We start from the raw sequence: 56,858 nt of genomic DNA on the forward strand, positions 1-56,858 counted from the left end.
CTCTGGCGGATAGTGCTTCATGACCACGGGACATCCGTTCTCCTGGACTCAAGATCCAAGTCTCTCGGGTGTCCAAGATCCGGGGTCAAGCCCCGGATTCCCGCCCGCGGGGCCTCACGTCACCCGGACCCAGCACGGGCGACATCCATCGCGCTACGCAACATGCTCGCCACCGGCCACCAGGCGACGACCGCCAGTGACGCGGCACCCCGTCCGGGCGGCCAACCCCCGGGGCCTCTTCTTCGAACGGTTTCCACATACTTCAAGCCACGAAGGTTCCACCACTGATGTCTTCTTCCGCGAAGCAATCCGCCAAGCTTCCGTTCGTCGTCTGGCTCTTGACGCTCGGCACGTTCCTGATGGGCACCACCGAGTTCATCGTCGCGGGCATCCTGCCCGAGATGGCTTCCGATCTCGGGGTCAGCGTCTCCCGAGGAGGTCTGCTCATCACGTTCTTCGCCATCGGCATGATCGTCGGCGCGCCCGCGATGGCGATCGCCACGCTGCGGCTGCCCCAAAGATTGACACTGGTGCTGGCCTTGGCCGTCTTTGCTCTCGGCCATGCGATTGCCGCACTCAGCTCTTTCTTCGCCTTCGTGCTGATCGCCCGTGTGATCACCGCGTTCGCCACCGGCACTTTCTGGGCCGTCGCCGGCGCCGTGGCCGTCGCCGCCGTCGCCCCCACGGCCCGTGCCCGCGCTTCGGGCATGATCATCAGCGGTATCGGCCTGGCCACCGTGATCGGTGTCCCGCTCGGCTCCCTGGTCGGCAACCACATCGGCTGGCGCGGCGCGTTCTGGGCCCTGGCCGTCCTTGCGGGTGTCGTCGCCCTGATCATCGGCCGGTTCATCCCCGCTGCGTCCCACACCGAGGTTGCGCCCTCTGTACGGTCGCAGTTCGCGGCGCTGCGCTCGGGCCGCTTCTGGCTCACATGGGTCGCGGGCGTGCTGCTGCTGGGCGGAGTCATGGCCGTCTACTCCTACGTCGCACCGCTGCTCACCGACCGGGCGGGCATCCCCGCCAGTGCCGTCTCCCTGATCCTCGTCGGATACGGCGTCGGCGCCCTGATCGGTACGAACATCGGCGGACGCCTCGGCGACCGCAGGCCACTGGCCTCACTGATCGGCGCTGCCCAGCTTTCAGTCCTGGCCCTGGTCCTGTTGCAGACCCCGCTGTCCACCAACCCGGTGGCCACCGTCGTACTTCTGGTACTCATGGGTCTGGCCGGCCAGTCGGTACCTCCGGTCTCCACCACCCTGGCCGTACGCTTCGCGAGCAACGCGCCCACCCTCGCCTACGCGCTGTCGGCCTCGGCCTTCAACCTCGGCATCGCGATCGGCTCCCTCATCGCCGGCATCGCACTGGACTCCTCGCTGGGTCTGACGGGGCCGGCCCTGGTGGGCATGATCATGGCCACACTCGGCCTCATGCCGCTACTGGGCCTCACCGCAATCCGCGCCACCCGCACCGACACGCCCTCAGCGCTTGAGCCGTCTCAGCCACAGCTCACTGAAAAGGCCGACCTGGGGACTGTAAGACGTTCGGGTCTGTTCCGTAGTCGGTGGTGACGGTGAGTGCTCCACTGTGATCATTCAGCGTGCATGATGCGAACACGCTTGTGGGAACGGTGTTTTCGGGGTTGTCGGCGTTGGTCATCGAGGATGTGGCGGACGGTGGCGAGATAGTCCGGGTTTCGGCTCGGACCCGGGATGTTCCCGTTCCCTGTCCGGTGTGCGGGGTGGTGACGGGGAGGGTCCACGGGTATCACGGCCGGACGGTGCGGGATGTGCCGGTCGACGGCCGGCAGGTCGTGGTCCGGGTGCGGATACGGCGGCTGGTCTGTCCGGTCCTGGGCTGCAGGCGGCAGACCTTCCGAGAGCAGGTCCCCGGGCTCCTGGAGCGCCATCAGCGCCGCACCACACGGCTGACCGGCCAGCTCTCCGAGCTGGTCAGGGAGTTATGCGGCCGGGCGTCCGCCCGACTCGCCCGATCTCTGGCCGTGCCCGTCTCGTACGCCTCCGCCCTGCGGCTGCTGCGGCGGGTGCCCGTGCCGGAAGTGCGGATCCCGCGGGTGATCGGGGTCGACGACTTCGCCCTGCGGCGCCGGCACAGCTACGCCACGGTCATCATCAACGCCGAGACCGGTGAGCGAATCGAGGTACTGCCCGGCCGCGAAGCCGCCACTTTGGAAGCCTGGCTGCGCGGGCATCCGGGTATTGAGGCCGTGTGCCGGGACGGATCGGCCACCTACGCCGAGGCGGTCCGCCGAGCCCTGCCCGACGCGGTCCAGATCAGCGACCGCTGGCACCTGTGGCACAACCTTGCCGAGGCCGTCCGCAAAGAAGTGGCCGCGCACAGCACCTGTTGGGCGAAAGCGGGCCCGCCCCTGGCTGAGGGGAGACAGGCCGCCACCACCCGCGAGCGCTGGCAGCAGGTCCACGCCCTGCGCGAGCGCAGAGTCGGGCTTCTGGAGTGCGCACGCCGCCTCAACCTGGCTCTCAACACCGTCAAGCGCTACGACCGCGTCGCCGAGCCCGAGCGCCTCATCCGCGCCCCAAAGTACCGGCCCACCCTCGTGGATCCTTACCGCGATCACCTGCGCCGGCGCCGGCTGGAGAATCCGGCCGTCCCCGTCACCCATCTCCTCGAGGAGATCAGGGAGCTGGGCTACACCGGCAGCTCGAACCTGCTGGTCCGCTACATCAACCAGGGCCGTGTCGAGGCCGACCGGCCCGCACTCTCGCCCCGGCGCCTCGCCCGCTACCTGCTCACCCGCCCCGACCGCCTCAAGGACCACCAGCGAGAACGCATCGAGGCCGCCCGCACCGCCTGCCACGAGATGACCGCTCTGGCCGACCTCATCCACCGCTTCGCCGTGCTGCTGGATCCCGCCGACGGCAATGCCGCCCTGCTGAGCACCTGGATCACCTCGGCCCAGGCCGAGGACCTGCCCCACCTGCATGCCTTCACCCGGGGCCTCGAGAAGGACCGCGCCGCAGTCGACGCCGCCCTCACCCTGCCGCACCACAACGGCGGCACCGAAGGCGTCAACAACAAAACCAAGCTGATCAAGCGCCAGATGTACGGCCGCGCGAGCTTCCCTCTCCTCCGCCACCGCATCCTCCTGGGCTGACCACACCGTCCGTCACCACCGACTACGGAACAGACCCAGACGTTCGGTGTAACTCCCGATCATGGAAGAGGCATCGATGACCAGTGAGACGTGTCCGAGCCGAAGTCTGTCGAGTCGGCAGAGGCGGTGTCGGCGAAGTCCGTGGACGACCAGTTGATCGACGAGCTGGTGAGCCGGGCCCAGGCCGAGAGTCTGTGGCTGACCGGCGAGGGCGGGCTGCCCTGGAGGGTGAGGTCACCGACCACCTCGGCTATGACAAGCACGACGCGGCCGGCAAGAACGGCGGCAACTCCCGCAACGGCAAACGCTCCAAGACCGTGCTGACCCACGTCGGGCCGGTGGAGACAACCGTGCCTCGCGACCGCGAGGGCTCCTTCGAACCGAAGATCGTCAAGAAACGGCAGAAGCACCTGCCCGACGTCGACCAAATGGTCATCTCACGCGCCGCGAAAGGCCTCACCGGCGAGGTCCAGGCCCACCTCGCAGTGACTCCGTGACCGTCGCCGGGTCGGCCGACGGCTTGCGCCTGACCTGGTTCCCCGTTCACGGCGACGGCCGTTGCGCCTGAGCACGGTCACTGCCCGTCGCCGTGGTCCTCGCTGCCACGGTCGGCAGCGAGGCGTCAGGATGCTGACATACCGGCGTCGATCTTGTGCTCCGCGCCGGTGATGTAGGAGGACTCGTCGGATGCCAGGAACAGCACCAGCGAGGACACCTCGTCCGGCTCCGCGAGCCGGCCGAGGAAGATCTGTGCCAGCGCGTCACCGCCCTCCTCGTCGGTCGCCTCGACCATCATCGGCGTGTTGATGAAGCCGGGGTGCACGGAGTTCACGCGAATGTTGTCGCGCCCGTACTCCTGGGCGGTCGCCTTCGTCATCCCCCGGGTCGCGAACTTGCTGGCCACGTAGGCGAGGCTCGGGAACCCGTAGTTGGCCCGCAGACCCGCCAGGGACGAGATGTTCACGATCGAGCCGATGCCCGCGCGCTGCATCGACGGGATGACCGCCTTCATCCCCAGGAACTGGGAGTGCTGGTTGATGGCACAGACTTTGAGGTAGTCGTCTTCGTCGAGGTCCGCCGTCTTGGCGATCGGTCCCAGGATGCCCGCGTTGTTCACGAGCACGGTGACGTCACCGAACGCCGCCTCGGTCTCCTCCACGACGCGCCGCCAGTCGTCGGCCTTCGTGACGTCCTGCACCGTGTACCGCGCGTTGTCCCCGAGTTCTTCGGCGAGCTCACGGATGGCGGCCTCGTTGACGTCGGTGAGAGTGACCTTCGCCCCCTCCTTGATGAAGCGGCGGGCGTGCGAGGCACCCATCCCTCGGCCCGCTCCGGTGATGATCGCGACCTTGTTGTCCAGACGGGCCATGGCAGGGACTCCTTCGTCCTATGAGGCACCCGACTTTCGGGACCTGGTGCCAAAATACACGTGGGGGGTCGCGTCAGGTCAGGACAGGTCCCTTCCGTTGAGCAGCGTCTGGAAGGCGTCGGTGACGGGGCGCAGTGCGTCGTCCAGCTCGCCGAAGTCGACCGGCTCGTCCCTGGTGGTCCAACGCCTGAGCACCGCGACGTAGGCGGCCTGCACGGCGCCGCCGATCGCGGCCGGGACGGGAGCGCCCGCGTCGAGTCCGGTGCGCTCCGCCGCGTAGCGGCTCACCGTCTCGGCCCATACGCGCCAGTGCGCGGCGGTCTCCGCGGCGAGCGCGGGGTCCCGGTCCAGCACGCGGAAGCGGTCGAGCCATGAGTCCGGTGCCGCCGCCTGGGACAGGCGTGTCGACCGGACGACCGCCGATCGCACGGCCGCCATGACGGGTACGTCGTCGGCGTCCCGCAGGGCCGACCGCAGCCGCTCGACGGCGCGGTCGAACTCACCCCACACGATGCCCGCCTTGGAGCCGAAGTAGCGGAACAGCGTCGAGCGGCCGACACCGCCGGCGGTCATGATGGCCTGGAGTGTCGTGGCCTCGTAGCCGTCGCGGAGCAACAGCTCGAAGGCGATCTCCTCAAGGGCTTCGCGGGTCGAGGCCGGCGGTCGTCCGCGGCGCGTACGGGGGCTTGTCATCGTCCGAGCGTAGAGGAGTATTTTTGGCACCTGGTATCAGTAATCAGTCAGGAGCAGACGATGCGTGCATGGCAGTTCACCGAAGTCGGGAAACCCCTCACCATGAGCGAGGTGCCGGCACCGGCACCAGCCGCCGACGAGCTCGTCGTTCACGTCCGCGCCGCCGGACTCTGTCACAGCGACGTCGGATTCCTGGACGGCACACTGACGCCGCTGCTGCCGTTCCGGCCCATCACGCTGGGTCACGAGATCGCGGGCATCGTGTCCGCCGTGGGACCTGATGTGACCGAGTTCTCCGTAGGCCAGAAGGTCGTCATTCCGGCAGCCATCGAAGGGCCGGGAACATCGCTGAACGGCGGGTTCGCGGACGAGGTCGTCGTCCCTGAACGGCTCGTCGTCGCGTTGCCCGATGGCGTGCCGTTCGATCAGGCGGCAGCCGCCACCGACGCAGGTCTGACCTCGTACCACGCGGTCTCCGTGCAGGGGCGCGTCTCTCCCGGCGCCCGCGTCGGCATCATCGGCCTCGGCGGGCTCGGTTCGCTCGGCGCGCAGACCGCGCTCGCACTTGGTGCCAGGCTTTTCGTCGCTGAGAAGAACGAGCGCGTGCACGACTTCGCCCGCTCGCTCGGTGCCGAAAGCGTTGTGAGCGACATCACCGACCTCGCCGGCGAGGGACTCGACGTGGTCATCGACTTCGCCGGGTTCGGGACGACCACCGACGGTGCGATCCATTCCGTCCGCCGCGGCGGACGGATCGTCCAGGTCGGCCTCGGTCGCGCGCGCGGCGAGATCGACCTCCAGGCGCTCACACTCAACGAGGTGGAGCTCGTCGGCTCGCAGGCCGGGACGAAGGAGGACTGCGTCGCGGTGCTGGATCTCGTCGCCGAAGGCAGGTTGTCCTCGCGCATCACCGAGATCGGGTTCGAGGAGATCGCTGACGGAATCGGCCGCCTTGAGCGAGGAGAAGTCATCGGACGGCTGGTCGCCGTGTTCGGATGACGGGCTCCGCGCGGGATGGTCACCCCGGGGCTGTCCGGAAACGGCCGGAGCCCTCGTGGTGGTCGGGGCAGATCATCGTCGGGGCTGCCCAGGGGACGCCTTCGTGCTCGGCCGCGCCTTCGGTGCCTTCAGGGCTGTGGCCTTCGCCGCTGGGTCCGGCTCCTGGTGGATGCCGGCACCGTCCTCGCCGCGTGCGGCCCGGGCTTTGTCCACGGATTCCTCGAGGGCGGTCATCAGGTTCACCAAGTGTCCCGGCCGGGCCGGTGCGGGTGTTTCGGGGTGGTGGCCTTCCTGCTTGGTCTCGATGACTGCGCGGAGGGCGTCGGTGTAGTGGTTGGTGAGCTCGGGGCCGGTGAGGTGGTCGCGGGTCATGGCCTCGATCAGGGCCACGGCCTGGTCGATCTCGTCATCCTCCAAGCGGGCCGGGCCGGGCCGGCGGCGGGGGAGGGGTCGCGGATCTCGTCGGGCGAGAGAAGGTCATGCAGGGCGATCGCGGTGCCGCGGACTGTGAGCAGGCCGATCTGTTCGCGGCCGTGCCACGCGAATTTGGCGACCGCGGTCCTGGATGCGCGCTGGAGTGCCCGGAGCAGTACTGCCGAGCATCGCGCTTCGACCCGGTCGACCACCGGGCGCTGGTCTCCTACGGCGAGATCGCTCCGGGCTCCGGCAACCGGGGCGTGGCTTTGTCCACGAGGAACCGGTTGTCGTGGACAAAGCCACGGGGTGCGATCCTCGCCGTCGAACAGGACGGGGCACCGCCGGCCGGCCCCAGCTGGTCGTGACCGGCGAGGTCACCGGTGGGCGCGACCTCAACGACGTCGTCGAGCCGGATGTCGTGCGCGTCGAGCCCACCGGCTAACCCCGAGCGACCTCAGCGGTGTGCGCGGGGGTGTAGCGCTCGCCCATCACCTGGTCGCTCAGCGGGTCCAGCGTGGCCAGCGCCTCGGCGTCCAGGGTGAGCTCCAGCGCGGCCGCGTTCTGCTCCAGCCGGGCAGGGCTGCGGGTACCCGGAATGGTCGCCACCGCCACCCCGAGCCGCTCGGCCTGGGCGTACACCCAGGCCAGCGCCACCTGGGCCGGGGTGGCACCCAGCCGGTCGGCCACCTCGCGCACGGTCTGCGCGATCTTCTCGTTGGCCTCGCCCGCCTCGCCGGCGAAGCGGGGGTTGGAGCGCCGGAAGTCCTTCTCGCCCAGTGTGGAGCGGTCCAGGGTGCCGGTCAGGAACCCCCGCCCCAGCGGCGAGTACGGCACCAGCCCGACCCCCAGCTCGGCCATCACCGGGGTGACCGCCTCGACGTCGCGGGTCCACAGCGAGTACTCGCTCTGCACCGCGGTGATCGGGTGCACCGCGTGCGCCCGGCGCAGCAGCTCGCCGTCGACCTCGGACAGGCCCAGATGGCGGACCTTGCCCGCCTCGACCAGCTCGGCCATCGCCCCGACGGTCTCCTCGATCTCCACGTCCTGGGGCGGGCGGTGGGCGTAGTACAGGTCGATCACCTCGACGCCCAGCCGCAGCAGCGAGGCGTCGCAGGAGCGCAGCACGTAGTCCCGGGCACCGCGGATGCGGCGTGCCCGGTCGCCGGCACTGCGGTCGATGCCGAACTTGGTGGCCAGCTGCACCTGGTCCCGGCGGCCGTGGATGGCCCGGCCCACCAGCACCTCGTTGTGCCCGGTGCCGTAGGCGTCGGCGGTGTCCAGGAACGTGATGCCCAGCTCCAGGGCCCGGTCGATGGTGGCCAGGCCGCCGTCCCAGTCGGCGGCGCCATAGCTCTCGCTCATCCCCATGCACCCCAGGCCCATCGCGCTGACGGTGAGACCGGGCGAGCCGAGCGTGGTTCGGGTGATCATGCGCGGATACTCCTCCTGCCCGGCGGACCGGGCGGTACCTCGATCGAGGGCTGACGAACGCCTCCGACGCTAGGACTTGGAGCACGCTCGAAGTCAAGCCGGAGGACCGGCCCCCGCCGACGGGTCAGGCGCGGGCGCGGCGGGAACGGGTGTGGGTGAAACGGTCCACCGGCAGCAGGTCGCCACAGGGCCCGGACACCGCGTATTTCCCGGCCGTCTTCGGCCTCGGGACTGGTAGGCCCGCATGTTGAGGTGTCGCGTATTCTCCAGCGGTTTCCAGCTTGGTCACCTTCAGTGGTCGGTGGTGCCTGCTGATCACTCTGCGCCGTCGTGACCGGGACCGTAGGGCGGGATCGTCCAGCGCATCGTTGTCTGGCCCGTGGAGCCAGGCTGAAGAGTCACGGGATAGACCTGTCCGGAGCGGCGCTCGCCGCGATGTCTCATCGAGTGGTCGCCGCTGTCCCAGTTGATCCCAGCACGGGGCAGTCGGCGACCTTGATGGCGCCGATCCGAAGCGGGTGGGCCCAACTGGCGCGGTTGAAGCGGTGGAAGTCGGTGTGCTCGTCGACTGCAACTATGACGCCCCGGTCCTGTTCGTCGCCTTTCCAGGCGTTGAGGGCGTCACCGAGCTTTTTGGCGTCGTCGAGCGGGAGGTCGAGCCACCCTCGCACTCGACTGCCGTGTCGCAAGATCAGGTCTCCGCCGAACTGACGACGGGCGGCCTCCGCCAGGCCCCCCAGTAGGCGACATCGGCAAGGCCGTCGGTTGATGGGTGGCCGTCTCCGGTCCAGGAGTCCAGGGCAAGCGCATCGCCGAGCACCATGCCGCAGCGGTCGACCGGCAGGTCGCCGAGGAGGATCGGCTCGTCCCCTGCGGCGCCGGCCCATGGCAGACCCAGATCGATTTCAAGGACTTCGATGGTTGGTCCTCCACCGAAGGGCGACATCGCCGTGCCGGCCCGCACCATCAAGGGCTGGTCACCGGCAGCGCGAACCACGGCCATTTCACACATCCAGTCGTGGACGTGTCCGCCGCCGATTGATGCCGCAGCACTTGCGCGCTCGGATAGTGGTTGGGCCTTGTCCCCGAGGAGTGGACACCTGTTCGTGTCGTTATGCGGCAAGTGTCAGGGTAGCTGACTGCTGTTCGTAGGCGATCGACGCCTGCTGTCCGTTCGCCGAGTGGCGTCGGCAGGTGTTGTAGCGCGTGGTCCAGCGGAAGACCGCCAGGCGGCAGGCGCGGACCCCGTCGTAGCGGAGGGCGTCGCCGAACGCCGCGTACAGGCCCTCGTTCTCCACGGCGTACGCCGTGTGAGGAATCGGAGGAGCGATCGCGTCGACCGCGGCCTTGGTGATGGAGATGACCTCCGGTCGCAGGCCGGCGATCCGTCGGGCCAGGGTGCCGACGAATGCATCGAGTTCCCCGGCGGGCAGCGCACGGTTGATCAGGCCGTAGCGTTCCGCGAGTTCCGCGCCCACGAGTTCGGCGCCGAGGATGAGCTCCAGCGCGCGGGCCCGGCCCGCCAGGCGCGTCATGTTCACCGTGCCACCGCCTCCGGGGAGGATCCCCATCAAGGACTCCGGCTGCCCCTGCCCTGACTTGCCGATCGCCGCGAAGCGCATGTCCAGGTACATGAAGAACTCGTTGCCCGCGCCGCGCGCGAAACCCGCGAGCTTGCCGATGGTGACCTGCGGCAGCGAGCGGACCTCCTCGCTCAGCGCCTGGAGGATGTTCAGCCCCTCGGGAATGGTCGCGTCCGGTGCGGCCGCGATCGCGGCGCGGGTGGCTTTGGGCAGCGCGTCCGGGTCGGTGAGGTAGGCCATGTCACCGTGCGCGATGAAGAACTCCGGGTCGGCGCTCTCGAAGACGATGACGCGGACGTCGGCGTCGTCACGCACCCGCGCGATGAACGCCCGCAGGGACGGCAGCAGGAACGCGTCCATCAGATTGAGCGGCGGGTGATCGATTGTCACCGTCGCGACCCCGTCCGAGACGTCGATCGTCAGGGCGAAGAGGTCGTCGTAGCTCATGGGGTGGCTCCACTTCACACGAAGGCCGGCGCATGACCGTGCCGCCGACCGGGTAAGCGTCGCGACTCTCAGTGTCGCGACTGACACTGAGTATCAGATTATGAATCAAGGTGCATAAAAGCAAACGAGTGTGGCACAGTACACTTGGCTCCATGAGTGCAGCACCCGTCGGTACCCGTGAGATCGGCCGCCACGCGGTACGAGCAGAGCTGGCCCGCGTGGCGTTCAACCGGTTCTGCCTCACCGGCTTCAACCAGGTCACCTTCGCCGACCTCGCCGAGGCCGCCGGAGTGTCGCGGAGCACTTTCCTGCGCTACTTCGGAACCAAGGAGGACGTAGTCCTGTTCGTCTTCGACCCCGTCGGTGACGTCATCACCGACGCGCTCGATGCCGACCGGGGTAACGAGGACGACTGGGACAGGCTGCGCAACGCCCTGGAATCAGCCGTGACATTCCTCGTGCGCGATGTCCAGGAACTCGTGACGATCCTCGGCCTCGTCGACCAGACTCCGGCCCTGTGCGCACGGCTCCGCGAGAAGCAGACTGAATGGCGACCGGAGATCGTCGCCCGGCTGCGGGAGACGGCCTCCTCGGCCGACGGATCACCGGTCATCGCCAACGTGCGCGCAGCAGCAGCACTCGAATGCCTGTGGATCGTCCTCGGGCAGTGGAGTGCGAGCGGCGGCCAAGAAGACCTTGGCAACCTGCTGGACGCTGCGTTCGCCGCCTTCTCGCCCCCGGCACGCCAGCAGACGGCCGCTCCGCTGTAAAGGGCCGAGGCGGCGGCTTCTCGGCGGTGCCGAAGGGGCCGAAAGGAGTGATCGACCCGGCGGCGGTGATCGCGTCGTCGGAGTCCAGCCCCGGCCGCGAGTGCAAGGGTAGGGTGTCGATTCGGCCGAAGCGGATGGTGTCCACGCCCAGCCGTGCGGGGCCCCACAGCACCTATCTGCGCAACCTCTAAGTCACGGCGGTTCCTTCGTCGATGCCGTCGGGTTAGCGTCTTGGCATGGCCACAGAGAGCGTCTCCGTGCTGGTCGACGTGCGGAAGTACGACGCTGTGGCGGCTGGCGGCACCGCTCACCCGGCCGGCCATTCTCACCGTGACCATCTTCAACGCGCTGACCATCTGGAACGGGTTCCTGCTGCCGCTGGTCCTCACCCAGAGCCCGGACCGCCGGACCCTGCCTCTCGCCCTGTGGACCTTCCAGGGCCAGTACGGGGTCAACGTCCCCGCCGTGCTCGCCGCCGTCGTCCTCACCACACTGCCCGTGCTGGTGCTGTACGCCTTCGGCCGCCGCCAGCTGCTGAGCGGTCTGACCGCAGGGTTCAGCCGTTGACCGACGCAGACGCAGACGCAGACGCAGACGCAGACGCAGACGCGAACGCGGACGCGGAACCCGACCCCGTACCGGCGACCGGCCCGTGTCCCCGGACGCTCCCATGAGCTGCGGGACCGGCTCCCGGCAGGCCGCGAAGCGGATCCGGGCCGCTGCCGCAGGCCGGGCGCGGTCCGCCCCGCCCCGAGTCCCACTCGTCCACCGGTTCGCCCGTCCCGCCCTGGTCAAGGGTCCGGCGGGCGTGGGAGGAAAGTGAACGCCGACGTGGCTGTAGAGAACACCTCCGCAATCTCCCTCTGGAACGACCCCACCGCCTCCGTCACCGCGAGAGTCGACGCGTTGATCGACGCGATGACCCTTGAGGAGAAGACCGCCCAGCTGTACGGAGTGTGGGCGGGCGCCTCCGACGAAGGCGGTGAAGTGGCCCCTCACCAGCACGACATGGAGGAGGCCGTCGATCTCGACGCACTCCTGCCCACCGGACTGGGCCAGTTGACCCGGCCCTTCGGCACCGTCCCGGTCGACCCCGCCCTGGGCGCGCTCTCCCTGGCCCGCACCCAGAGCCGGATCGCCGCCACGAACCGGTTCGGCATCCCCGCTCTCGCGCACGACGAGTGTCTGGCCGGGTTCGCCGCCTGGGGGGCGACGGCCTACCCCGTTCCGCTGTCCTGGGGCGCCACCTTCGATCCCGACACGGTGCGGCGCATGGCCGCCGCCATCGGCCGCGACATGCGGTCCGTCGGCGTCCACCAGGGACTCGCGCCCGTCCTGGACGTGGTGCGCGACGCCCGCTGGGGCCGGGTCGAGGAAACCATCGGCGAGGACCCCTACCTCGTCGGCACCATCGGGACGGCCTACGTGCAGGGCCTTGAGTCCGCCGGCGTCGTCGCCACTCTCAAGCACTTCGCCGGCTACTCGGCCTCCCGCGCCGGCCGCAACCTCGCCCCTTCCTCCATGGGGCCGCGGGAGCGCGCCGACGTGTTGCTGCCCCCTTTCGAGATGGCGGTCCGCGAGGGCGGCGCCCGGTCCGTGATGAACGCCTACACCGACACCGACGGCGTGCCCTCCGCGGCGGACGAGGAACTGCTCACCGGGCTGCTGCGCGACACATGGGGCTTCGACGGCACCGTCGTCGCCGACTACTTCGCCATCGCCTTCCTGAAGACCCTGCACGGCGTCGCGGCCGACTGGGCGGACGCCGCCGGCACCGCGCTGCGCGCGGGCATCGACGTCGAACTGCCCAACGTCAAGACGTACGGCGCGCCCCTGGTCGAGGCCGTCGCCGACGGCCGCATTCCGCAGGCGCTGGTCGATCGGGCCGTGCGCCGGGTACTCACCCAGAAGGTGGCACTCGGCCTGCTCGACCCGGACTGGAACCCCGTGCCCGCGGCGCTTGAGGGGGCGGACCCGGACGACCCGGCCGCCCTGCGCGGCCGGATCGACCTGGACGGTCCGGAGAACCGCGCCCTGGCCCGCACGCTTGCCGAGGAAGCGGTCGTGCTGCTGAGCAACGACGGCACCCTCCCGCTCGAAAGGCCGCGCCGCATCGCCCTGATCGGCCCCAACGCCGACGAACCCGTCGCCGTACTGGGCTGCTACTCCTTCCCCCAGCACATCGGCGTCCGCCACCCCGGGACCCCCCTCGGCATCGAGCTGCCCACCCTGCGCGACACGCTCGCCGCCGAGTTCCCCGACGCCGAGATCGCGGTCGTCCGCGGCACCGGCGTCGACGACGGGGATCTCTCCGGCCTCCGCGAGGCCGGAGAGGTGGCACGCGAGGCCGACGTCGCCCTGGTGGTGCTCGGCGACCGCGCCGGACTCTTCGGGCGGGGCACCAGCGGCGAGGGCTGTGACGTCGAGACGCTGGACCTGCCCGGCGCGCAGCAGCACCTGCTCGACAGCCTGCTCGACCTCGGCACACCCGTGGTCACCGTGCTGCTGGCCGGGCGACCGTACGCCCTCGGCCGTGCTGTGGAGGAGTCCGCGGCGATCGTGCAGTCCTTCTTCCCGGGCGAGGAGGGCACGCACGCGATCGCCGGAGTGCTCAGCGGCCGTGTCGATCCCTCCGGCCGTCTTCCGGTCGGTGTGCCGCGCGGGCCGGGCTCCCAGCCGGGCACGTACCTCGGGGCGCGGCTCGCGCACGCCAGCGACGTGTCCACCATCGACCCGACCCCCGCGTTCGCCTTCGGCCACGGCCTGTCCTACACGCGGTTCGACTGGACCGACCTGGCCGTGGAGGTCCAGGAGGCCCCGGCGGACGGCGAGTTCGCCCTCGCCTTCACCGTACGCAACACCGGCGGGCGGCCCGGGACCGAGGTCGTCCAGCTCTATCTGCACGACCCGGTCGCCTCCGTCGTCCAGCCGGTGCAGCGCCTGGTCGGCTACACCCGGGTCGCACTGGAGCCGGGCGAGGCCCGGCGCCTGAGGGTCACGCTCCCGGCCGACCTCGCCTCCTTCACCGGCCGCGACGGCCGGCGCGTCGTCGAACCGGGCGAGCTGGAGGTGCGGTTGGCCGCATCCAGCGCGGATCCGCGCCTGACGGCCAGGATCGTGGTGACCGGAGCAGAGCGCCATGTGGATCACACGCGGCGCCTGCATGCCACGATCCTGCATGAGCCGGCCGCCCCGGCATGAGCCACGTGTGCGCGGCGCATGTCACCACAGCGGCGGCGCCGCGCACACCCAACGCGGGGCTGGGGCGGGTGGGCGTCTCACAGCACGCCGCGGCGGGCGAGGCTGCGCATCAGCGCCCCCACACCGAACGTCCACGGCGCGGCCTCCTCGCTGGGGACGACGGTGTTGACCAGCTCACCGAGTCGCGGGCTGAAGATCCGTACGACGTCGCCGTACGCATGGGTGAAACCCGCGCCGGGTGCCTGCCGGTCCTCGGTGGGGGCGAACAGTGTGCCCGTGAACAGTACGAAGCCGTCCGGGTACTGATGGTGCGCGCCGTAGGTGGCGGCCACCAGGTCCAGTACGTCGCGGCTGATCTCGCGCAAGGAACTGCTGCCCCGCAGTACATAGCCGTCCGTGCCGTCGATCCGCAGGCCGATGTCGAGTCCGCGTACGGTGTCGAGGCCGAAGTCCTCGTCGAGCACACGGACGAACGGGCCGATCGCGCAGGAGGCGTTGTTGTCCTTCGCACGGGACAGCAGCAGGGCGCTGCGTCCTTCGATGTCGCGGAGGTTCACGTCGTTGCCCAGCGTCGCGCCGCGTATCCGGCCGCGCGAGTCCACGACGAGGACGGCCTCGGGCTCGGGGTTGTTCCACACCGAGGCACCGAGCACTCCGATGTCGGCGCCGGTGCCGACCGCGGACATCACGGGGGCCTTGGTGAACACCTCCGGGTCCGGCCCGATCCCCACCTCCAGGTACTGCGACCACAGTCCTTCCGAAACGAGCAGTGCCTTGGCCTTGACCGCCTCCGGTGATCCGGGGCGGATGCCGTCGAGCCTTCCGCCCACCACCTGCCCGACACGGGCCCGTACCCTCGCCGCCTGCGCCGGATCGCCGCCCGTGCGTTCTTCGATGACGCGTTCCAGCAGGCTCCGGGCGAAGGTGACGCCCGCGGCCTTGATCACCTGGAGGTCGACGGGGGCGAGCAGATGCGGCATGTCCCGGCGGCCGGGCGGTGCCTGCAGCAGGTCGTCCAGGCGCCAGGCGCGTCCGCCGTCGGCCTGGCGGACGACCGCCGCCGCGTCGTCGCGTTCCATGAGGTCGGAGACGGTGGGGGCGAGGGCCGTCAGGTCGACGACGTGTTCGCCGCGCACCGCGGCCACGCACGGCCCGTCCTCCTGCGGGTCGTGGACGCGCGCGACGAGGGCGGCCCGGTCGGCGTCCTCCGGCAGGACGGAGCCGGCGGTGAGGACCGGACGGGGGCGCGCCGCTGCCGATTCCACGATCGATGCTCTCCTGGGTGCGAGGGGGCGGGCTCAGTGGGAGTCGCGGGGGACCTCGTGTCCGCGGTTTGCGCGCAGGAAACCGAAGTCGGCGCCCCGGTCGGCCTGTTCCACGTGCTGGGTGTAGAGCCAGGTGTAGCCGCTGGTGTACCGCTCGGCGGGCGGTGTCCAGTCCTGTCGGCGCCGCGCGAGTTCGGCGTCGTCCACGTCCAGGCGCAGGGTGCGGTTCGGGACGTCGAGGACGACGGGGTCCCCGTCGCGCACGAGGGCGAGCGGTCCGCCGACGGCGGCCTCGGGTGCCACGTGGAGAACCACCGTTCCGTAGCCGGTGCCGCTCATCCGGCCGTCGCAGACGCGCACCATGTCCGTGACGCCGGCCTTCAGCAGCTTGGCGGGCAGCGGGACGTTGGAGACCTCGGGCATGCCGGGGTAGCCCTGGGGGCCGGCGTTGCGGATGACAAGGACGGTGTTCTCGTCGATGTCGAGTTCCGGATCGTCGGCGACCTCGTGATAGGCCTCGGGGGAGTCGAAGACGCGGGCGGGGCCGCGGTGGGTGAGCAGGTGCGGTGACGCGGCGGACTGCTTGATCACGGCGCCGTCGGGGCACAGGTTGCCGCGGAGGACGGCGATTCCGGTGCCGGCCGGCTGGAAGGGGGCGTCGAGGGCGGTGATGACGTCGGAGTCGACGCGTTCCGCGTGCTCGGTATTCTCGGCGACGGTCCGTCCGGTGACCGTGACCGGCCCTCCGTGCAGCAGCTTGCCGCCGAGCAGTTCGGCCATGACGGCGGGCAGCCCGCCCGCGTAGCAGAAGTCCTCCATGAGGTACGTGCCACTGGGCATCAGGTTGACCAGCGTCGGCACCGCGCGGACCAGGTCGTCGAAGTCCCCGAGGCTCAGCTCCACGCCGACGCGTCCGGCGAGGGCGGTGAGATGGATGACGGCGTTCGTGGAGCCGCCGATGGCCGCGTTGACCCGGACGGCGTTCTCGAACGCCTCCCGCGTCAGGATCCGCGAGGGCCGCAGCTCCTCCTCCACCATTCCCACGATGCGCTGCCCCGCCGCCTGCGCGGTCTCCATCCGCCGGGAGTCGACCGCGGGCCACGCCGCCGAGCCCGGCAGCTGCATGCCGAGCGCCTCGGCCATGCAGGCCATCGTCGAGGCGGTCCCCATCGTCATGCAGTGCCCGTTGGAGCGGGCCATACAGCCTTCCGCGAAGAAGCACTCCTCCTCGGTCATCCGGCCGGTCTTCAGGTCTTCTTCGAACTTCCACACATGGGTGCCGGATCCCACGTCCTGGCCCCGGTACTTGCCGTTGAGCATCGGCCCCCCGGTGACCATGACGGCGGGCAGGTCGACGCTGGCGGCGCCCATGAGCATGGCGGGCGTCGTCTTGTCGCAGCCGGACAGCAGCACGACACCGTCGAGCGGGTTGGCCCGGATCAGCTCTTCGACCTCCATGGCCATGAGGTTGCGGTACAGCATGGCGGTGGGGCGCATCAGGGTCTCGCCGGTGGCCATGGTGGGGAACTGCAGCGGCAGGCCGCCGGCCTGCCACACCCCGCGCTTGACGGCCTCGGCGACGCGTGTCAGATGGGCGTTGCAGGGGGCGAGTTCGGAGGCACTGGTCGCGATGCCGATGACGGGACGCCCGTCGAACACCTCATGCCCGAACCCCTGGTTGCGCATCCAGGAGCGGTACAGCATCCCGCTGCGGCCCTGTGCGCCGAACCATGCCTGACTGCGGCGGTTCGTCCTCCTACCGTCGGTCATGTGAACACTCCCGTGGCTCCGGCGTCTTCCGCTGCGCGCTGCGGCGTTGTCGGGTGCGGCCCACTACCCTAGGGGTCAATCATTAAATGATTCGATGAATGGCGTCCAGGGGGTGAGCGGAGATCGTGATGCACTTCCCGACCATGCACCAGCGCGTGGTCGACGAGCTCGGGCGGCGCATCGTGGGCGGCGCGTGGGAGCCGGGGGACCCGCTACCGGTCGAGGACGCACTCGCGGCCGAGATCGGCGTCAGCCGGGGGGTGCTGCGGGAGGCGGTCAAGTCGCTGGTGGCCAAGGGGATGCTGCACGTACGGCCGCGCACCGGCACGCGCGTACTGCCCCCGGAGCACTGGAACCACCTGGACCGTGACGTGCTGCGCTGGAAACAGGCCGGGGACGCCACGGCCCTGCTGCGCGACACGGGCGAACTGCGGCGGATCGTCGAGCCCGAGGCGGCCCGGCTCGCTGCGGAGCGGGCCGGCCCCGACGACGTGCGCGTCCTGTACGACGCCCTGGCCGCCATGGAGGCCGCGGCGGCGTCACCCGGCCGCGACGGCTACGTCGAGGCCGACATCGCCTTCCACCGGGCCCTGCTCGACGCCGGCGGCAACCGTCTCCTCGGCTCGCTGGGCCGCGCCGTCGAGATCGCGCTGGAACACAGCTTCGTCATCAGCACCCAGACCCCGGGCGCGGTGGAAGCCTCGCTGCCACGTCACCGCGCCGTCGTGCGGGCCGTCGAGGCCCGCGATCCCGCGGCCGCCGCGGCCGCCGTACTGGCCGTCATCGAAGCCGCCGAACAGGAGATCGCCCGGTCACCCGGAATGCCGGGCGACGCCGTGTGACCCGTCACGGCAGCGACCCCGCGGTGTCACGGGAGCCAGCACGGCCCACGGGCGCCGACACCCACCAATCCCGACGACCACGAACACGGGAACACTCGCGACACCGCACGCCACGGGGCCGAGGAACACGAGCGTGAACATACGCATCCGCCGTGACACCAGTACCGGAGTCGAGGCACCCGGACCGCGGTGCAGGTGACGAACCACTGCCGCCGCAACCCACCCGCCTGGTCACAGTCGCCCTCCGTAGAACAGGACGTCATGAACACCGCGCCGTTCTCCGGTCCTCTGGCCCCGGCTGTCAGGGTGCCGCCGAGGCGGGTTGCCAGACGGTGGGCAATGGCCAGGCCCAGACCGGTGCCCACCGGGCGCAGGTCCCGGTAGCGCTCGTGCAGGGCGCCCCGCTCGAAGGCCACCGTCACGTCGTTCTTGGTCAGCCCTGGGCCGCCGTCCCGCACCTCCACCTCCGCCTGACCGTCCCCAGCCCGGAGGGCCAGTACCACGGGGCTGCCTTCCGGCGTGAGGCGCAGGGCGTTGGCGAGCAGACAGTCCGTGAGCCGGCGTACCCGGAAACCGTCGGTGAAGCCCTCGGCTTCCGGGCTCGCCAGGTCGAGGAGGTCGCCGAGAAAACGGTCGAGGCGCACCACCTCCGCCGGGCCGGGCGCCGGGGCCGGGTCCGTGCGGGTCACCCCGCTCGCCCGTGGCCGGCCGCGACGCCGGCGCCGGCGGTTTGCACCGTGGAACCGAGGTTGCGGGGGTCCGGGCGAGGACCCGGGGCGCCGGACTGCGCAGAGGCGTTCGCAGGCCGGCCAAGCCACCGGCGTCGCTCTATGGGGCGATGCCGACTCCGCTGATGCGGCTCCAGGCCTTCTCCTGAGTCGCGGTCATAGCGGGCCAGTTCAGGCCACCCTGTCGGGGGTTGACTCGCGAGGCATAGGGTGCCGGGTGAAAATTGGGGTCGTAGAAGCAGCCGGTGCCGTAAACACGGTCGAACGCCGGGCAGGATGTCGCGATCATTTGCGGAGTGGGCTTGTTGCCAGTGCGCACCCAAGTGTCAAGCGCAGTGATCGAGTTGGCGTACTCGCTGTTGCTCAGCTGGCTGTGCTCGGACTCATGGGTGAAGGTCTGCACCAGATACCGGCTGCGGTGCGCGCCCTCAAGTGTGGCGCGATAGGCCGCTTCGTGCTCCACGAACGCCGTGGGATCGTCGATCGCGTGCATGGTCACGATGGGGATCGCCACCTTGCCGGTGAGGTCACTGTCGTAGGACAGGTCGCGTACGGCAGCCGGGTCGGCGGTGAACCGTTCGACGCCGGCGTTGAGGGTCTTGTCATCGTGTGAACCGGAGTACCAGACCCCCTTGTTGCTGAACGGGTTACGGTCGCCCAGCCGCTTGGCGACGATGTCCCGGAACGTGAAGGTGGCGAACCGCAGATGGGATTCCAGGGTCCGCTCGGGGACATGGGTCACGGCCAGGATGTCGGAGAGATTGCGCTGTTGCAGCGCGGTGCGCTCCTGCGGTGGTGACGTGTAACCGGTGCACTCCTGCAACCGGGCGCGCAGCCCGGCCGCGGTCATGGTCGAGTCAGCGCGCAGCCCCTGCCAGAGCGGGTATGGGGGCTCGCTCGGACGAGGGAGGTTCTGGCAGTAGTACTGGTAGACGACACGCAGGTCGACCCGGTAGTCGTACCCACGTGAGCCGCCTGCCAGGACACCACTGGTGAGCATGGCCCCGTCGTACGGTCCGGCCTTCGAGCCGTACATCTCGACCACCTTGGCGGCGACGTCGCCGCCCCAGGACTGACCGTGCACATACGTCCGCTGCGGCTTGCCGAACTGCCGCACGAACAGGCGTCGTACGTTCTCGGTGTCCTCGGCGGCCATCCGGGTGCCGTAGCCGCCGCGGCGGTACGAGGAACCCGCCCAGGCGTAGCCCTGCTTCACCATCACGGCCCAGCGATCCAAGTCGTCCACGCTGCGCTCGGGGTCGGATCCGTCACCGAGGTCGGGGCCGCCATGTGCGTGCACGACAAGTGATCCGTTCCACGCCTTGGGGATCGCGATGGCGTAGTACGCGTCATTGACGTCCTGGCCGGTGTAGCACGTTGCCACGTCGGTCAGGCTCGGCGGGCAAGTGACGGAGGCGGAGCGATCGGACTGGGCGTGAGCGACCGGCGCGGTCAGGAGAGCACCCGCCACGGTGCCGGCGAGCAAGGCTCCCAGCCCTCGGCGACGCTGCTTACCGGGACGTGACCATCGAGAAGATCGTGCGAGGAATCTGTAGCTGTCCAAGGCGCGGCTCCTTGTTCCTGCGTGGCGCCATGTGCGCCGCGCAGGATGCTATGAACGGGCTGTCCGAATGGCTACGCCCTGGTCTTTGCGGTCATAGTGTTCACATCAGCGGCGTGGGAGTTCTGCCCTTTCGCGTGGCGGCACCGGCCGGCGGCAAGCCCGGTCCGCAAGCTGACCGGTGGGACCGGACACAGCCGCGCCCGTGCCCCGGGGTGCGGGGCACGGGCGCGGACAGGTGTGCGGACGGCCGGTGCCGGTCTGGGCGGAACGTCAGCAGATGGTCAGTCGACCGTCAGGCTGTCGATGGTGACGCTGCCGGAGTCGCCGAGGCCCACCGCGAGGGTGATCAGGGCGTCTCCGGCCGGCAGGTTCACCGCCGCGGTGACGGTCGACCAGGTGTCCCAACTGCCGCTGACGGGAAGCTGCACCTGCTGCTGCGCGTCCCCCGCGACGAGGGAGATCGTGCGTGTCACGTTCTGCAGCGGCGGGCGCTGTCCGCCCAGGGAGCGGCGGCGCGCCGAAGACAGCGGCCGGCCAAGTGCGGCCGCGAGCCGAACACCGCCACGGACCAAACACCGCGAACCGCAGCCCCCGAGCGCCGAAGGGGGGCAAGTTCAGGCGAAGGACAGCGACAGAAGGATGACTCAGGAGGCGAACGGTTCGATCTCCCCCGCGAAGACGATGACCTGGTCGATGAGGCTCCGCCGCAGATGGACGACGTCCGTTCCCGCCAGGCGGGGACCTCCAGCAGGCGTGGTGAAGACCCACTGGTACCGGGCCCACTCGTCAGGCATGTCCACCGCCGAGCAGCGCACCATCGTGCCGGTCCCCGCCGGGTGGCGCCGGATGTCCAGCACGAACCGCTCGACCGCCGCGATTCCTTCGCTGCGGCCCAACGGTCCCCAGAAGATCACGTCTGAGGTCAGGGCCTGGGAGAGCAGGGCAGTCACATAGCTGTCGTCCGAGGCGTTGAACGCGGAGATGAACGTGTCGATCGCGGAGCGTGCGGTCTCTTCCTGCATGCCCCAGTAATACCAGCCGTTTCGCGTGCGCTCGTCCCACGAGCCGCCTTCCGATCACGGTGAGCCATCCCGCTTACCGCCCTAGGTGCGCCCGAACGCCCCTGCGAGTGGGCGGTTCGTGGGTCTTTGGATGGATATGGTGTCGCTTGATGGTGTGGCGGCGGGGCGGAATCTACCGGTCCGCAATTGTTGATCTGGTGATGTGATCGGGTGAGCGAACGCAAGCCGCATCCCAGCGACTTATCGGACGAGCAGTGTCCTTGATCGAGCCGGTGATCACCGCGTGGAAAGACCGGCACCGCTCGGCCGGCGGCTATCAGGGTGCCTACGACATGCGGGAGATCGTGGACGCGATCCTCTACCAGGGGCGGACCGGCTGCCAGTGGGCCCATCTCCCGCACGAGCTGCCGCAGAAGAGCGCGACCTACTACTGCGCCGCCGGGCGGGACGACGGAACCGACCAGGTCATCCATGAACTCCTGCGCTGCCAGGTCCGCGAACGCGCCCGCCGATTCAAGGACCCGACCCTGGTGGTCCTGGACACCCAGAGTGTCCACGTGGCCGCCGGGGTCCCCGCCGCCACGAGTGGCCATGATCCGGCCAAGCGGGTGCCCGGCCGCGAACGCGGACTGGCCGTGGATGTCCACGGCCTGGTCACCGCCGTCGTCGTCCTCACCGCGAACACCCACGACAACACTGCGGGCATCATGCTGCTGGACCGGGTCGCCGGCACGCCGGCGGAACCGTCCGCAAAGCCCTGGTCGACCAGGACTTCAAGAACCAGGTCGTCATGCACGGCGCCGCCCTGGGCATTGACGTCGAGATCGTCGCACGCAACCCGCAGGACAAGGGGTTCGTGCCGCAGCCGAAGCGGTGGAGAGTCGAGCAGACCTACGGGATCCTGATACTGCACCGGCGCCTGATCCGTGACTACGAGCACCGCCCCTCCTCCTCCGCCTCCCGCGTCTACTGGGCGATGACCCTCGTCATGGCCCGACGCCTCACCGGCGCGAACGCCCCGCCTGGCGCGCGGCCCAGGCGGCGGCAGCGTGAACATCCGGCCCCTGCTCAATGCCCTGGACCTGGGCCCTGGCCGACGACCTCCGCGCACAGATCGACGACCTGCAGACCCGGCTGCGGGAGGCCGAACTGCACCTGGAGCACCTCACGATCACCCGCAAGACCGTCACCGGCCTCGCCGACCGGCTCCCGGCCGGCCGCCGGACCTGCCCGAGCACCCGGACTACCCCGCATCCTCGCCGCCTTCAACCACGCGACCGGACCTCTACGAGCCAAGGACGTCTGCGAAGCCCTCGGCCACGAACTGCTGCACGACAAAAAACCGGGATGGCGAGGACCTCAACCTCCTCCAGATGATGGGTGTGTACGCCTCCGACCTCGGTGGCCTCGTCGTAGGCAAGGACGACCGGAAGGCGCAGGGCGTTCTCGGGCCCTACTCGCTGAAGTACGACAGTCGAACTTCCCGCCCAGGACATCGCCGCACGCATGCTGGAATTCGACCGGATCGTCGCGGTACGCGCGGTGGGTGTGCGCTCGTCGACCAACCCGCAGGAGGAAGCGAAAACAAGCACCCTGCGGCGCTACTTCCGGGAGTACGGAACAACCCATGTCAACGGGGCGCGAGTCACCGTCTATGTCCGAGACCACGGCCCGTCTCCGAAGGTCCTCGATCCGACAGCCCAGGTGGTCTGATGCGGTCAGTGTCGGCCCGACAACAGGACGACGTGGTCACCGGCGGCGGGGGCGGTCCGGGCGTGGGCCAGCAGTCCGGCGAGCGCGGCTGAGCCGGCCGGGCTGGGCCGGAGGCCGTAGCGGCCCAGCAGGGCTTGCGCCGCGAGCAGTTCGTCGTCGTCCACGGCGTGCACCGTGCCGCCTGAGGCGGCGATCGCCGTCATCGCGTCGGGCCCGTGCAGAGCGTGCCGGTTGACCAGGGGCTCGTTGTGGTCCGTTGTCACGACGTCGGCGGCCGAGAGCACGCGGTACGGTCCCGGCCAGCTCACCACGACGGGGTTGTTGCCGCGGGAGCCGACGCCGTGGAGCGCAACCGGCCAGTCCAGCGCGAGCAGCCGGCGGTGGGCGGCGGCGACGGTCGTGCCGTTGCCGAGCGGAATCCACAGGGAGACCGGTGCCCCGCCCAGTTGCTCGTACAGGGCGTCCACGACCGCACCGTGCCCCTCGGCGATCGCGTCCTGGTAGGGTCCGTCGACGTTGCCGTCCGCGACGCCCTCCGCGGCGGCCAGGCGGTGGGACTCCTCGACCGCGTCCTCGTAGTCCCCGGCGACGAAACGTATGTCCGCCCCCGCCGCCGCCGCGAAGGCCCCGCCGTCGCCCCAGTCCGCGGGCAGTACGACCGTGCAGCGCGTGCCCGCCGCCGCGCACGCTGTCGCCATGGCCCGCCCGTAGCTTCCGCACGATCCCACGACGATCCGGTCGTGGCCCTCCGCGAGGGCGCGGGCGACGACCGCGCGGGCCGCGGGTTCCTTGTGGCTGCCTGAGGCGTGGTGTGTCTCGTCCTTGAGCAGCACCCGCGATCCCGGCAGAAGGCCGTCCGCGCTGATCAAGGGGCTCGGAGACGGATCGACGGGCGTGGCAGTGGTCGGAGGCAGCACGGAATGGGTTCCTTTCACCGGGTGTGGGCACCGAGCAGTTCGTCGGCCTGCCGTTGGAGGTCGTCGCGGGTACCGATCTCGGCGGGGGGTACGGCGTCGGGCAGTTCGTCCTCGATCAGCCGGAGCCGGTCGTTGAACCAGCCGCGGACGGCCCACGCGAGTTGCAGCAGCCCGCTGAGGACGATCAGTACGGCGAGGCCGCGTCCCGGGCCCTCGGACGCGAGCAGCGGCTGGACGTACCGCTCGGCCAGCGGGCCGACGACCAGGTAGCCCAGCGGCATCGTCAGCATCATCAGGGTGATGAACAGGGACAGGACCCGGCCCTGCAGTTCGAGCCCGACCTTGCCCTGCACGATGGCGATCCAGTGGCCCTCCGCGAGGGACTCGCCGAAGCCGACCAGGAACATCCCGGTGACGATCAGGGCCGGCGCGGTGGAGATGCCGACCAGGGCCATCGCGAGACTGCCGATCCCCATCGAGACGAGCATCCCGTGGCTGCGCCGGGCCGTCCCGCCCCACAGCCCCATCAGGACACTGCCGGTGAGTCCGCCGACGCCGCCGGCCCCCAGCGCCACCCCGAGCACCGAGGCGGGCTGTTCCACGAGGAGCATCGGGGTGATCACGGCGAAGCCCAGCGTGTAGAAGGCGTGGTCGATGACGAAGAACCGGAGCGCGGCGCGCAGGCCGGGCCGGCGGGCGATGTAGCGCCAGCCGTTGCGGATCTCCGCCCCGAAGCTCTCCTCGCGGCGGCGGAACATGAGGTTCGGGAAGCGGACGAGGAGCAGCGTGAGCGCTCCGACGGCGAAGGTGCCCATGTCGACGAGGAGCACCCCGCCGATGCCGATCGGTTCGATGAGCGCGGCTCCCAGCATCGGGGAGAACACCAGCCCGACGCCCACGCCGAGTTGCCCGATTCCGCCCGCGTGACCGAGATAGCGCTTCGGCACCAGCTGTGCGACCGCCGCCAGGTAGGCCGGCCGCTGGAACGCCCCGGCCACCGACGTCACTGTCACGGCGAGATACACGTGCCACAGATGCAGTCCGTCGCCGAGCATCAGCAGGGCGAGCGCCGCCATCGCGAGCCCCGCCGAGCTGTCGCTCGCCAGCATCACCTTGCGCCGGTCCCACCGGTCGGCGACGGCGCCGGCGACCGGCCCGGCGACGATGCCGGGCAGCAGACCGATGGCGTTCACCACGGCGAAGGAGGTGATCGAGCCGGTCTGCTGGAGCACCCAGATGCTCAGCACGAGTGTGCTCAGCCCGCTGCCGATCATCGACAGGACCTGGCCGAACGCGACCAGCGCGAACTTGCGCAGATCGGGCGTCGCGCCGGCGCGCGGGGCCCGCTCGGTGTCGGGACTGTCCGCCCCGCTGGACGGCCGCCGGTCGCCGGAGACGAAGCCGGCCAGGGCAGCCGCGAGCGGCTCCGCGTGGCTCTTGAGGAAGAAGTGTCCCGCCTTGGGCAGTACGGCGAGGCCGACGCCGCCGTCGGTGAAGTGCCGCCATTCCGCGTGGCGTTCCTGGTAGTGCTCGGTGACCCGGTCCCGGGCACCGACGACGGCGAGAACCGGGGCCCTCAGCCGCCGGAACCTCTCCCGGTACGCGGCGGTGAAGTACTCCTCGGCGTCCCGGGCGTCGTGCCGGACGTTGCGGAGCACGAAGGCCTTCTGCTCCTCGTCGTCCAGATCGGTGAACCCTCCGCGCGCCCGGAGATAGGCGAGGTATTCGCGGTCGTTGGTGAAACGGTCCACGGGCACGTGCCGGTAGATCCAGTCGAAGAGCCGGCCGGGCAGCCGCGCCGTCGGGAACCCGGCGCCGAGCGCGACCCCGGCCAGGGGCACACCCGCTTCCTCGGCGCGGCGCGCCACCTCCACGGTGAGCGCCACGCCCAGACAGTGGCCGTACAGGATGACCGGGCCCTCGATCGACGACAGTTCGGCGACGATGCGGTCGGAGACGACGTCGATCGGCTCCAGTTGCTCGTCGGGCCGGGAACGGTCGTGGCCCGGCAGCTCCACGGCGCGCAGCGCCCAGTTCGCGGGCAGGGCGTCGGCGAGGGGCTGGTAGGCGACGGCGCTCCCGCCCGAGTAGGGCACCGCCACCACGGTGTGGCCACCGGTGGCGGGGTCGGCGTCCGCGGCGGTCAGCCGGTGCAGCAGCCGCTGACCGGCGGGCGCGGTGTCCGGGCGCGTGTCGAGGTGCGCGGCCAGCCGGCGGACAGTGGCGTGCTGGTAGAACTCGACCAGTCCGAGGGCCGGGTCGATGCGGCGCACGACCTTGAGGGCGGAGAACGAGTCCCCGCCGAGGGCGAAGAAGCTGTCGTCGATGCCGGGGTCGGTGGTCCCGAGGACCTCCGACCAGATCGCCGCGATGCGCTTCTCGGTGTCGGTTTTCGCCGCGGCCCCGGCGGACCTCGGCGCCGCCCCGGTGGGGGCGGGCAGACCGCGCCGGTCCAGCTTCCCGTTCGGCGTCAGGGGAAGAACGGGCAGTGTGAGGACGCGGGCGGGGACCATGTGCGCCGGCATCGCCACCGCGAGCGCCTCCCGGAAGGCGGCCTCGTCGGTGTCGGCCCCGTCCTCGGCCACCACGTAACCGACGAGCTGCGTGATGCCGCCGCTCGGCCGGTGCGGGGCCACCGCGCACGCCGCGACGCCGGGCAGCGCGCCGAGCGCGGCCTCCACCTCGCCCAGCTCGATCCGGTATCCGTTGATCTTGACCTGGTCGTCGATCCGGCCCAGGAATTCGACCACCCCGTCCGCGCGGAACCGTGCGGAGTCACCGGTGCGGTACATCCGGGCCCCGGGTTCGGCGACGAACGGGTCGCGCACGAAACGTTCGGCCGTCAGCTCGGGCCGGTCGTGGTAACCGGCGGCCACGCCGGTCCCGCCCAGGTACAGCTCGCCCACCACCCCCGCGGGCACCGGCCGGCGCAGCGCGTCCAGCACGTAGACCCGGTTGTTCGGGAAGGGACGCCCGATCGGCAACGGCGCGTCGTCGGCCAGGTGCCCGACCGGACCCTCGAAGTAGACGTTGTCGACGGTGACCTCGGTGACCCCGTACGAATTGACCACGCGGCCGCGTGGGCCGACCAGGTGCCGCGCCCGTTCGTACTCCTTGGCGTCCCACTTCTCGCCGCCGCCGATCAGCAGGTCGACGAACCCCAGGTCCTGCCCGGAGCGTTCGGTGTGGTCGAGGAGCGCACGCAGCACCGCGGGCACGAGTTCGGTGCAGTTGACGCGTTCGCTCGCCATCAGCGCGTGCAGGCCGGCCGGATCGAGCAGGGTTTCGCGCGGGGCGACCACCAGACGGCCACCGCTGAGGTGCGCCCGCATGGTCTCGCCCACGGACATGTCGAACGAGAAACTGGCCGCCTGCAGATAGGTCCAGTCGGGCCGCAGCCGGTAGGCCCGCTGCCACATGCCGGCCGCGTGGACGAGGTTGCGGTGCGTGACGACGACGCCCTTGGGCCGGCCGGTCGAGCCCGATGTGTAGATGACGTACGCCGGATCGTCGGCCGAGGAGAGCAGGGGCAGATCGCTGTCGTCGTCGGGGAGGCATTGTGCGAGGTACTCCGCGTCGACCACCACCGTCGGCCCGCTGTCGGCCAGCATGTACTCCCGGCGGTCGCGCGGATAGGCCGGGTCCAGCGGCACGTAGGCGCCGCCCGCCTTGAGTACGGCCCACATCGCGGTGAAGAGGCCGACACCGCGGTCCAGGACGATCGCCACCCGACGACCGGGTCCGACCCCCTCCAGGCGCAGCTTGCGGGCGAGCCGGTTGGCCCGGCGGTTCAGCTCCGCGTAGCTCAGGGTGTCGCCGCCCACCGTGAGCGCGGGTGCGTCGGGTGTCGCGGCCGCGTGGCCCTCGAAGAGCTGGTGCACGGCGGTGGCGTCGGGCACCGGGGCGACGACGTCGTTCCAGTCGTGCACGATGCGCCGGTGTTCGTCGTCGGTGAGCATCGGCAGCCGGGTGACCGGCGTGTCCGTGTCGCCGAGCGCCGCGTCGAGCAGGGTCAGCAGGTGGTCGAGGAACGCCTCGACGCGTGCCGGGTCGAGGACTTCGGCGGCGTAGTCGGCGTTGAGGACCGCGCCGTCGGCGGGGAAGTCGAGGCCGAGCGCCAGGTCGACCATCGTGGCGGCCGGCGGCAGCTCGCCCGCGTAGCGCAGGATCGGGTCGTCCGTCCCCGGGGTGTTGTGCACCGTCAGCATCACCGGGCTCAGGCGCTTGGCGGCACCGGGCCGGCCGAGCGCGTCCACGAGGTCGGGCAGCGCCAGCCGTTGGTGGTCGAGGTCGCCGAGGACGGCGTCCCGCACCCGCGCGACGAGTTCGTCGAAGGACGGCTCACCCGTCACGTCGCCGCGCAGCGGCAGGACGTTGAGCGCCGGTCCCACCAGCGCGGCCGGCTCACCGGCGGACCGCCCGGCCACGGGGGCCAGGACGGTGACGTCGGTACGCCCCGTGTACCGCCGCAGTACCGCCTGGAGCCCGGCGAGGACCACCATGAACAGGCTCGCCCGCCGCTCGCCCGCGTAGGACGACAGCCGGTCCAGCAGGGCGGGATCGAGCGGTCGGACGACCCGCCCGGCGGCGTAGGACGGGGCGGCCGGGCGCGGCCGGTCGGTGGGCAGTTCCAGGTCGAGGCTCGCGCCGTCGAACCGTGTCCGCCAGTACGAGACGAGCGCCGTGTCGGTCCTCGCCCCGGCGCTGCGGGCGGCGAGATCGGGCACGGGGGCGGCCGGCGCCAGACCGGGCACGGCACTGAGGTCGGCTCCGTCGCGCGCGGCCCGGTACAGCACCGCGAGTTCCTGCCCGAACACCCCTGCCGACCAGCCGTCGAACGCGAGGTGGTGCACGACCAGGACAAGTTCGTCGCCGTCCAGGAAGGCGTGGGCGACCGGGCCGTGCCGGAAGTCGACGCCGCCGCGGTCCGCCGTGCCCCGCGTCAGGGGCAGGCCTGCCGGGGGATCGATGACCATGCTCGGCTCGGTGCCGTCGTCGGGGAACCGCGCTCGCAACAGCGGATGGCGCCGGGCCAGTTGATCCAGCGCTGCGGTCAGCGCTGCGACGTCGACCGGTTCGGCCCAGCGATAACGGATGCCGAGCGTGTACACCGGCAGGTCGGCGCACACCTGCTCGGCGATCCAGTAGTCCCGCTGCATCGGACTCAGCGGGTGCGGGACCTGCTCGGCCAGCGTCGCGACGGCGGCGTCGTCCGCCACGCCCGTCGCGGCCTCGATCACCCCGGCGAGTGCGGCGACGGTCGGGTCCGCGTACCACCTGGTGAGCGTCAGCTCCGCGCCGTGGCGCAGCCGCAGGGCCGCGATGAGACGTACGGCGTCCAGGGAGTCGCCGCCGAGGGCGAGGAAGTCGTCGGCCGGGCCCGTGACGGTGACGTCGAGGACGTCCTCGAACAGGTCGGCCGCCTTCCGTTCGCCCGCCGTGAGCGCGACGTCCGTGATGTGGCCCGGGGACGCTCCCCCGGCGAGTGCCGTCTTGTCGATCTTGCCCTGGGGAGTGAGGGGGAACCGCTCGTGCCGGACCAGAACGGCCGGGACGAGGTGGGCGGGCAGGACGTCGGCGAGGGCACTGCGCAGCGCGGACAGGTCGGTCCCGGCGCCGGTGACGAGGTGGCCGACGAGCCTGGCGCGGCCCGTGCGCCCGTCGACCAGCACCACGGCGTCGGTGACGTCGTCCAGTTCGCGCAGCGTCGCCTCGACCTCCGCCGGTTCGACCCGGTGGCCCCGTATCTTCACCTGGTCGTCGAGTCGGCCCAGGTACTCGAGCTGCCCGTCGGCGGAGCGGCGCACGCGGTCCCCGGTGCGGTACTCACGCCCCCGGCCCGGCGTCGTGACGAACTTCTCCGCGGTCAGGTCGGGGCGGTTGAGGTAGCCCTCGGCCACCCCGATGCCGCCGATCAGCAACTCGCCGTTGTCGTCGATGCGGCAGGTCACCCCGGTGTGCGGGGAGCCGATCGGCACGACGTCCCCGGACCACTCGGTGACGTCCGCGGCCGTTGCGCCCACCGTGGTCTCGGTCGGGCCGTAGGTGTTGAAGAGTCGGGTGGCACCGCCCACCGCGGCCTGCCAGCGGCGCACCGCGTCGGGCCGCGCGGTCTCGCCACCGATGATCACGCACCGCACGCCGGCGGGCACGGCGGTCTCACCCCGGTCAAGGGCCGCGACCAGCTCGTGCCAGTACGCGGTCGGCAGGTCCAGCACGGTGATGCCAAGCGCGTCGCAGCGGGCGAAGAACAGGTCGGGCCTGCTGATCATGTCGTCGTCGCGCAGCACCAACGTGGCGCCCCGCAGCAGCGGACAGAAGATCTCCTCGACGCTGGTGTCGAAGCTCATCGAGGCGAACTGCAGCAGCCGGTCGCCCTCGCCGATGGCGAACCGGTCCGCGAAGACCCGGGTGAAGTCGTACAACTGACGGCGTCCGACCAGGACGCCCTTCGGACGACCCGTCGAACCCGAGGTGAAGATGACGTACGCGGGATCGCGCTGCGGACGGCTGTCGTCCAGCGGCAGCACACCGTCGGCCGTGACCAGGGCGCGGGGCCGCGTCTCCTCGACCATCATGGCCAGGCGCGCCGGGGGGTAGGCCGGGTCCAGCGGTACGTAACCGGCCCCGGCCCGCAGCACCGCGAGCATCGCCACGACGGCGTCCCGGCCCCGCGGCAGGCGGATCCCGACGAGGTCGCCCGGCCGCACGCCGGCGTCGGCCAGCCGGTCCGACATCTCGGTCACCAGAGCGAAGAGCGTCTCGTAGTCCAGCTCACCGGCTGTGTCGGCCAGCGCCACCGTTCGCGGCGTCCGGGCGGCCTGGGCGGCCAGGGACGACCAGACGTCGCCGTCCACCGCGGGACGGGACGCCTCGTGGGTGTGGATCACCCGGATCACCTCACGTTCTCGGATCTCACATCGACCAGTGCGTCGGGCGCCGGTCCCAGCGATGGGCGCGCAGCGCTTCGAGCAGATCCGCGGGCAGGGGCTCCGACCCGGACACGCTCATGTTCGAGCGCACGTGGGCGGGGCGGCGCATGCCAGGGATGACCACGGAGACGGCAGGGTGGTGCAGTACGAACCGCAGTGCCAGCTCCGGCAGCGTTCCGCCGTCCGGGACGAGAGCGCGCAGCGCGTCGACGCGTTCGACGGTGGGCGGCAGGTTCTCCGGTCCGAAGTAGACGGCCCGCCAGTCCTCGGGCGGAAACGTGGTGTCGGCGCTCAGGGTTCCGGTCAGGGACCCTTCGTCGAAGGGCACCCGGGCGATGATCGCGACGTTCTCCTCGACCGCACGGGGAAACAGTTCGTCCTCCGGCGCCTGGTCGAAGACGTTGTAGATGACCTGGACGGCGTCGACCAGACCGGTGTCGAGCGCGGCGAAGCAGTTCGTCGGTTCCCAGCGGTTCACGCTGATCCCGAACCCGTCGATCAGGCCCTCCTCCTTGAGCCGGGTCACGACCCGCTGCCAGGCCGGATCGGCCGCCCACCGGTCCTCCCAGACGTGGAACTGCAGCAGGTCGATCCGGTCGACGCCGAGGTTGTCCAGGCTGCGGCGCGTGTATTCGAGGACATGCCGGGCCGGGAAGACGTCCTCCAGGGTGTCCTGCGGGCCCGGCGGCCAGGCCCGGTTGAGCGGCGGGACCTTGGTGGCCAGCCGCAGACCGGCGCCCGGATGACGGCCGCGCAACTCGCCGAGCAGGCTCTCGGACTTGCCGCGGCCGTAGACCCAGGCCGTGTCGAAGAACGTGCATCCCATGCCGACGGCGAGGTCGAGGGCGTCCGGCGCGATGTCGTAGTCCCACCCGGTGAATCCGCCGGGGCCACCGCCGATCCCCCACATGCCGTACCCGACCTCGCCGACGTCCCAGCCCAGCCGCCCCAGGGTGCGCCGCCTCATCGGCGTCCGAGGCCCTTCGGCCGGGGCCGAGGGCGGGTTCGACGTCGCGGTCGCTCGTTCCTGGTCATGCACGGGCTGGCTCCTTGGGGCGGGTGTTCGACGCGGTGAACAGCGCGGGGTTGTCCTGGAGGAGGTTTTCGAGCACGTCACGCAGGCCGGCCTCGGTGTCGGCGAGTTCGCCGGCCCGGTGCTCGACGACGGCGAGCAGCATGCCCAGTTCGACATCGCCGGCCGCCGCGGCCTCACGCAGCTCGGAGAGGAAACGCAGGCAGGAGACCCGCTCCGCGTGCGCGCCGGCCAGATCGCCGAAGTGCACGCTGCCGGGTGTGAACAGGTGCAGGGCACGCCCTCGCACCGTGGGATCCTGTACGGCGTCGACGATGGCCCGTGCGACGGTGTCGACCGGGCTGCAGTCCGACCGGATCTCCGCCCGCGGCACCGACCCCAGCCGCTCGAAGGCGGTGAGCAGCAGATGGGTCAGGGCGTTCGGGTTGGGCACGGCGACGTCGCGGGAGGGCATCAGCTCGCCCAGGCGCAGCACGGTCACGGGCAGGTCGGCGGCGGCGTGCAGGAGCCGCTCGGCCACCCACTTCGACAGGCTGTAGCCGCTCGACGGCGGTGTCACACCGGTGACATCGATGTCAGCGGGCACCGGGCGGCCACCGGCCATCGCGTGGTCGTACAGGACCCCGAGGGTCGACACGTGGTACAGCGGGATGCCGCCGGCCTCCCGGGCGAAGCGGATCATCTCCGCGGTGCCCAGGACATTGGGCTCGCGGTGCATGCGGTAGTCGTACAGGAGGTTGACCAGCGCCCCGCCGTGGACGACCAGGCCGCAGGCCTCGGCGAGGGACCGCCAGTGGGAGGACGTCAGCCCGAACCCGGGCCGGGCCAGGTCCCCGGTGACCACGACCGTCCGCGCCTCGTGCTCGGGGCGCGCCAGCCACTGCGCCGACAGAGCGGACCGCAGGCGGTGCCGTGCGTCGGCGTCGTCGCGGCCCCGCACGAGGCAGTACACCGTCAGGTCGGTGCGTTCGAGCAGTTCGTACAGGAGCCGGGTGCCCAGGAAGCCGGTGGCGCCGGTGAGCAGTACCGCACGCGCCGCCCGGCCGCTGTCCCGGTGGCTGTGCCGGGGTTCCGGTGCGGCCGTGAGGGCGGCGAGGTCGGTGGCGACCAGCTCGGCCGGAGTCGGCACGGAGCTCTGCCCGCGGCGAGCGATCAGCCTGCTCAGGCCGTTCGCCGTGGGATGGTCCACCATGTCCCGGACGCCGAGGTCCACCGTGAACCGGTCGCTCAGCTCGACGGCGGCCGTGATCGCCTGGAGGGAGTTGCCGCCCGCGGCGAAGAAGTCCTCGTCGGCGGAGAAGTCCGGGCGTCCCAGGGCGGTCCTCAGGACGGTCAGCAGGGGATCGGCGTCGTCGGTGGTGGGGGGCTGAGGGCCGGGCCCCTCGGCGCGGGCCGCCAGGCGCCGCCGGTCGATCTTTCCCCCGTCGGTCAGCGGCATCTCGTCGACGACCACCACGCGCCGGGGTGTGCTGCCGCGCGGCAGCCGCTCGCGCAGGTGGGCGAGTACGCACTCGGCGCTCGCCGTCCCGGTGACGACGAGCACCAGCTCCCGGCCCGCGGCGGATCCGACGACCAGCGCGACCGCCTGACGGACCCCCTCACAGGCCATGGAAACGGTCTCGACCTCGCCCGGCTCGATCCGTACTCCGCCGATCTTGATCTGGTGGTCGATGCGCCCGCCGAAGTGGAACCTGCCTTCGGTGTCGATGTGCCCCAGGTCGCCGGTGCGGTACGTCCGCCCGAACCACTCGGAGCTGAAGAACCGTTCCGCGGTGCGGTGCGGCTGGCCGTGGTAGCCGGCGCCGACGCAGGCACCACCGATGAGGATCTCGCCCGTCGCCCCGGGCGGCACGGGCCGGCCGTCGACGTCGACGACGACCGCGAAGCAGTTGTCGATCGGCCGTCCCAGGGGAATGGTGTCGCCGTCGTCGGCGCCCACCTCGTGGAAGATCATGCCGATCGAGGCCTCGGAGGGCCCGTAGGCGTTGCTGACCCGCAGACCCGGCAGCAGTTCCCGCAGAAGGTGCACGTCCTGAGGGTTGATCTGCTCGCCGCCTATCACGAGGTGCCGCAGCGAGCGCAGCCGCTCGATCGTCGCCGGACGGCGTCTCAGGAGGGTCAGGAGGGCGCTCAGCACGGCCGGGACGAAGTCGGTCACCGTCACGGCGTGGGTCTCGATGAGATCGATGGTGTGCTGCAGGTCGAGATGCTCGCCGGCGGTGGGCACCACCGTCGCGCCACCCGTCGTCAGCGGCCAGAAGATCTGCCAGAACGCCGAGTCGTACGTGTGCCGGGTGTTCTGCAGCACCACTTCGCCGCTCGGCGGCGAGTCGAACCAGCGGTTCATGAACGCGAGCCGGTTCACCAGGCCGCCGTGCAGATTCACCGCGCACGAGGGGACGCCGGTCGTGCCGGAGGTGTACACCCCGTAGACGACGTCGTGCGCCGCCGGGTCGGGCAGGTCTTCGCTCGTCGGCTGCCCGATGCCCGCCGTGACCTCCACCTGGAGCGCCCGGGAGCGATGGGCGGGGGGAACGGCGGCGGGGTCGGCGCACAGCACCGGTCCGTCGAGCGCGTCGAGGACGTGCTCGATCCGACTGGAGGGCCAGCGGGGGTCGACGGGCACGTAGCCGATCCCGGCGAACACGGCGGCGGCCCAGGACACCGGCAGCGCGAGACCGTCCGCCACGAGGACGGGCAGCAGGCCGTCCGCACGCGGCACCATGGCGCGCAGCCGTGCGGCCAGGGCGGTGGAGTGAGCGAGGAACTGCCGGTAGGTCAGGGTTCCGTCGGCAGCGTGCACCGCGACGGCGTCGGGACGCTCCAGGGCGACGGACCGGATCTGTTCCGGGATACTGCGGTAGGGGCCGTGGTCCGCACCGGTTCCCGCGAGCGGACCGAGCACCGCCGACTTCGTGGCCTCGGACAGCGCGGATGCCTCACGGAGGTCGAGCGCCGGATCCGCCAGGATCGAGGAGAGCAGTTCGGTGTGCATCTCGGTGACGGCCGACGCGGCGCGTTCCCAGGGGTCACCGGGAGGGCACTGTAAGTGCACGGACAAACGGCCAAGAGGGTCCACCCGCACGTGGGCGACGGGGCCGGCGGCGCCGTCCGACGCGTCCCGCGTGTGGACGGCGACTGTCGTCGTGTCCGTCGCGGCCGGGGACAGGCCGAGATCCCGGTCCAGCCGTCGAGCGACTTCCGCCAGTGTCCGGACCGCCGCATCCGCGAGAGGGACCTCGGACGGGTCGAGCACGACCTGATGTCGCCGGGTCCCTCGTGTGACGTTCATGACGACCAATCAAGTGAGCCCTGGAGACGAAGAATTGGCCAAAGGTTGACGGTTTCTTGAAGTTGCCCTGAATGATGATCTCGAACGCTCCGCGGCGCCCCCGCCGGGCCGATGATGGTGAGTCGTGGACACAGGTGCGGTGACAGACAAGGCACGGGCGAGCGCGACGCGAGCGGCCCGCAGGTCGGGCGTACGGATGCGGGCGCTGGATTCGACGGAGCGCAGCCGAGCCTGCGAGCGGCTTCTGAGCGAGGTGTGGCAGACCGGTCCGGACCACCCGCCGCTCGCCGCCGACGTCGTGAAGGCGATGGCCGACGCGGGAAGCCACGTGATGGGCGCGTTCGACGGGACCGAGGGCGGCGGCGACCTTCTCGGCGCCTGCGTAGGGCTGTGGGGGCCGCCCGGACACCCCGCGATGCACAGCCACATCGCGGGCGTCCACGCCGCCGCTCGCGGACGCGACGTCGGCTTCGCGCTCAAACTCGACCAGCGGGCACACGCCCTGGAGAAGGGCGTCGAACGGATCACCTGGACCTTCGACCCGCTCGTCGCCCGCAACGCCCACTTCAACATACGCAAACTCGGCGGCACCGCGAGCGAGTACCTCACGGACTACTACGGTCCGCTGTCCGACGGCCTGAACCGCGCCGACGCCTCGGACCGGCTCATGCTGCGCTGGGACCTGACCGCCGAGCGCGTCCGGGCCGCGTGCGAGGAGAACACCGGTCCGGGCCCCGCCGCGCCGCCCGCGAAGGCACTGCTGGCCATCGACGGCGACCGCCCGGTCGCCCGGCGCGCAGGGGAAGGACGGGTCCTGGTCGCCGTACCGCCCGACATCGCTCTCCTCCGCACGCGGAAACCCTCCCTCGCACGGGACTGGCGCCTGGCCGTCCGCGACGCCCTCGGCACCCTGCTGGCCGATGGCGCCCGACTCGTCGACTTCGACCGAGCGGCCTGCGGCTACGTCCTCGCCCGGGGTGAGGGACGATGAGGATCGAGCGTGTGTCGCTGCACCGCGTCTCCCTGCCGCTGGTCGCCCCGTTCCGCACGTCCCTGGGCACCGAGTACGAGCGCTCGGCACTGCTGGTGCGGGTGACCGCGTCGGACGCCGAGGGCTGGGGGGAGTGCGTCGCGGGCGCCGACGCCAGCTACTCCCCGGAGTACGTGGAGGGCGCCGAAGACGTCCTCCTGCGCCATCTGGTGCCGCCGCTGATGTCCGCCGAGGACGTCACCGCTGCTGCCGTGGGACCGCTGCTCGCCGGGGTCAAGGGCCACCGGATGGCGAAGGCCGCCCTGGAGGCGGCGGTCCTGGACGCCGAACTGCGCTCCCACGGGATGTCGTTCGCGGCCGGCCTGGGCGCCGTCACCGACCGTGTGCCGAGCGGCGTGTCGGTCGGCATCATGGACTCGGTGCCGGAACTGCTCGACGCCGTCGCGGGCTACCTGGACCAGGGCTATGTGCGGATCAAGCTCAAGATCGAACCGGGTTGGGACGTCGCACCGGTACGCGCCGTCCGGGAGCGCTTCGGCGACTCCATACTTCTCCAGGTCGACGCGAACGCCGCCTACACGCGGGCCGACACACGGCACCTCGCCGGACTCGACGCCTTCGAGCTGCTGCTGATCGAGCAACCACTCGACGAGGAGGACCTCCTCGGGCACGCCGCACTGGCCCGGAACCTGCGCACCCCCGTCTGTCTCGACGAGTCGGTCGTCTCGGCCCGGTCCGCCGCCGACGCCATCGCACTCGGCGCGTGCGGCATCGTCAACATCAAACCCGGTCGCGTCGGCGGCTACCTCGAGGCTCGCCGCATCCACGACGTCTGCGCCGCGGCCGGCGTACCGGTGTGGTGCGGCGGAATGCTCGAGACGGGCCTCGGCCGCGCCGGCAACACCGCGCTGGCGGCGCTTCCCAACTTCACGCTGCCCGGGGACATCTCCGCCTCCGACCGGTACTACACGACCGACATCACCGAGCCCTTCGTCCTGCGCGACGGACACCTGACGGTCCCGGCCGGCCCCGGCCTCGGTGTCGCGCCGATCCCGTCGGTGCTGGCCGAGGTCACCACGGCGGTGCGGGAGGTGCGCCGAGACTGACGGCCATCACCACTCCTGGCCGCGGACCCACCGAGGGCAGACCCGGAGGGCGGCTGTGAGGCGCGGGGCGAGCCGTCCGGTTGCGGGCGCACATCGCCTCCGGGCCCAGCAGTTTCAGCGCCTCATGTTCTCGGCCCGCAGCCGCTTGATCTCCGCGGCCTCCTCCGAAGTCACCCCAGGGGGGCGGCCGATGTCGGCCTCGGCTTCGCGACCCAAGTCCGCACCGTCTCTGCGGAACGCGTGGGTGTTCCGTACACGGTCGTGTGGCCTGAAGACACCGAGCGCTGACCGACTGATCCGCAGCGGCGCGGGGCCGGCGAAGGGAGCGCCGTTACCCAGCCGCGGGAGTGGACCCCACCCCGTGGGAACTACTGCGGGCCATGGGGCAGTTGCTTGTGGCGACCGTCACGGAGGCTCCGCCCCGACCGCCGGGGCGGAGCCTCCCACGGCCACTGCGGGGAGCTTCGATGCCGTTCCGGCCTCTTCCTCGGCCGTCGCCGACAGGCGAGGGCTGCTCCACCGTTCCGTCGACGATCCCGGTCTTGCCGCCGACGCCGAGGAGTCGAGGACCTCGCAGAGGGTCCGCAGCCACACTTCGGGGTCGACTGTGCATCCGCGCCTGGCATGCAGGGGCCGCACTTCGCCGATGACGCAGGTGATGGTGGAGCGGTCCACCTCGCAGCAGGCGAGCAAGGCGAGCGGGAACTGGGCGGCGGCGCCCGAGGGCAGGGCGTCCCGCTCCTCCTCGAAGGCCTCGTCCTGCTTGTTGATCACGCCGGCGGGGGCGATGGCGAAGGGTTCCCCGCCATCGGCCAGGCCTTCACGCGGGGGCGGACCCAGGAGCGGGCGCGCCCGTCCAGTGCAGGCAGCGGCACCGGCGGGGCCAGCTCCGCCGCCTTGCCGGTCAACGACGAACAGGCCCAGGACCTGGAGGGCTACATCGACATCAGCCGCGCCGAGGTGCTCTTCGCCTCGGCGGTCATCCATCTGGTCGCGGTTGAAGGGCGTCTCGAGGCCCGCGTGTACCGCCAGCCGCTCGTCCAGCTCTGCCCGGTCCATCACCCGCACCGGGCGTCCGGCAGGCAGAGCATTCACGTACGCCCGCTCGGCCGCGGTCAGCGTGCAGGGCACCACCAGGAGCCACTCCCAGGAGGCGTGGCGCATGGCCCGCTCGAACGACGCCTTGATCGCGGTGCGGCGGCCCTTGAACGACGCGATGGGAAACCCGTCCGGGCTGCCGCCCGGATCTCACTCACGCCATCGTCCCACCCGGCACTGACAACGCAGGGGCGCAGAACGGCGTTCGGCCGATCCTTCGCCTTGAGGCGAGCGGGACGCCGCCCCGCGCCTACGTGAGCCGTTCGGGCCCGAGGTAGCGCACGGCCGGGAAGCGCTCGGCCAGGCGCATGACCACGGTGGCGCGCCCGTGCTCGGCGAGCCGGCGCCGGGCCTCCTTCATGTTGAGGATCTTGTCCACGGTGTAGGTCTCGGTGCAGGAACCGAGGTCGATCTGGTGGTCGCCGAGGGTGAAGAGCAGGGACTCGCATCAGGCGGTGAGACGGAACATCCCGCTGCGGATGCCGGCCGGCCGGTCCAGGCCCTAGGCGCTGATCACCTCCACGGACATGCTCTGGCCCCGCAGGACGATCTCCTCCCCGTCGAGCAGCGCGTGGATCTCCTTGACCTCGCGCACGTCTTGCCGGGTAAAGTCGTCGGGGACGGGGAAGAACTGGCTGGTCCTGCTCTGCAGCCGGGCCAGGTCGTCGTACGCATCGGCCCAGAACCGGGCTTCGCCCGCCTCCCAGTCCCGCGGTGTCAGGTCGGTGGTGATCGGGGCGCGCAGTCCGTCGGTGGTGTCCCGGGCGAAGACGAGCGCCATGAAGCGGCCGGGGTGGCTCTCGGCGACCAGCCGCAGCACGGGCACCAGAGCGGTCGGCATCGCGGTCTCGGGCGGCTCGAAGGAGAACGTGAGCTGGCCGGAGAGATCGGTGCCGGCTGAAGCGCACCTGCACCCGCATCAGGCCGGTCATGTCGCTGCCGTACAGGGTCCCGCCGTCCGTGCCGAGGACACGGTGCGTGAAGGCCACGGACAGGGAGGCGGCCGGGAAGCCGGAGGGCTGCTGGACGCTGACCTGTCCGCGCAGCGGCGGCGTCACCTCCTGGCGGGGCGAGGCGATGCGCACGCCGGCGAGCGTGAGCTGTTCCAGCCCGAGACCTACGGGCCCGGCCAGACGCGTCTCGGCGAGGTAGTCCGCCGTCAGTTCCACCTCGCCGCCGAAGCGCATGGTCTCCTCGAACTGGCGCCGCCGCTTGGCCTCCTGCTCGTCGCTGGCGGGGAAGCGGATGGGGCCGGTGAAGCGGATCGCCGCCTGCCCGTCGGGGGTGGGCCCCTTGGGCGTCAGGTGCACGACCGTCTGCCCGTCCGCGCTCAGCGTGGTGTGCAGCGCGTGGTGCGGGGAGATCTCCTGGGCCCGCGTATGCAGTGCGCTCGCCCGCTCCAGGTAGTCGGGAAGCCCGCCCAGCAGCATGTCCCGCTCGGCGCGGGCCTCGGCGATGCGCTCCAGGATATAGTCGCCGGATTCCTGCAGCGCGTAGCGCACCAGATCGGGATGGGCGGCGAACTTCTCGTCCAGCCAACTGCGCCCCAACCACGCGCGTACGAATGGGAACCGGACGCGCAGCCCCTCGAACCACTGTTCCTCGACGGGGTTGTGGTCGATCGGCACCAGCAGGTCCCAGCGCTCGGGCTGATGGCGGGCCGCCGACACCAGCGACCTTTCCAGCTGACGGCGGCGCCCGGCGGTCATGCGGCCGGTGAACGACTTCGCCTCGTAGAGGCCTACACTAGGTGCAACCGTCTGGCCTGCACCGATGCCCCGCCACACCCCCGAGAACCCCGCTCAACTGTGGAACGCAGGTGACGGGTGGTGATTCCCAAGCCGCGGACGCCGGTCGGTGCGGCGACGGTCAGCTCGGTCGGTGGCGGAGCAGGGTGGCCCGTAGCTCGTTCTCGGTGATCTGCTCGGCGGGGCGGTGGAGCGTCCAGCGGTGGGCCTCGCCGTCCATGGGCAGCACCGCGACGACGGTCTCCAGCGACGGGTGGCCGACTTCGCCACTGATGAATTGGCGGATGATGATGGCGGTGTCGTCGTCCAGGCCGAGCAGGGCGCGTACGGCATTCTTCAGTTCGCGCAGGTGTGGGCTCGGCCAGGCGATTCCTGGGCGCGGTTCCAGGTACATGGGGGTACTCCTTGGTTCCGGAATGACCGGAATGAGGGGCGGGCGGCGCAGAAAGTGCCGGTGAGGTCGACGGTGTGTTCGGCGGCGAAGCCGAGCCGCAAGCGTTGCGACTGGCCCGCCTCCCGACGCTGTCGGTGTGCGCCGGCGGGGTGTGCTGTAGCCGCGGCACGCTGGAGGTGGCGGTGGCGGTGGCGGTCGGCGGGACGCAGCCGGGTGCGCCCCGTCGGCCTGTCTGTTCGCGTACGGCAGCCACACCGTGTCCGCCTGCGGCTCGCGCAGCGTGGTAGGGAGTGGCCGGTGGTGAGTGTGGCTTTGCCGGGCCCGCCCGCCGCACCCCGAGCCAGGACACAGGTGGGCCGGGCGGCTTCGTGGCGGTGGTTCAGGTGGGTGGTGTGCGGGTGGTGGCCCAGTCGGGTGTTCTGACGGGCGCTCGGGCAACGCGGGGCTGCCTGGTCATGGCCACTTGCCAGATGGCGAGGAGCAGCAGCGTGCCGGTTTCGGCGAGGAGGCTGAGGACGGCTTGTGGCTCGGGCTGCAGACCGTGCTCGGTGAATCCGAACACTCCTACGGTGCGCGAAGCGGCGAAGCCGCCGAGAGCCCCGAGCGCGACGCCTGCCGCGGCGGTCCTCAGCAGCAGGGGTGGGGTTCCGATCAGCAGCAGGGCGGCGAGGCACCTCCCGCACCACGGGCCGACCGTGGTGCTCCGCCTGCCAGCGCCGCACAGCACCGTGCTCGGGATGCGGAGACGTCACGGCGGTCGTCTCCGGCACGCTCGACCAGCCCCTCTGCACGGACTGCACCGCCCCCGAGGTCTGGCACACCTGTCCCACCTGCACCGACCCCGACTACCCGCACCCTGGCCAGTGCGCACGCTGCCTCATCAACCGGCGCCTGGGCGAACTGCTCGGCCCTCCGTCCGAGAACCTCCACCCCGGCCTCGAAGCACTTCGACGCAACATCGCCACCACCGAGCACCCCATCACCGCCAGGCGATGGCTGAACAAACCGTCCGTCTCCCCGGTCCTGTCCGACCTCGCGGCCGGCCGCCGAGCCCTCACCCACGAGGCCCTCGACGAACTGCCCGACAGCCCGCCACTCGCCCACCTTCGCCAAGTCCTCGTCGGCGTCGGCGCCCTGCCCGAACGCGACGAGTACATGGTTCGCCTCGAACGCTTCCTCACCGGCCTTCTCGCATCCCAGCAGAGCCCCGAACAGCGCAAACTCCTGCACCGGTACGCGATCTGGCACCTGGTCCGACGACTTCGCCGGCGCAACAATGGCCGCCCGATCACCCCGCAGCAGTTCATGTCCGCACGTCAACGCACCAACGCGGCCGTGGCCTTCCTGAACTGGCTGACAGCCCACGACCTCACGCTGGACACCTGTCGGCAGGCCGACCTCGACCGGTGGCTCACCGACGACTCCGCCACCTACCGCCAGACGGCCGGGCACTTCATCCGCTGGGCCCGCACCAACAAGCTCACCGCCGTCCATGTCCCCGCCGTCCGCTGGAACGGCCCCACACAGCCACTTGATGACGAGCACCGCTGGAAGGTCGCACGACGGCTCCTGCACGACGACACCCTCAAGCCCGAGGACCGGCTCGCAGGGCTGCTTCTCCTCCTCTATGCCCAAGGACCATCGGCGATCCATCGGTTGACCATCGAGGACGTTGAGGTCGGCTCCCAGGAAGTACGTCTCCACCTCGGCAATGCACCCGTCCACTTGCCCGAGCCCGTCGCCGCACTGGCTCGCGCTGTCGCCGCGAACCGCAAGGGCCACGCGACCATCGGCGCCCTGGCCCCATCTCCATGGCTCTTCCCCGGCGGCCAGCCCGGACGGCCAATCAGCACCACACAGCTCACACAACGCCTCAACCAGCTCGGAATCCGGCCCAACCAGGCCCGCAGCACCGCGCTCTTCCAACTCGCCACCGAGATCCCCGCCGCGATCCTCGCCCGCACCCTGGGCATCCACACCGACGTCGCCGTCGCCTGGCAACGTTTTTCCGCCGGCGACTGGGCCAACTACGCCGCCGAGATCAGCCAGCGAGCCACCCGATCGCTCCAGCAAGGAAAAGACGTACGTGACCTCCGGTGATCAGTGCGGCGCGACCGGCGGACTGCCCAGTTCGTTGATGAGGCGCCGGTATGTTTCGAAGGCCGCCTTCGGTGCGTAGTCGTCGCGCAGAAGACCGAAGCGGTGGAAGAGCCCCTCGGCGGTGCTGTCGGCGTCTCGCAGGGCAAAGAACGAGTATCCGTCGATGTTCAAGTCGGCAGAGAGAGCGGACACCGTCCGCACGACGGTTTCGAGGACCGCGGCCTGTCGCTGCTCGCTGCGGCCCGGGCCGGTGGGCCAGCCGTTCTCGCAGATGCGGATCGCGACGCTGTCGGGGATGCCGGCCCTCTGCAGGTCGGTGCGCCGGAACGCGGTGAGGACCGCAGTGACCGCTCCCGCCAACTGCTCAGCGGCGATGGGACGGAATACGTCCGGGAAGAAGTCCAGGCCAACGTAGTCCAGGCTCTGCCGGAAGCGGTCGTCGGCCAGGGCGCCGAGCTTGGACCAGAAGGTGTCGGCCGCGTTGAAGGTCGGCACGGCGTTGAAACCGACCGCCACACTGCGACCCAGGGCCCGCGCCTCCTGCTTGGCCGCGACAACCCCCTCAACGAGCGCATTCAGAACGTTGGGAATGCTGCCGTCGACCACGGGCAGGTCTGCGTTGGGCTCTTCGCATATCTGGACGGATGCCAGATGCGGCCCACCGGTGCGAACAGCCTCGCGGACGAACTCCAGCCACCCCTCCAACTCGCCGGACGGCTCACGGAACTGCAGCACGAGGTCCAGCTTGCGGCCCCGCTGGAGATACGTCGCGGGATCCGCGGGCGTGGGCGGTTCCAGCGGCGTCACGGTGGCGGCGAACGAGTGGTAGGCGCGCACCGACAGGCTGACCGTGTCGCCTTGGAGCGTGTCAAGCGCCTCGGTGATGCGGTCCGGCACGTCCGGGCGGACCGGGTAGACGATGCCTTGGTCGTCGCCCAGGATCCCGCCGGGATAGATGCCGAAGTGCAAGGTCATGCTTACTCCACCCAGAAATATTGGTGTCACTACAAATTTGTTGTGACACTATCATCTAGGTATGGGCCTTCGAGAGACCAAGAAGCGGCAGACCCGCACGGCGATCGCCGACGCAGCCCTGCCCCTCTTCCTGAAGCACGGCTTCGACCAGGTCACGGTGGCTGAGGTGGCACGATACGCAGGCGTCTCCACCAACACCGTGTTCAACTACTTCCCCACCAAGGAAGACCTCTTCTTCGATCGCCAGGCAGAAGTAGAGGGCCACCTCGCCACCCTGGTACGCGACCGTGCACCCGGCGCCTGCCCAGTGGAGACCATCCGCGACGACCTGCTGACCGCCCTGCGGCACGAAGACCCCGCACTCGGGCTCCACTCCGACGCGCCTCGGTTCTGGCAGGTCATCCGCGACAGCGCCGCACTGCGCGCACGCGAACGCGAGATCAGCGAACGCGCCGAGGCCGTGCTGGCCACCGCCCTGGCCGAACACCCGCCGAACACCTCCACCGGATGGAACCAGGGCGACCACCCGGTGCTCACGCTCCTCGCAGGGGCCATCGCCGGCACACACCGGGCCGCGTTGCGCGAACTGCAACAACGAATCTTGTCCGGCGAAAAACCCACCGACGCCCGCGACAGCATCGCCACAGCGACAGCCCAGGCATTCAACCTGCTCTGCTCCGGACTCCACACCGACGCCGACCAGACGTCGCAGGAGCTACAGCTCCCTCGGTAACCCCGCAGCCCAGCCGAGGCATTCGGACAGTTCCAATACCCGACGTCACCATTAGCCCCGGTCGCGGACCTGCAGCTGCGCTCGCTGCTGGCCGACTTCCAGCCGGCCGACGGTCCGCTCCGTGAGGGGGAGCTGACGTCGGTGTTCGCCCGGCTGGCGAGGGAGAGCGAGGGCATTCAGGACCTGGACGACAAGCTGGTGGCCCGGTGAGCCGCCGCGGCCGCGCAGCCGCCTTGCCCGACACTCCACACCAGCGGCCGACGGCCCTGGAGCACGACGGCCTCGTGGTGACCCATCGGGATCAGCAGGGCAGGGTGCGCCAATACGACTTCGGCACGTTCCCGGTCCCTGGGCCGCTCAAGCGGTCGTTGGCCATGCTGTTCGCCGCCAAGTGCACCCCGGGCGGGGGTTGGGACAGCGTGGAGACCAGCGAGGCCAGCTGGTACGTGGTCCGGCCCTTTGCGGAGTTCCTCAGCGAGCTGGACCGGGTGCCGCAGGACGTGGACCGGCTGACCGTGGCGCATTGGAATGCCTGGCGGCTGAGCCTGCCGCCGACCACGAACGGGTACACCAAATACTCCACCGTGGCCGGCCTGCTGCAGCTGGATGGGCGGCTGGCGCGGCCGGTGCGGGAGACGATGGCCCAGCGGTTCGCGTGGACACCGGGCCGCGAACTGGCTTACACGCACGAGGAGTTCACGGCCATCCGTGTGGCCGCGCGGCGAACCTTTCGTACGGCGCTGCTGCGGATACGGGAGAACTCCGAGCACCTGGCCGCCTGGCGGGCGGGCCGGATTGAGACGGGCGGCACCGCATGGCTGCTGGGCGAGGCGCTGGACGTCCTGGCCCGCACTGGTGACGTGCCCGTCTACGACAAGCCGCGCACGGTCCGCAGGCGCTACCGGGCCGCGCTGGCCGGCGGCTCGGCGCGGTGCACCTGGGGACGGCTCTACCTCGGTCGCAAGGAGACGGCCGCGCTGGCCGTGCTGATCATCGCGGAGCTCGGCCTGAACGTCACGACCCTCTCCGAGATGCCCGTGCCCGAGACACTGCCGGGCACAGCGGAGGCGGGTATGCCGGTCTACCGGCTGCAGTTGGAGAAACGGCGCCGCGCGGGGCACCGCGGCAGGTTCGAGAGCCGCAATGTGACCGACTCCGGCGCCGACTCCTCCGGGCGCATCATCACCGAGGCCCTGGAGGCGACCGCGCACGCTCGGGCCCTGCTGAAGCAGTTGGATGCCGATGTCGACCGGCTGCTCATCTGGCGCCAGACCACCCCGCACGACGGCCAGGGGTATCGGAGGGCAGTGCGGATCGGCCCATTCGGGCTGGGGGTGGACGAGCTGGCCGGCGGCGACTGGGCACGCTCGGTGGGACTGCGGGGTTCCCCGTTGCGGCGCATGCGCAAGACGGTGAACGTGCTGCACCGGCGCGAGCCCGGGCAGAACACCCAGGACACCCACGACAGCGTCTACGTGCTGGGCGAGCCGCAGGCCCAGCAGCAGGCGGTGCCGGTCATCGCCGACGGCGCGCTGGAGGCGGTCGATGCCGCCCGCCGCACCGTCTTCACCGCACGCCTCACCTCGGAAGAGGAGGCGGGGGAGCGGCAGACGGTCACCGCGGCCTGCGCGGGCTGGGAGCACAGCCCGTTCGGCCCGGCCGGGCAGGGCTGCGCTGCCTCGTTCCTGCTGTGCACGGCCTGCCCCAACGCCCGGGTCACGCCCGCCCATCACCCGCGCCTGGCTCACCTGTTCAGCGCCCTGGACCACTTGCGCGGCGTGGTGGAGCCGGGCATCTGGGAGGCGGATTGGGCGGATGCCCATGCCCGGCTGACCGACCTGCGCGGCCGGCTCAGCGGGCCGGTCTGGCAGGCGGCGCTGGAGGCCGTCACCGACACCGACCGCACGGTCATCGACCAGCTTCTGCAAGGGGACTTCGACCTGTGACCGCTCTGCCTGCCGAACTTCCAGCCCTGCCTTCCTGGGACACGCCCGTGGTCGCGCCGTCGCTGGTCCTGGCTCCCGGCCCCGTGCCGGTATCGATCTACGCCGACGAGGTGTGGTCGCTGGCCCCGCTGGTCGCCAACCCCAGCCTGGCCCGGCCAGGGCTGGACTGGTCACGGTTCCCGGACGCGGTGCGGTCCCAGGTGCAGCTGGCCGCCTGGATGATGATCAACACGCCGTTGCCGGCGAGCGTGCTGGTCGGCCATCCGAGCTGGCACTCCCGCCTGGGCCCGACCGGGATCTACCACACCGTGCTGCGCTGGCAGCGCTTCACGCTCTGGCTGCACCAGCAGGGCCTGGGCGGTCTGCACGCGGTCACCGAAGACGTTCTGGTCGCGTGGGCTGGCCATCTGGCCCGGCAGCCGGGCGCCAGCCGCGGCAACGTCACCAAGGACCTGGTGGCCCTGACCCGGTTGTGGGCGTTCGATGCGGCCGGTCCTGCTCCGAACGGGATGGCAATACCACCGTGGCACCGTCTTGGCGTCGACGACTTCCTGCCCCGGGCATCCGGCGCCGGGCGGGGCGAGAACGCCACCGAGGTGATCTCCCCGGCCACCATGGGGCCGCTGCTGATCTGGGCGCTGCGCGTGGTCGACGACTTCGCCGACGACATCCTCGCCGCCTGGGCAGAAAGCCGACGCCTGGCCGACGCCGCCGTACGCACTCCGGGCACGCTCGAGTCCAAGGCCCGCCTGAAGCGCTACCTGGAGGATCTCATCGACCGCGGCGAGCCGGTGCCCTCGAGGCCCAACGCCGGCTACCGCCACGCCCTGGCCAACACGTACATCGCCGCCCAGATCGGCTGCCCGTCGTCGCAGATCAACGCCCTGCTGGTGACCGAGCCGTGGCAGCACCTGCTCGCCTACGTCGACGCCAACCCCGGCCCGTGCCCGCTGGCCACACCCATCAGCGGCCGCATCGACGGCGAGCCGTGGACGGCGTTCATCGACTTCACCGAGACCCGCGACCTCATGCGGCATCTGGGTACGGCCTGCTTCATCGTCCTGGCCTACCTGACCGGGATGCGCCCGGCCGAAGTGCTGGGCCTGGAAACCGGGTGCTGCTTTGAGGTCACTTCCGGCCGGCACGTCATTTACGGGCGCGAGTTCAAAAACGCCTTCGACGAGGACGGCAACCACCACTCCGCCGGCCGCCTGCGCGAGGTGCCCTGGGTGGCGATCCCGCCTGTGGTGAGGGCGATCCGCGTGCTGGAGAAGATCGCCCCAGCCGAAGGGCTGCTGTTCGACGCGGCCACCCACACCTTCGTGAACACCCCCACACCCAGCACAGCCTCCCTGCGCTATTCCGGGCTGCGTACGCGCATCGAGGCCTTCGTCGCATGGGCCTCCACCCTGGCCCGCCGCCTGGGACGCGAGGGCGAGGTAATCCCCGACGATCCGCACGGCGCGATCGGTCTGGCCCGGTTCCGCCGCACCCTGGCCTGGCACATCGCGCGCCGCCCGGGCGGTCTGGTGGCGCTGGCCATCCAGTACGGGCACATGCGCACGGCGATGAGCGCCGGGTACGCCGCCCGCGGCCGCGACGGCATCCACGAACTGCTCGACATCGAGACCGCCCGGGCCACCGCCGACACTCTCACCACACTCCACGACGACCTCACCCACGGTGTGGGCATCTCTGGCCCCGCCGCCCGGCGCGCGATCCACGCCGCGGCGCAGGCGCCGACGTTCGCCGGGTCGATCCGCACCCACCGCCAGGCCCGCGACATCCTGCGCAACCCCGCCCTGACCGTCTACGACAACCCGCGCGCTTTCCTGATGTGCGTCTACAACCGGGACCGGGCCCTGTGCCACCGTCTGGACGTCACCGAGGCCCCGCGGCTGGACCGCTGCCAGCCGTCCTGCGCGAACATCGCGCGCACCGACCAGCACGCCCACAAACTCCGTCAGCACGCACAGGCCCTGGACAAGCAGGCCGCCTCCGAGGCGGTACCCGGCCCGCTCGCCGACCGGCTCGCCCAGCGCGCAGGACACCTGCGCCAGCTAGCGGATCGGCACGAACACGTACGCATCCACATCGAGGAGCCGATGCAATGAGCCCAGCACCGGATGAACGCGACCGCATCTGTGCCGCGATGGACCGCATCCTGGGCGGCACACCGCAGCACTCGAACGGAGCGCTGACGATCGTCGCCCTCGCACTCGAAGCCGGCGTCCCGCGCAACGCCCTTACCCAGCGGCACACCGACCTCAAGGCGCAGTTCTACGACAAGGTCCGTGCCCGCGGCGGGACACCAGATAGCGAGCAGCGTCTGCGTCAGCAGGTCCGGCGGCTCAAGGAGCTACGGGCTTCCGACGCCGAAGAGATCGCCCGGCTCAAGGCGGACGTCGAGGCACTGGTGGGGGCTCTGCACCAGGCCACGACAGAGAACAGCCATCTGCGCCAGCAGCTCGCCGACCGCCATGCGGTGGTCCGCACGCTGCCGAAGCAGGCGCCGATCGGCAGGTAGCGGATCATGTCGTGCTGTGGGGGCGTTGCCGCCCAGCTGCTGGCGATGGCTTCGGCCTCGGCAACAGTGGAGTAGACCCGTAGCACCTGGTCGGCGCCGCTCGGCCGACGAGCGCCGAAGCTCGGGTGGCCGGGCGGTGAGAATCCCCGGGCCACCCGACCACGCCCCTTGTTGCGCGTCTGTGCTCGGACCGCCACGCATGGGTGGGTATGTCAGGAGGTGAGGATGGAGATGCCGTCTCCGAGCAGTTTCAGCCCGAGGACGAAGAACAGGACGGCCATCACGGCGACATTGTGCTGAGCTGCCCAGTCTTTCCAGCTTCCGAGCGTGGTCTTGGCCCGCTCTCCACCGAGCAGGAACACTCCCAGTGGGGCCAGCAGGCCGAGGCTGGCGATCACAACGAAGATCGCCAGCGATGCGATCTGCTGCCCGACCGGCAGTCCTGCTGAGCCGATAGCGGCGCCTGCGGCGATGGTCAGTGGGGCGTTCTTGGCGTTGAGCGCGGCCAGGGCCAGTCCGAGTGCGAAGATCTTGACCGGCGCGAGGCGGTCGAGCGCGCTCATCCACTTCGGCAGCTGCGCTTGCGAGGGGTCCTTCGGCCGTCGGTGCCATTGCCGGGCGCCGAAGACGGCGAGGAGCACGCCGTCGTGAGACCGTTGCACCGGTCCTCGCTTTCTTCCATCCGACGCTGTATGTCGTCCTCCAAGGCGCTAAAAGGATCATTCTCGGAAGCCGGCAGATCGACTACCACGGTGGCGAGCTCGTGCTGATGGGTGTCGATCTTCCCGCGCTGGTCGAGATCACCGAGGCCACCGAGGAGACTCCCTATCTGGCGGTCGAACTGGCGATTGACCGGCAGGTGCTCGGCGAACTCGTTGCGCAAGTGCCACCCCGCCCGCTGACCCGAGTCCAGGCAGTGGGTGTGTACTCCTTGCCCCCCTCGGCGATTTGCGCGACCCTCCGTTTGCTGCAGTTGATGGAATCTCCAGACGACGCTCGCATCCTTGCGCAGGGCGTAAAGCGCGAGATTTTGTATCGCATACTCAATAGCGATGGCAGGGATGGGCTCCTGCAGATGGTGCGTGCCGAGCAAACGCTTGCCAGCATCGGTCAGGTAACCGACTGGATGCATGACCACCTCGACGCTCCGATCGCCGTCGAAGACATTGCCTCGCGGGCGGAGATGAGCGTGTCAACGTTCTACCGCGCGTTCAAAGAGGCAACAGGCACCACACCTGCGCAGTATCACAAGATGCTGCGTCTGCATGAGGCACGACGACTCGTGGCCCTACGCTCTCGGAGCATGGCCTCCATCTCCGAGGCAGTTGGATACGCCAGCCCAGCCCAGTTCAGCCGCGACTACAAACGTGCGTTCGGATCGGCGCCGATCCACGACGCAAAGAGCTTCAACTACCGGTAGTTCGTCAAATCCGGAGGTCAATGCCTTGTCCTGTGGTGACCGCGTCGATCAGGGCCTGGAGCTCGGAGGGTGGGTCCCTGTCCGTCCAGGCTCGCCACCATCGGTTGAGAGCAGAGGGTCACATCATGCCCAGTTCGTGGACGAGAAGTCCTCCCGAGCAGCGAGGCCCATGAGTGTCATCGCGGAGGTACGGGCACATTGCCTCGACGCTGTGGCCGGCTGGCGCGGGGCCCTTCCTCAGCGGGCTCGGATCAAGCGACTTGGAAGGACCGCTTGGACAGTCCGAACCGGTAGCCCTCAATCGTCGTCCGTACGGGCGCTTCGGCGTCGGTCGCGGCCCCGAGGGTGACGAACAACGGCGTGTAGTGCTCGACGGTCGGGTGCGCGAAGTGCACTGCGGGAGCGAGGCTGCGGTAGCCGGCCAGGGTGTCGACGTCACCGCGGGCGAGGGCGTCAGCCGCCCAGGCGTCGAATTGGGCGGACCAGGACGGCACGACGTTGTGCACGAACTGGTCTCGGGTGAGGAAGGGGACCCCGTGCGTCATGTAACCCGACCCGACCACGAGTACGCCTTCCTCGCGCAGGTCCCGCAACCGGCGGCCGATGTCCATCAGCCGGTCGGGGTCGTGGGTGGGCAGCGACATCTGCAGAACCGGGACGTCGGCGTAGGGGTACATGGTCTTCAACGGGACCCATGCGCCGTGGTCCAGGCCGCGGCCGGTGTGCTGGTGGACTGGTTCGCTGTCCGGCATCGAGGCCGTGACCCGGTCGGCCAGCGCACCGGCGTCCGGTGTCGCGTAGGTCATCCGGAAGTACCGCTGGGCGAAGCCCCCGAAGTCGTAGACCAGCGGCGTGCCCGGGCCCGACGCCGAAAGGCTGAGCGGCGCTGATTCCCAGTGCGCGCTGACGATCAGAATCCCCGTCGGCTTGGGCAGCGCCTGGGACCAGCCGAACAACTCGCTCATCCACGCAGCGTCCTCGAACAGCGCCGGAGAGCCATGGCTGAGGTAGAGCGCGGGCATTGGGCCATCGGCCGGCGTCCAGCGGCGCTGACCGCGGCTGGCAGGAGCCTGCCGACTCATGAACCGGTCGTAGACGGCCGCGGGGTCGACGGCGGCGTTCATACGTACCTCACTGGCTGGGTGGTTGCGGACACGGACTTCGGTCCTGAACCGGCGGCGCCTTCTGGCGTGGGGCGCAGGACGAAGTCGTAGGTGAGGGTGCGGTAAGGCCGGTCGAGGCCGCGCGCGTGGTGGTCGTCGTGGCGGGTGGTGGCCTTGACCGCGTCGTCGGGGACGGGGCCTTCGATGGTGCCGGCGACCAGTGGGTCGCCGTCGAAGTAGATCTGGGTGGTCAGCGGCAGGCACCCGTCGGCGAAGACGATGGAGTGTATGTGCAGCGGGCGCAGGCCGTGCAGCCGCAACCCTCGGATCAGCGCGGCCAGCGGGCTGTCCGTGGCCAGGCCGAAGGTTTCGGTGCCGGGCATCACGGTGCGGAACTCGTAATGGCCGTCGGCGCCGGCGATGACTCTGGCGCGGAGGTTGTCGGCGGGGATGCCGGTGGAGTCGTTGGGGATGTTCAGCGGCTCGAAGTCACTGGTGTCCATGCCGGAATAGACGTTGTTCGCGTCGATCTGCCAGATCTCGAGGGCCGCTCCTGGTAGCGGGGCGCCTGTGGTGGTACGCACGGTCCCGGACACGATGAGGGGTTCGCCGGGTTCGTCCGGGCGCATGGGCAGCACGGCAGGGCTGTGCAGGACGGGAGCGCCGGGGCGGTGGGCGGGGCCTTCCATCTCCCAGTGGCTCGCGCCATCCTTCTCCGGGTGGGCATAGGCCGCGCCCTCGGTTCCTTTGAGGACGGTCTTGTAGAACAGGATGCTCGCTGAGGGCAGTTCGCCTGCGTCGGCGACCTGCTGCAGCCATTCGATGGTCGCGAGTAACTCCTCAAGGGTGACCTGGTGTTTGAGGATCACGTCGTCGATGGCGCGGCGCAGGTCGGCGAACACGACCTGCAGCCGGCTTCGGGACTCGCTCACGTGCGGTGCTCCTTCTCGGTGTGCGATCAGCGTTTCTGGTGCCTGGTCAGCGCCGGATGCCGGCGATGAGGTCCTCCCAGTTCCGGTGGGCGATGCGTTCACGGTCGGCCTCGCCGATCGGCGCCGTTTCCAGGAAGTGCCGCGCGGATCCGGCATGCTCCCTGTTGAACGGGTAGTCGGAGGCGTACATGATCCGCTCGATCCCCACCGTCTCCAGGGTCCATCGCAGGTACTTGTGGCTGGAGATGCCGCCCGGGGTGACGAAGACGTTCGAGCGGAAGTACTCCGCGATCGGGCGCCGCAGGCCGGTGAGCTGGTCCATGGCCGCGATGCGGTCGAGGTAGAACAGCACGACCTCGCCCCAGTGGCCCAGCACGAGTTGCAGCCCGGGGAACCGGTCGAAGACGCCGGCGACGATCATCCGGAGCACGGTCAGCCCGGCGTCGTAGTGCCAGCCGAACGCGCCGGTGGCCAGCATGCTGTCCACCGACGCGCCGAAACCGCGGTAGTAGGCTTCGGTGACGGCCGGGAACGGAACGCTGGGATGCAGGTAGACCGGGACGCGCAGGTCCTCGGCAGCCTCGTAGATCTCCCAGAATTCGGGCGCGTCCAGGGCCCGGCCCCCGGAGTTCGCGTTGACCAGCGTGCCGTTGAGCCCCAGCTCGGTGACCGCGCGCCGCAGTTCGGCGGCCGCGGCCGAGGGAGCGGAGGTGGCGAGCGCCGCGAACCCCTGGAAGCGGTCGGGGTGGCGGCGCACGGCGGCGGAGATCGCGTCGTTCGTGGGCGCCTGCAGGGCGACCGCCTCCGCCGTGTCGAGGTTCTGCAGCCCCGGTGTGGTGAGGGACAGCACGGACACGTCGATCCCGGCGTCGTCCATCGCGGCGATGCGTCCGCTGTCGAGGTCCAGCAACGCCGGCGTGATCTCACTGGCGACGGCCCACTTCATCATCGGCTCAGCGAGCTGGGGGTCGCGCCGCTTCCATGCCTCGATCACGTCGGCGGTGACGAAGTGCTCCTCGAGCCCGTAGAGCTTCATCAAGACTCTCGGACGGACTTGAGCGCGCCGGCCCAGGACTCGAGCTGGTCGAACAGGACGGAGGCTTGGTTGTCGTACATCGGGGAGGGCTTGAACGCCGAGAAGTTCTCGAAGTCGGTGAGCAACGAGAAGGAGAGCTGCTGGCGCACGTGGGCCAGTTGCAGCTCGCTGGAAATCGCCCGCAGGTGCTCGATCGCCCGCGTACCGCCGAGCGAGCCGTACGACACGAAGGCGGCGGCCTTGTTGTTCCACTCCGAGTAGAGGTAGTCGATGGCGTTCTTCAGCACTCCCGAGGTCGAGTGGTTGTACTCCGGGGTGACGAAGATGTACCCGTCGAACTCCTTGATCCTGGCGGACCAGGCCTTCGTGTGCTCGCCCGCGTACACGCCCCGGCTCGCAGGCACGGTCTCGTCCAGGTGCGGCAGAGGGTGGTCGAGCAGGTCGATCAGCTCGTACTCGGCGTTGGCGCGCTCCTTGGCCCTGGTCAGCACCCAGTTCGCCACCGCTTCGCCGTTACGGCCGGGGCGGGTGCTGCCGAGGATGACGGCTATCTTCAGGTTGCTCATGGACGATCCTTCCGATCTGAACGGAATGCTCACTTGAATGTTCAAGTGTCAGCCTAGGCTGCTTCGCGTGAAAGTTCAAGTCAGGACCTCGGTGGCGTCGGTAGACTGCGCACATGTCTGTCTCAGGGGAGTCCGAGGGGTCCGAGCCGCGCTGGCTCACCGGTGACCAGCTGGCGGCGTGGCGCGGGTTCATGAGGCTCCTTCAGCGTCTGCCTGCGGCGCTGGAGTCGCAGCTCCAGCAGGACTCGAAGCTCAGCTTCATCGAGTACCACGTGCTGGCGCACCTGTCCGACCAGCCCGAGCGCCGCATGAGGATGAGCGAGCTCGCGCTTCTGGCCAACACGGAACTGTCCCGCCTGTCCCACATGATCGGCCGGCTGGAGAATCGCGGGTTCGTGCGTCGCGAGCCGGACCCGCACAACGGGCGTTACACGCAGGCGATCCTGACCGACGCCGGCTACGCCTACCTGGCAGGCGCGGCGCCTGGGCACGTGGCCCGGGTGCTGGACCTGTTCGTCGACGTCCTGGACCCGGACGAACTGCGGACGCTGCACCGGATCTCCGAGAAGGTGCTCGCCCGCATCGAGCACGCACAAGGCCAGACGACGAGCGCCCGCCGGGCGGACCGGCCCGCGGAGGACGGGGCCCGGGCCGAGTGACGGGCGAGGCCTCGGCCGGGTGCTGGGGTCCTCTCATCGGCGGGCTCTCTCACGGACCTCGCAGCGCGCGGGGAGGGAGCGTCTGACGTGTTGAATCGAGCGCAGGCGCTCGGTCCGCAGCCGCGTTACTGAGGTCGGCTCTTCGAGGTGACGAGGTGTCGGTACGAGGCAGCCTGGGTGCGCCTCTTCCCGGACGAGCGCCAGATCGGCGACGTCGCCCCCGCCGATATGGCGGAGGTGATCGGTGTCTGACATCCACGGCCGGCGTCAGAGCCCCTGGACGATCAGCCGCTTGCTGTCCGTGTTCCGGATGCGCAGGGGGTGATCGCCCGGTACTCCGGGGAGTCCTTCCACGCACAGCGGCCAGTTCGGGGAACTCGACCAGGACGAGCGGCCTCGGTTCCCACCCGCCCTCCACGACCTCGATCTCGCTGCCTCGGGTCAGGTAGCGGCCGCCGTAGGGCTCGGGCGTCGCCACCACCTTCGACCGGTACTCGGCCAGTTCCTCGGCGCTGCCGGTCAGTTGCACGTCTGCGATCACGTATCGGGACGTGAGCAGACCCTCCAGGCCCCACGGATCCTGATCAAGGCCTGCCCATCCGTCGTCCTTCCTGCGTCCTGCGCCATCAGCTGTGGCCTGCGTAGAGGGCCTGGCCGCTGCCCCAGAGGCTGCTGCGGTTGAGGTGGTCCGGATACCGCTGGGCCATGGCCTCGTAGAAGCCCTGCGCCGTCGGCTCCACCCTGAGCAGTTCCTCGGCGTCGTCGAGGTAGCGACGGGTCCCGAGGATCTGTCGCTCGGCGTCGTCGTCGTGGTCCCGGTTCTTGTGGCCTGCGACGAGGTTGCGCGCGCCCAGGGTCTCGACCACGTCGATGGCGTGGCGCCATGCGGCGAGGCCTCCGTCACGGGATTCGACGAGGTACTGGTGGACCCCGTCGTAGACGACGTCGCCGGCGACGACGAGGTCGAGGTCGGGGACGTGCAGCACGCTGGTGTCGTCGGTGTCGCTGTGCCCGACCTCGATGACACGCAGCTCGTGTCCTTCGAGGAGGATCCGGTTGCCGAGCTCCTCGACGGCGGTGGCGGTGACGGACGAGTCCGGGATCTGTCCGGGCAGGATGCGGTCCCAGAATCCCGCGCGCGTCTGGGCGGCGCGGTGCATCTGCTCGATGGTCGACGACGTGGCTACCACCTGGGCGCCGGGGAACCGTTCGGCGATGCTCGCGGCGCTGAACCAGTGGTCGCCGTGCGCGTGGGTGGAGAAGATGTAGGTCAGCTTCCTGCCGCCGGCCTGCACCCGCTCCGCGACGAAGTCCGCCTGGGTAGCGGTGAGCGGGGGGTCGACGAGGACCGCCTCGTCGCGGCCGAGGATCAGCGTCGTGGAGACCGGCGCCCAGGTGCGGGCGCCCCCGTCCGGCAGGAGATCTGGAAGGGCGAGCGGGATGCTCTCGGAGACCAGGACCTCGTAGGTCAGACCGGTGGCGTTCACAGGGCGGCTCCGAAAGTTCCGAAGGAGACGAGGGCGGCCTCGGCCTGGGCCGAGTCGTGCAACTGCACCTGGCGGCCGGGCTGGGTCGAGGCGGAGGCGGCGACGGCGACCGCGCCGATCTGCGCGGACGTCACCTGGGCGGGGTCGGAGGTTTCGACGAAGCGGGTGGCTACGGGGCCGAGCTCGAGCAGGAACACCCGCTTGGCGCCCTGCAGCTCGGCGGCGAGCACCTGCTGCATCATCAGGAGCGCGGTCTGCTCCATGCTCACCAGCCCGCTGCCGGGTATTGGGAAGTGGGCGGACTGGCCTACGACCACCGAGTACGCGCCCTGGTCCGTCATCCGGGGCAGGGCGGCGCGTTGCACGGCCATGTGCGCGGTCGCCGGGTCCACGAAGGCGGCCTGCCAGTCCACCTCGTCGATCTCCCACAACTGCTTGCCGTGCCACCAGCCGCCGATCGGAGCGACGACGTCGTCCACGCCGCCAAGGCGCTCGACCATGGTCGTGACAAGCGTCTCGGCGCCCGCGAAGGTCGTGTAGTCGCACTCGAACAGGTGCAGACGCTCGGTCGCCGCCTTGCCGAGCAGGGCACGGAACTCCTCCGCGCGCTCCTGGCTGCGCGTGGGCACCACGACCTGGGCGCCGGCGGCGAGGTAGGCGCGCACCGCACCCTCCCCCACTCCTCCGGTACCGCCGGGGATCAGGACGCGCCGTTCGGAAAGGTCGGGGAGCGAGGTGTGGTCGGACATGGAACTGCCTCCTTGGCAGGGCTGAGCTTGTGGATCCGGGGTCGCTGGGTCCGGGCCCATGGGCCTGGATTGAGGACTCCGGACTCGGTGAGTGCGAATCAGCAAGGCTGGACCGACGACGGACCGCCGGCTTTATGTTGGGCCACCCAACGTTGGCTCAGCCAACG

48 protein-coding genes and 4 pseudogenes are annotated in these 56,858 nt (G+C 70.4%); 21 read left to right on the forward strand and 31 right to left on the reverse strand.

The genetic code is table 11. The features are described from left to right. Window positions 1-287 precede the first annotated feature (287 nt). From ACIRFL_RS33740 to ACIRFL_RS33750, 3 genes and pseudogenes are all read left to right on the forward strand, one after another. A complete protein-coding gene (locus ACIRFL_RS33740; RefSeq protein WP_404036207.1) occupies window positions 288-1,568 on the forward strand; it encodes an MFS transporter in 1,281 nt (426 codons plus the stop codon). A gap of 59 nt (window positions 1,569-1,627) precedes the next feature. Continuing rightward, entirely contained in the window at window positions 1,628-3,133 is a 1,506-nt protein-coding gene (locus tag ACIRFL_RS33745) for an ISL3 family transposase (protein WP_404036209.1), read from the forward strand. Window positions 3,134-3,351: 218 nt separating this feature from the next. Beyond that, window positions 3,352-3,618: pseudogene (locus tag ACIRFL_RS33750) on the forward strand (transposase); the annotation flags it as partial. A gap of 137 nt (window positions 3,619-3,755) precedes the next feature. Here the strand turns inward: ACIRFL_RS33750 and ACIRFL_RS33755 are convergent. Both ACIRFL_RS33755 and ACIRFL_RS33760 read right to left on the reverse strand, forming a co-directional pair. Continuing rightward, on the reverse strand, window positions 3,756-4,502 hold the full coding sequence (locus tag ACIRFL_RS33755) for an SDR family NAD(P)-dependent oxidoreductase (protein WP_404036212.1): 747 nt from the start codon (window positions 4,500-4,502) through the stop codon (window positions 3,756-3,758). A gap of 78 nt (window positions 4,503-4,580) precedes the next feature. After that, window positions 4,581-5,195: a TetR family transcriptional regulator gene (locus ACIRFL_RS33760; RefSeq protein WP_404036214.1), complete on the reverse strand. Its 615-nt coding sequence runs from the start codon at window positions 5,193-5,195 to the stop codon at window positions 4,581-4,583. A gap of 60 nt (window positions 5,196-5,255) precedes the next feature. Between ACIRFL_RS33760 and ACIRFL_RS33765 the strand changes: the two genes are divergently transcribed. Next, a complete protein-coding gene (locus tag ACIRFL_RS33765) occupies window positions 5,256-6,194 on the forward strand; it encodes a zinc-binding dehydrogenase (protein ID WP_404036217.1) in 939 nt (312 codons plus the stop codon). A gap of 72 nt (window positions 6,195-6,266) precedes the next feature. Here ACIRFL_RS33765 and ACIRFL_RS33770 read toward each other — a convergent pair whose 3' ends face one another. Together ACIRFL_RS33770 and ACIRFL_RS33775 are read right to left on the reverse strand one after the other, a co-directional pair. Then, on the reverse strand, window positions 6,267-6,611 hold the full coding sequence (locus ACIRFL_RS33770; RefSeq protein WP_404036220.1) for a hypothetical protein: 345 nt from the start codon (window positions 6,609-6,611) through the stop codon (window positions 6,267-6,269). Further along, a complete protein-coding gene (locus ACIRFL_RS33775; RefSeq protein ID WP_404036223.1) occupies window positions 6,575-6,820 on the reverse strand; it encodes a Ku protein in 246 nt (81 codons plus the stop codon). The genes ACIRFL_RS33770 and ACIRFL_RS33775 overlap by 37 nt, the downstream gene beginning before the upstream one ends. An 80-nt stretch (window positions 6,821-6,900) precedes the next feature. Between ACIRFL_RS33775 and ACIRFL_RS33780 the strand changes: the two genes are divergently transcribed. Then, a complete protein-coding gene (locus tag ACIRFL_RS33780; protein WP_404036226.1) occupies window positions 6,901-7,053 on the forward strand; it encodes a hypothetical protein in 153 nt (50 codons plus the stop codon). On the opposite strand, the gene ACIRFL_RS33785 is transcribed toward ACIRFL_RS33780, so the two are convergent. From ACIRFL_RS33785 to ACIRFL_RS33800, 4 genes are all read right to left on the reverse strand, one after another. Next, window positions 7,050-8,042: an aldo/keto reductase gene (locus ACIRFL_RS33785; protein WP_404036229.1), complete on the reverse strand. Its 993-nt coding sequence runs from the start codon at window positions 8,040-8,042 to the stop codon at window positions 7,050-7,052. The genes ACIRFL_RS33780 and ACIRFL_RS33785 overlap by 4 nt on opposite strands. A gap of 440 nt (window positions 8,043-8,482) precedes the next feature. After that, the gene (locus tag ACIRFL_RS33790) at window positions 8,483-8,713 is read right to left on the reverse strand and encodes a hypothetical protein (RefSeq protein WP_404036232.1); all 231 of its coding nucleotides are present in this window, start codon (window positions 8,711-8,713) and stop codon (window positions 8,483-8,485) included. Window positions 8,714-8,733: 20 nt separating this feature from the next. Continuing rightward, entirely contained in the window at window positions 8,734-9,045 is a 312-nt protein-coding gene (locus ACIRFL_RS33795; protein WP_404036235.1) for a hypothetical protein, read from the reverse strand. Window positions 9,046-9,154: 109 nt separating this feature from the next. Continuing rightward, entirely contained in the window at window positions 9,155-10,072 is a 918-nt protein-coding gene (locus ACIRFL_RS33800) for an enoyl-CoA hydratase-related protein (protein WP_404036238.1), read from the reverse strand. Window positions 10,073-10,224: 152 nt separating this feature from the next. Between ACIRFL_RS33800 and ACIRFL_RS33805 the strand changes: the two genes are divergently transcribed. From ACIRFL_RS33805 to ACIRFL_RS33815, 3 genes and pseudogenes are all read left to right on the forward strand, one after another. After that, window positions 10,225-10,842, forward strand: coding sequence for a TetR/AcrR family transcriptional regulator (locus tag ACIRFL_RS33805; RefSeq protein ID WP_404036241.1), 618 nt, complete (start codon window positions 10,225-10,227; stop codon window positions 10,840-10,842). 279 nt (window positions 10,843-11,121) lie between these two features. Next, window positions 11,122-11,409 (forward strand): annotated as a pseudogene (locus ACIRFL_RS33810) (ABC transporter permease subunit); the annotation flags it as partial. A gap of 252 nt (window positions 11,410-11,661) precedes the next feature. Next, window positions 11,662-14,043 (forward strand): glycoside hydrolase family 3 N-terminal domain-containing protein, encoded by a 2,382-nt coding sequence (locus tag ACIRFL_RS33815; protein WP_404036244.1) that lies wholly within the window; start codon window positions 11,662-11,664, stop codon window positions 14,041-14,043. A 77-nt stretch (window positions 14,044-14,120) separates the two neighbouring features. Here the strand turns inward: ACIRFL_RS33815 and ACIRFL_RS33820 are convergent, their stop codons facing one another. Beyond that, window positions 14,121-15,308, reverse strand: a complete 1,188-nt coding sequence (locus tag ACIRFL_RS33820; RefSeq protein ID WP_404036247.1) for a fumarylacetoacetate hydrolase family protein — start codon at window positions 15,306-15,308, stop codon at window positions 14,121-14,123. A gap of 33 nt (window positions 15,309-15,341) precedes the next feature. Further along, the gene (locus ACIRFL_RS33825; protein ID WP_404036250.1) at window positions 15,342-17,078 is read right to left on the reverse strand and encodes an IlvD/Edd family dehydratase; all 1,737 of its coding nucleotides are present in this window, start codon (window positions 17,076-17,078) and stop codon (window positions 15,342-15,344) included. A 128-nt stretch (window positions 17,079-17,206) separates the two neighbouring features. Here ACIRFL_RS33825 and ACIRFL_RS33830 point away from each other — a divergent pair, with 128 nt between their 5' ends. Continuing rightward, window positions 17,207-17,920 (forward strand): FadR/GntR family transcriptional regulator, encoded by a 714-nt coding sequence (locus ACIRFL_RS33830; RefSeq protein ID WP_404036253.1) that lies wholly within the window; start codon window positions 17,207-17,209, stop codon window positions 17,918-17,920. A gap of 26 nt (window positions 17,921-17,946) precedes the next feature. On the opposite strand, the gene ACIRFL_RS33835 is transcribed toward ACIRFL_RS33830, so the two are convergent. From ACIRFL_RS33835 to ACIRFL_RS33850, 4 genes are all read right to left on the reverse strand, one after another. Then, complete coding sequence (locus ACIRFL_RS33835) at window positions 17,947-18,609, reverse strand: sensor histidine kinase (protein ID WP_404036256.1); 663 nt, start codon at window positions 18,607-18,609, stop codon at window positions 17,947-17,949. A 139-nt stretch (window positions 18,610-18,748) separates the two neighbouring features. Continuing rightward, window positions 18,749-20,104 carry a hypothetical protein gene (locus ACIRFL_RS33840; RefSeq protein ID WP_404036359.1) on the reverse strand — a complete coding sequence of 452 codons (1,356 nt, stop codon included), beginning with the start codon at window positions 20,102-20,104 and terminating at the stop codon, window positions 18,749-18,751. A gap of 389 nt (window positions 20,105-20,493) precedes the next feature. After that, window positions 20,494-20,685 (reverse strand): carbohydrate-binding protein, encoded by a 192-nt coding sequence (locus ACIRFL_RS33845; protein ID WP_404036259.1) that lies wholly within the window; start codon window positions 20,683-20,685, stop codon window positions 20,494-20,496. Window positions 20,686-20,856: 171 nt separating this feature from the next. Then, window positions 20,857-21,234 (reverse strand): nuclear transport factor 2 family protein, encoded by a 378-nt coding sequence (locus tag ACIRFL_RS33850; RefSeq protein ID WP_404036262.1) that lies wholly within the window; start codon window positions 21,232-21,234, stop codon window positions 20,857-20,859. Between the two features lie 210 nt (window positions 21,235-21,444). Between ACIRFL_RS33850 and ACIRFL_RS33855 the strand changes: the two are divergent. Both ACIRFL_RS33855 and ACIRFL_RS33860 read left to right on the forward strand, forming a co-directional pair. Beyond that, window positions 21,445-22,287 (forward strand): annotated as a pseudogene (locus ACIRFL_RS33855) (IS5 family transposase). Between the two features lie 453 nt (window positions 22,288-22,740). Further along, window positions 22,741-22,947, forward strand: coding sequence for a hypothetical protein (locus ACIRFL_RS33860; RefSeq protein ID WP_404036264.1), 207 nt, complete (start codon window positions 22,741-22,743; stop codon window positions 22,945-22,947). A 5-nt stretch (window positions 22,948-22,952) separates the two neighbouring features. Here the strand turns inward: ACIRFL_RS33860 and ACIRFL_RS33865 are convergent, their stop codons facing one another. From ACIRFL_RS33865 to ACIRFL_RS33880, 4 genes are all read right to left on the reverse strand, one after another. Beyond that, complete coding sequence (locus ACIRFL_RS33865; RefSeq protein WP_404036267.1) at window positions 22,953-23,864, reverse strand: pyridoxal-phosphate dependent enzyme; 912 nt, start codon at window positions 23,862-23,864, stop codon at window positions 22,953-22,955. Window positions 23,865-23,878: 14 nt separating this feature from the next. Then, a complete protein-coding gene (locus tag ACIRFL_RS33870; RefSeq protein WP_404036269.1) occupies window positions 23,879-30,754 on the reverse strand; it encodes an amino acid adenylation domain-containing protein in 6,876 nt (2,291 codons plus the stop codon). Window positions 30,755-30,779: 25 nt separating this feature from the next. Then, window positions 30,780-31,763, reverse strand: a complete 984-nt coding sequence (locus tag ACIRFL_RS33875; RefSeq protein ID WP_404036272.1) for an aldo/keto reductase — start codon at window positions 31,761-31,763, stop codon at window positions 30,780-30,782. A gap of 64 nt (window positions 31,764-31,827) precedes the next feature. Then, window positions 31,828-35,121, reverse strand: coding sequence for a thioester reductase domain-containing protein (locus ACIRFL_RS33880; RefSeq protein ID WP_404036275.1), 3,294 nt, complete (start codon window positions 35,119-35,121; stop codon window positions 31,828-31,830). A gap of 139 nt (window positions 35,122-35,260) precedes the next feature. On the opposite strand from ACIRFL_RS33880, the gene ACIRFL_RS33885 reads away from it, so the two are divergent. Both ACIRFL_RS33885 and menC read left to right on the forward strand, forming a co-directional pair. After that, on the forward strand, window positions 35,261-36,112 hold the full coding sequence (locus ACIRFL_RS33885) for a hypothetical protein (RefSeq protein ID WP_404036278.1): 852 nt from the start codon (window positions 35,261-35,263) through the stop codon (window positions 36,110-36,112). Then, window positions 36,109-37,218, forward strand: coding sequence for an o-succinylbenzoate synthase (gene menC, locus ACIRFL_RS33890; RefSeq protein WP_404036281.1), 1,110 nt, complete (start codon window positions 36,109-36,111; stop codon window positions 37,216-37,218). The genes ACIRFL_RS33885 and menC overlap by 4 nt, the downstream gene beginning before the upstream one ends. Before the next feature lie 405 nt (window positions 37,219-37,623). Here menC and ACIRFL_RS33895 read toward each other — a convergent pair whose 3' ends face one another. From ACIRFL_RS33895 to ACIRFL_RS33905, 3 genes are all read right to left on the reverse strand, one after another. Beyond that, the gene (locus ACIRFL_RS33895) at window positions 37,624-38,382 is read right to left on the reverse strand and encodes a hypothetical protein (RefSeq protein WP_404036283.1); all 759 of its coding nucleotides are present in this window, start codon (window positions 38,380-38,382) and stop codon (window positions 37,624-37,626) included. Window positions 38,383-38,566: 184 nt separating this feature from the next. Next, a complete protein-coding gene (locus ACIRFL_RS33900; RefSeq protein WP_404036286.1) occupies window positions 38,567-38,695 on the reverse strand; it encodes a hypothetical protein in 129 nt (42 codons plus the stop codon). Window positions 38,696-38,818: 123 nt separating this feature from the next. Then, window positions 38,819-39,157, reverse strand: coding sequence for a hypothetical protein (locus ACIRFL_RS33905; RefSeq protein WP_404036289.1), 339 nt, complete (start codon window positions 39,155-39,157; stop codon window positions 38,819-38,821). A gap of 28 nt (window positions 39,158-39,185) precedes the next feature. Between ACIRFL_RS33905 and ACIRFL_RS33910 the strand changes: the two genes are divergently transcribed. After that, window positions 39,186-40,139, forward strand: coding sequence for a hypothetical protein (locus ACIRFL_RS33910; RefSeq protein ID WP_404036292.1), 954 nt, complete (start codon window positions 39,186-39,188; stop codon window positions 40,137-40,139). A gap of 46 nt (window positions 40,140-40,185) precedes the next feature. Here ACIRFL_RS33910 and ACIRFL_RS33915 read toward each other — a convergent pair whose 3' ends face one another. Further along, window positions 40,186-40,458, reverse strand: coding sequence for a hypothetical protein (locus ACIRFL_RS33915; protein WP_404036295.1), 273 nt, complete (start codon window positions 40,456-40,458; stop codon window positions 40,186-40,188). A gap of 639 nt (window positions 40,459-41,097) precedes the next feature. Between ACIRFL_RS33915 and ACIRFL_RS33920 the strand changes: the two genes are divergently transcribed. After that, window positions 41,098-42,558, forward strand: a complete 1,461-nt coding sequence (locus tag ACIRFL_RS33920) for a hypothetical protein (RefSeq protein ID WP_404036298.1) — start codon at window positions 41,098-41,100, stop codon at window positions 42,556-42,558. On the opposite strand, the gene ACIRFL_RS33925 is transcribed toward ACIRFL_RS33920, so the two are convergent. Then, window positions 42,559-43,533 carry a hypothetical protein gene (locus ACIRFL_RS33925; RefSeq protein ID WP_404036301.1) on the reverse strand — a complete coding sequence of 325 codons (975 nt, stop codon included), beginning with the start codon at window positions 43,531-43,533 and terminating at the stop codon, window positions 42,559-42,561. Between the two features lie 61 nt (window positions 43,534-43,594). Between ACIRFL_RS33925 and ACIRFL_RS33930 the strand changes: the two genes are divergently transcribed. From ACIRFL_RS33930 to ACIRFL_RS33945, 4 genes are all read left to right on the forward strand, one after another. Next, window positions 43,595-44,266, forward strand: coding sequence for a TetR/AcrR family transcriptional regulator (locus tag ACIRFL_RS33930; protein ID WP_404036304.1), 672 nt, complete (start codon window positions 43,595-43,597; stop codon window positions 44,264-44,266). Window positions 44,267-44,499: 233 nt separating this feature from the next. Then, window positions 44,500-46,212, forward strand: a complete 1,713-nt coding sequence (locus ACIRFL_RS33935; RefSeq protein WP_404036306.1) for a hypothetical protein — start codon at window positions 44,500-44,502, stop codon at window positions 46,210-46,212. Beyond that, window positions 46,209-48,326: an integrase gene (locus tag ACIRFL_RS33940; protein WP_404036308.1), complete on the forward strand. Its 2,118-nt coding sequence runs from the start codon at window positions 46,209-46,211 to the stop codon at window positions 48,324-48,326. Before ACIRFL_RS33935 ends, ACIRFL_RS33940 begins: the two co-directional genes overlap by 4 nt. Beyond that, window positions 48,323-48,739 (forward strand): hypothetical protein, encoded by a 417-nt coding sequence (locus ACIRFL_RS33945; protein ID WP_404036310.1) that lies wholly within the window; start codon window positions 48,323-48,325, stop codon window positions 48,737-48,739. Before ACIRFL_RS33940 ends, ACIRFL_RS33945 begins: the two co-directional genes overlap by 4 nt. A 212-nt stretch (window positions 48,740-48,951) precedes the next feature. Here the strand turns inward: ACIRFL_RS33945 and ACIRFL_RS33950 are convergent, their stop codons facing one another. Then, complete coding sequence (locus ACIRFL_RS33950) at window positions 48,952-49,380, reverse strand: GAP family protein (RefSeq protein WP_404036312.1); 429 nt, start codon at window positions 49,378-49,380, stop codon at window positions 48,952-48,954. A gap of 47 nt (window positions 49,381-49,427) precedes the next feature. Here ACIRFL_RS33950 and ACIRFL_RS33955 point away from each other — a divergent pair, with 47 nt between their 5' ends. Next, window positions 49,428-50,159, forward strand: a complete 732-nt coding sequence (locus ACIRFL_RS33955; RefSeq protein WP_404036361.1) for an AraC family transcriptional regulator N-terminal domain-containing protein — start codon at window positions 49,428-49,430, stop codon at window positions 50,157-50,159. Between the two features lie 251 nt (window positions 50,160-50,410). On the opposite strand, the gene ACIRFL_RS33960 is transcribed toward ACIRFL_RS33955, so the two are convergent. Genes ACIRFL_RS33960 through ACIRFL_RS33975 form a run of 4 tightly spaced genes read right to left on the reverse strand, consistent with a single transcriptional unit; the run spans window position 50,411 to window position 53,796 of the window. Beyond that, on the reverse strand, window positions 50,411-51,241 hold the full coding sequence (locus ACIRFL_RS33960) for a dioxygenase (RefSeq protein ID WP_404036364.1): 831 nt from the start codon (window positions 51,239-51,241) through the stop codon (window positions 50,411-50,413). A 38-nt stretch (window positions 51,242-51,279) separates the two neighbouring features. After that, on the reverse strand, window positions 51,280-52,194 hold the full coding sequence (locus ACIRFL_RS33965; RefSeq protein WP_404036314.1) for a catechol 1,2-dioxygenase: 915 nt from the start codon (window positions 52,192-52,194) through the stop codon (window positions 51,280-51,282). Window positions 52,195-52,240: 46 nt separating this feature from the next. After that, on the reverse strand, window positions 52,241-53,230 hold the full coding sequence (locus ACIRFL_RS33970) for an amidohydrolase family protein (RefSeq protein ID WP_404036317.1): 990 nt from the start codon (window positions 53,228-53,230) through the stop codon (window positions 52,241-52,243). Next, on the reverse strand, window positions 53,230-53,796 hold the full coding sequence (locus tag ACIRFL_RS33975; RefSeq protein ID WP_404036320.1) for an NADPH-dependent FMN reductase: 567 nt from the start codon (window positions 53,794-53,796) through the stop codon (window positions 53,230-53,232). Before ACIRFL_RS33975 ends, ACIRFL_RS33970 begins: the two co-directional genes overlap by 1 nt. Window positions 53,797-53,909: 113 nt before the next feature. Between ACIRFL_RS33975 and ACIRFL_RS33980 the strand changes: the two genes are divergently transcribed. After that, window positions 53,910-54,455: a MarR family winged helix-turn-helix transcriptional regulator gene (locus ACIRFL_RS33980; RefSeq protein ID WP_404036323.1), complete on the forward strand. Its 546-nt coding sequence runs from the start codon at window positions 53,910-53,912 to the stop codon at window positions 54,453-54,455. A 364-nt stretch (window positions 54,456-54,819) separates the two neighbouring features. On the opposite strand, the pseudogene ACIRFL_RS33985 reads toward ACIRFL_RS33980, so the two are convergent. The 3 genes and pseudogenes from ACIRFL_RS33985 to ACIRFL_RS33995 all read right to left on the reverse strand — a co-directional run. Next, window positions 54,820-54,996: pseudogene (locus tag ACIRFL_RS33985) on the reverse strand (DUF1330 domain-containing protein); the annotation flags it as partial. Window positions 54,997-55,081: 85 nt separating this feature from the next. Continuing rightward, window positions 55,082-55,942 (reverse strand): MBL fold metallo-hydrolase, encoded by an 861-nt coding sequence (locus tag ACIRFL_RS33990; protein ID WP_404036326.1) that lies wholly within the window; start codon window positions 55,940-55,942, stop codon window positions 55,082-55,084. Beyond that, window positions 55,939-56,691 carry an SDR family NAD(P)-dependent oxidoreductase gene (locus tag ACIRFL_RS33995; RefSeq protein WP_404036329.1) on the reverse strand — a complete coding sequence of 251 codons (753 nt, stop codon included), beginning with the start codon at window positions 56,689-56,691 and terminating at the stop codon, window positions 55,939-55,941. Before ACIRFL_RS33995 ends, ACIRFL_RS33990 begins: the two co-directional genes overlap by 4 nt. Window positions 56,692-56,858: the final 167 nt, after the last annotated feature.

The sequence above is a fragment of the Streptomyces sp. NPDC102462 genome (genome assembly GCF_044765425.1).
Classification (GTDB): Bacteria; Actinomycetota; Actinomycetes; order Streptomycetales; family Streptomycetaceae; genus Streptomyces.

What these genes read in the sequence shown, in the direction of transcription:
- ACIRFL_RS33995 (WP_404036329.1), bottom strand. Translation starts at nt 56,691, where the DNA reads ATGTCCGACCACACCTCGCTCCCCGACCTTTCCGAACGGCGCGTCCTG.
- ACIRFL_RS33795 (WP_404036235.1), bottom strand. Translation starts at nt 9,045, where the DNA reads ATGGCCGTGGTTCGCGCTGCCGGTGACCAGCCCTTGATGGTGCGGGCC.
- ACIRFL_RS33880 (WP_404036275.1), bottom strand. Translation starts at nt 35,121, where the DNA reads ATGAACGTCACACGAGGGACCCGGCGACATCAGGTCGTGCTCGACCCG.
- ACIRFL_RS33975 (WP_404036320.1), bottom strand. Translation starts at nt 53,796, where the DNA reads ATGAGCAACCTGAAGATAGCCGTCATCCTCGGCAGCACCCGCCCCGGC.
- ACIRFL_RS33760 (WP_404036214.1), bottom strand. Translation starts at nt 5,195, where the DNA reads ATGACAAGCCCCCGTACGCGCCGCGGACGACCGCCGGCCTCGACCCGC.
- ACIRFL_RS33875 (WP_404036272.1), bottom strand. Translation starts at nt 31,763, where the DNA reads ATGAGGCGGCGCACCCTGGGGCGGCTGGGCTGGGACGTCGGCGAGGTC.
- ACIRFL_RS33925 (WP_404036301.1), bottom strand. Translation starts at nt 43,533, where the DNA reads ATGACCTTGCACTTCGGCATCTATCCCGGCGGGATCCTGGGCGACGAC.
- menC (WP_404036281.1), top strand. Translation starts at nt 36,109, where the DNA reads ATGAGGATCGAGCGTGTGTCGCTGCACCGCGTCTCCCTGCCGCTGGTC.
- ACIRFL_RS33895 (WP_404036283.1), bottom strand. Translation starts at nt 38,382, where the DNA reads ATGCGCCACGCCTCCTGGGAGTGGCTCCTGGTGGTGCCCTGCACGCTG.
- ACIRFL_RS33970 (WP_404036317.1), bottom strand. Translation starts at nt 53,230, where the DNA reads ATGAAGCTCTACGGGCTCGAGGAGCACTTCGTCACCGCCGACGTGATC.
- ACIRFL_RS33960 (WP_404036364.1), bottom strand. Translation starts at nt 51,241, where the DNA reads ATGAGTCGGCAGGCTCCTGCCAGCCGCGGTCAGCGCCGCTGGACGCCG.
- ACIRFL_RS33765 (WP_404036217.1), top strand. Translation starts at nt 5,256, where the DNA reads ATGCGTGCATGGCAGTTCACCGAAGTCGGGAAACCCCTCACCATGAGC.
- ACIRFL_RS33860 (WP_404036264.1), top strand. Translation starts at nt 22,741, where the DNA reads ATGCTGGAATTCGACCGGATCGTCGCGGTACGCGCGGTGGGTGTGCGC.
- ACIRFL_RS33755 (WP_404036212.1), bottom strand. Translation starts at nt 4,502, where the DNA reads ATGGCCCGTCTGGACAACAAGGTCGCGATCATCACCGGAGCGGGCCGA.
- ACIRFL_RS33740 (WP_404036207.1), top strand. Translation starts at nt 288, where the DNA reads ATGTCTTCTTCCGCGAAGCAATCCGCCAAGCTTCCGTTCGTCGTCTGG.
- ACIRFL_RS33805 (WP_404036241.1), top strand. Translation starts at nt 10,225, where the DNA reads ATGAGTGCAGCACCCGTCGGTACCCGTGAGATCGGCCGCCACGCGGTA.
- ACIRFL_RS33945 (WP_404036310.1), top strand. Translation starts at nt 48,323, where the DNA reads ATGAGCCCAGCACCGGATGAACGCGACCGCATCTGTGCCGCGATGGAC.
- ACIRFL_RS33930 (WP_404036304.1), top strand. Translation starts at nt 43,595, where the DNA reads ATGGGCCTTCGAGAGACCAAGAAGCGGCAGACCCGCACGGCGATCGCC.
- ACIRFL_RS33800 (WP_404036238.1), bottom strand. Translation starts at nt 10,072, where the DNA reads ATGAGCTACGACGACCTCTTCGCCCTGACGATCGACGTCTCGGACGGG.
- ACIRFL_RS33980 (WP_404036323.1), top strand. Translation starts at nt 53,910, where the DNA reads ATGTCTGTCTCAGGGGAGTCCGAGGGGTCCGAGCCGCGCTGGCTCACC.
- ACIRFL_RS33850 (WP_404036262.1), bottom strand. Translation starts at nt 21,234, where the DNA reads ATGCAGGAAGAGACCGCACGCTCCGCGATCGACACGTTCATCTCCGCG.
- ACIRFL_RS33905 (WP_404036289.1), bottom strand. Translation starts at nt 39,157, where the DNA reads ATGCCGACCGCTCTGGTGCCCGTGCTGCGGCTGGTCGCCGAGAGCCAC.
- ACIRFL_RS33825 (WP_404036250.1), bottom strand. Translation starts at nt 17,078, where the DNA reads ATGACCGACGGTAGGAGGACGAACCGCCGCAGTCAGGCATGGTTCGGC.
- ACIRFL_RS33915 (WP_404036295.1), bottom strand. Translation starts at nt 40,458, where the DNA reads ATGTACCTGGAACCGCGCCCAGGAATCGCCTGGCCGAGCCCACACCTG.
- ACIRFL_RS33830 (WP_404036253.1), top strand. Translation starts at nt 17,207, where the DNA reads ATGCACTTCCCGACCATGCACCAGCGCGTGGTCGACGAGCTCGGGCGG.
- ACIRFL_RS33785 (WP_404036229.1), bottom strand. Translation starts at nt 8,042, where the DNA reads ATGATCACCCGAACCACGCTCGGCTCGCCCGGTCTCACCGTCAGCGCG.